General features: G+C 73.4%; 18 protein-coding genes (1 of these 18 running past the window's edge). 6 read left to right on the forward strand and 12 right to left on the reverse strand.

What is annotated here, in order from left to right; genetic code table 11:
* From ACH4PU_RS29805 to ACH4PU_RS29820, 4 genes are all read right to left on the reverse strand, one after another.
* A partial coding sequence (locus ACH4PU_RS29805; RefSeq protein ID WP_398278737.1) for an SDR family NAD(P)-dependent oxidoreductase occupies positions 1-5,542 on the reverse strand: 5,542 nt, incomplete at its 3' end.
* 105 nt (positions 5,543-5,647) lie between these two features.
* Positions 5,648-16,891 (reverse strand): type I polyketide synthase, encoded by an 11,244-nt coding sequence (locus tag ACH4PU_RS29810; protein WP_398278740.1) that lies wholly within the window; start codon positions 16,889-16,891, stop codon positions 5,648-5,650.
* A 31-nt stretch (positions 16,892-16,922) separates the two neighbouring features.
* The gene (locus ACH4PU_RS29815; RefSeq protein WP_398278743.1) at positions 16,923-24,968 is read right to left on the reverse strand and encodes a type I polyketide synthase; all 8,046 of its coding nucleotides are present in this window, start codon (positions 24,966-24,968) and stop codon (positions 16,923-16,925) included.
* Between the two features lie 94 nt (positions 24,969-25,062).
* Positions 25,063-33,417, reverse strand: a complete 8,355-nt coding sequence (locus ACH4PU_RS29820; protein WP_398278746.1) for an SDR family NAD(P)-dependent oxidoreductase — start codon at positions 33,415-33,417, stop codon at positions 25,063-25,065.
* Between the two features lie 214 nt (positions 33,418-33,631).
* Here ACH4PU_RS29820 and ACH4PU_RS29825 point away from each other — a divergent pair, with 214 nt between their 5' ends.
* The gene (locus tag ACH4PU_RS29825; RefSeq protein WP_398278749.1) at positions 33,632-34,507 is read left to right on the forward strand and encodes a TIGR03621 family F420-dependent LLM class oxidoreductase; all 876 of its coding nucleotides are present in this window, start codon (positions 33,632-33,634) and stop codon (positions 34,505-34,507) included.
* A 114-nt stretch (positions 34,508-34,621) separates the two neighbouring features.
* Here ACH4PU_RS29825 and ACH4PU_RS29830 read toward each other — a convergent pair whose 3' ends face one another.
* The 5 genes from ACH4PU_RS29830 to ACH4PU_RS29850 form a co-directional block, all read right to left on the reverse strand.
* Positions 34,622-35,851, reverse strand: a complete 1,230-nt coding sequence (locus ACH4PU_RS29830) for a cytochrome P450 (RefSeq protein ID WP_398278752.1) — start codon at positions 35,849-35,851, stop codon at positions 34,622-34,624.
* Positions 35,852-35,931: 80 nt separating this feature from the next.
* Positions 35,932-39,087: an amino acid adenylation domain-containing protein gene (locus ACH4PU_RS29835; protein WP_398278755.1), complete on the reverse strand. Its 3,156-nt coding sequence runs from the start codon at positions 39,085-39,087 to the stop codon at positions 35,932-35,934.
* 43 nt (positions 39,088-39,130) lie between these two features.
* Positions 39,131-39,937 carry a hypothetical protein gene (locus ACH4PU_RS29840; protein ID WP_398278758.1) on the reverse strand — a complete coding sequence of 269 codons (807 nt, stop codon included), beginning with the start codon at positions 39,935-39,937 and terminating at the stop codon, positions 39,131-39,133.
* 57 nt (positions 39,938-39,994) lie between these two features.
* Complete coding sequence (locus ACH4PU_RS29845; protein ID WP_398278761.1) at positions 39,995-40,588, reverse strand: hypothetical protein; 594 nt, start codon at positions 40,586-40,588, stop codon at positions 39,995-39,997.
* A gap of 55 nt (positions 40,589-40,643) precedes the next feature.
* Positions 40,644-42,209 (reverse strand): FAD-dependent monooxygenase, encoded by a 1,566-nt coding sequence (locus ACH4PU_RS29850; RefSeq protein ID WP_398278764.1) that lies wholly within the window; start codon positions 42,207-42,209, stop codon positions 40,644-40,646.
* Positions 42,210-42,508: 299 nt separating this feature from the next.
* Between ACH4PU_RS29850 and ACH4PU_RS29855 the strand changes: the two genes are divergently transcribed.
* Both ACH4PU_RS29855 and ACH4PU_RS29860 read left to right on the forward strand, forming a co-directional pair.
* On the forward strand, positions 42,509-44,092 hold the full coding sequence (locus ACH4PU_RS29855) for an FAD-dependent oxidoreductase (protein WP_398278767.1): 1,584 nt from the start codon (positions 42,509-42,511) through the stop codon (positions 44,090-44,092).
* A 950-nt stretch (positions 44,093-45,042) separates the two neighbouring features.
* Positions 45,043-45,513 (forward strand): MSMEG_6728 family protein, encoded by a 471-nt coding sequence (locus ACH4PU_RS29860; RefSeq protein WP_398278770.1) that lies wholly within the window; start codon positions 45,043-45,045, stop codon positions 45,511-45,513.
* Between the two features lie 414 nt (positions 45,514-45,927).
* Here ACH4PU_RS29860 and ACH4PU_RS29865 read toward each other — a convergent pair whose 3' ends face one another.
* From ACH4PU_RS29865 to ACH4PU_RS29875, 3 genes are all read right to left on the reverse strand, one after another.
* A complete protein-coding gene (locus ACH4PU_RS29865; RefSeq protein WP_398278773.1) occupies positions 45,928-48,558 on the reverse strand; it encodes an RICIN domain-containing protein in 2,631 nt (876 codons plus the stop codon).
* Between the two features lie 42 nt (positions 48,559-48,600).
* Positions 48,601-50,997 carry a non-reducing end alpha-L-arabinofuranosidase family hydrolase gene (locus ACH4PU_RS29870; RefSeq protein WP_398278776.1) on the reverse strand — a complete coding sequence of 799 codons (2,397 nt, stop codon included), beginning with the start codon at positions 50,995-50,997 and terminating at the stop codon, positions 48,601-48,603.
* Between the two features lie 340 nt (positions 50,998-51,337).
* Positions 51,338-52,915, reverse strand: a complete 1,578-nt coding sequence (locus ACH4PU_RS29875) for a sigma-70 family RNA polymerase sigma factor (RefSeq protein WP_398278779.1) — start codon at positions 52,913-52,915, stop codon at positions 51,338-51,340.
* Positions 52,916-53,850: 935 nt separating this feature from the next.
* Here ACH4PU_RS29875 and ACH4PU_RS29880 point away from each other — a divergent pair.
* The 3 genes from ACH4PU_RS29880 to ACH4PU_RS29890 form a co-directional block, all read left to right on the forward strand.
* Positions 53,851-55,521 carry a CocE/NonD family hydrolase gene (locus tag ACH4PU_RS29880; protein WP_398278782.1) on the forward strand — a complete coding sequence of 557 codons (1,671 nt, stop codon included), beginning with the start codon at positions 53,851-53,853 and terminating at the stop codon, positions 55,519-55,521.
* A gap of 599 nt (positions 55,522-56,120) precedes the next feature.
* Positions 56,121-57,173, forward strand: a complete 1,053-nt coding sequence (locus ACH4PU_RS29885; protein ID WP_398278785.1) for a hypothetical protein — start codon at positions 56,121-56,123, stop codon at positions 57,171-57,173.
* A 276-nt stretch (positions 57,174-57,449) separates the two neighbouring features.
* Positions 57,450-57,671, forward strand: partial view of an RICIN domain-containing protein gene (locus tag ACH4PU_RS29890; RefSeq protein ID WP_398278788.1) — the 5' end (the start) only. It continues 1,137 nt past the right edge of the window; 222 of the gene's 1,359 nt are visible here — the first part of the coding sequence; the start codon lies at positions 57,450-57,452; its stop codon lies off the right edge, out of view.

Raw genomic sequence — 57,671 nt, forward strand, 5'->3', positions numbered from 1 at the left:
CAGCCCCATAAAGGAATCCACCCTCACGGACATAACTCTTCCCCCACCGGCCCGGATCGGGATCGTAGAGGGATTCCACATCCCAGCCACGATCCGCCGGAAACACCGAAATCCCGTCACCACCCGACGCCACCAGATCCCACAAATCCTCCGGCGAATCCACTCCGCCCGGGAAACGACACCCCATGCCCACGATCGCCAACGGCTCGTCCACGGGAGCCGTGGGACCGACCGCGACCGGGGCCGACGGTTCCGGTGCGCCGAAGAGCTCCGTGCCGAGCCGGTCGGCGAGCGAGGCGGGCGTCGGGTGGTCGAAGACCAGCGTCGCCGGGAGCAGGAGGCCGGTGGCCTCGTTCAGCCGGTTCCGCAGCTCGACCCCGGTGAGGGAGTCGAACCCCAGGTCGCCGAAGGCGGCGTCCACATCGACGGCCTCGGCGGAGCGGTGGCCGAGCACCGTGGCCACCTGCTCGCGGACGTAGTCGACCAGCGCCGCACCCCGCTCGGCGGCGGGGACGGCGAGCAGCCTGGCGCGGACCGCGCCGCCGTCCGGCCCACGGCGTGCGCGCCGGACCCGGGGGCGAACGAGGTCGGAAAGCAGCGCGGGCACCCGGTCGGCGTCCCTGCTCAGGGCGGCGGTATCCAGCCGCGCGGGCAGCAGCACGGCGTCATCGAAGGTGAGCCCGGCGTCGAGCAGGGCAAGGCCCTCCTCGGGAGAGAGGGCGCCGATCCCCGCCCGGGCCATCCGGTCGGTGTCCGCCCGGGAGAGCTGCCCGGTCATGCCTCCGCTCTGCTCCCAGCGCCCCCAGGCGAGGGAGAGGGCGGGCAGACCGGCGGCGTGGCGGTACTGGGCCAAGGCGTCCAAGTAGGCGTTGGCTGCGGCGTAGTTGGCCTGACCGGGACCGCCGAGGGTGCCGGCGGCGGACGAGAAGAGGACGAACGCCGACAGGTCACGGTCGAGGGTCAGCTCGTGCAGATTCCACGCCGCGTCCACCTTCGGACGCAGCACCGCCTCCAACCGCTCCGGCGTCAAGGACTCGACGAGACCATCGTCCAGCACACCCGCCGTATGCACCACGGCCGTCAGATCCGGTACGCGCTCCAGCACGGCCGCCAGGGCCCCACGATCGGACGCATCACACGCCTCGACGACGACCCCCTCCGCCCCCAGCGCCGACAACTCCTCCACCAACTCCACGGCACCAGACGTCTGAAGACCACGACGGCTGACGAGAACGAGACGGCGCACGCCGTGCTCCGTCACCAGATGCCGGGCCACCAACGCACCCAGCACACCCGTCCCACCCGTAATCAGTACGGTGTCCTCTCCGCCGAGGGGCACATCGGCGGGCTCCGGCAGGGGTGCGCGCCGGAGGCGGGGGACGAGCAACGTGCCGTCGCGCAGTGCCGCTTGGGGCTCTCCGGAGGCCAGGAGTGCGTCGAGGTGTCCGTTGAGGGCGGGTGCGAGGGTTGCGGCCGACGCGGGCGCGTCGAGATCCGCCAGCACGATCCGGCCTGGGTGCTCGGACTGGGCCGACCTGACGAGCCCCCACACGGCCGCGCCCGCCGGATCGGCGCGCTCCCCGTCCGCCGCCGCCACCGCCGCACACGTCAGTACGACCAGCCTGGTGTCCGCGAAACGCTCGTCGGAGAGCCAGGTCCGCAGTGCGGCCAGGGTCCGGCCGGTGGTGGCGTGGGCGTTCGCGGGCGCACCGCCCTGGGCGGGCGGGCACGGCAGCACCACGACGTCCGGCGGCGACCCGGCGGCCGACACGTCGGCGTAGAGCGCGACGGTGGGGCCCTCGCCGGCTCCGGCGGCGTTCGCGTCGGTGGTGAGCGGCCGCCACTCCACGCGGAAGAGGGACCGGCGGGCGATGCCCCGGGCGCCCGCGGCCTGCTCGCCGGACACCGGGCGGAACAGCAGCGACTCCACCGACAGCACGGGTGTGCCGGTGCCGTCCGCCGCCTCCAGCGACACCGTGTCGGGGGCGGGGGCCACCAGCCGCACCCGCAGGGTGTCGGCGCCGGCCGCGTGGAGCCGGACGCCGCTCCACAGGAACGGCAGCCGCGGCCGGTCCGCGGCCGCGAAGAGCGAGCCCAACGAGGCCGCGTGCAGGGCGGCGTCGAGCAGGCCGGGGTGGATTCCGTACCGCTCGGCCTCGGCACGGTGTTCGTCCGGCAGGGCGATCTCCGCGTAGACGGCGCCGTCCTTCGACCAGGCCGCGCGCACGCCGCGGAACGCGGGCCCGTAGTGGAAGCCGGCGTCCGCGAGGCGCGGGTACAGGTCGTCGGCGGCGAGCGGTTCCGCGCCCGGCGGCGGCCACGCGGCGGCCCAGGCGCAGCCGGGCTCCACCGGCCCGGTGGCGAGGGTTCCGGCCGCGTGCCGCGTCCATGTGGCGGCCTCGTCGTCACCTTGCCCGCCCGGATGGGAGTGGATCTCCACGGGTCGGCGTCCCCGGTCGTCGGGCGCGCCGACGGTCAGTTGCAGGCGGACCGTCCCGGCGGGCGGCAGGACGAGGGGGACTTCCAGGGCGAGTTCGTCGATCCGGTCGCAACCGGTGAGCTCGGCGGCCCGGTGGGCGAGCTCCGCGAAGGCGGTGCCCGGCACCAGCACGTCGGTACCGACCTTGTGCCCGGCCAGCCAGGGATGTGCCGCCAAGGAGAGCCGGCCGGTGAGCACGAGCCCGTCCTGGCCGGCCAGGGAGACGGCGGCACCCAGCAGCGGGTGGCCGGCCGGGCGGAGGCCGAGCGCCGTGGGGTCGCCGCCGCCGGATCCGCCGGCCAGCCAGAACCGCTGCCGTCGGAAGGGGTAGGTGGGCAGGTCCACCGTTCGGGCGCCGGCGGGCAACTGCGCCGTCCAGTCGACCGGGACGCCGCGTACGTACGCGCCGGCGACGGCCGTACGGACCGAGGCGTCCTCCCGCCGGCCGGGGCGCAGCAGCGGGATGAGCGCGGCGGGGCCGGACACCGACTCCTGGCCCATGGCGGACAGCGGCCCGGCCGGGCCGAGTTCCAGGTGGGTGGTGACACCCTGGGCGTCCAGCCACCGCAGGGCATCGTGGAAACGGACGGTCTCGCGGACATGCCGGACCCAGTGGTCGGCCGTGCGGAGCTCGTCGGCCCTCGCGATCCGGCCGGTGAGCGCGGAGACGAGCGCGATCCGCGGCGGGTGGTACGTCACGGACCGGGCGACCCGGCGGAACGCGTCCAGCATTCCGTCCATGTGCGGGGAGTGGAAGGCGTGGCTCACCCGGAGCTGCTTGACCCGACGGCCGCGCCCTTCCCAGAGCGACGCCAGCGCCGCCACCGACCCCTCATCCCCCGAGATCACCAAGGATGACGGGCCGTTGACCGCCGCGATGTCCACGCCATCGGTCAGGGATTCGCGCACCTCCGCCTCCGACGCCTCCACCGCCACCATCGCCCCACCAGCAGGCAACGCCTGCATCAACCGGCCCCGCGCCACCACCAGCCGGCACGCATCCTCCAACGACAACACACCCGCCACATGCGCCGCCACCAACTCACCTACAGAGTGCCCCATCACAAAATCCGGACGCACACCCCACGACTCCACCAACCGGAACAGCGCGACTTCCAGGGCGAACAACGCCGGCTGCGCGAACTCCGTACGATCGAGCCGCTCCTGGTCGTCGCCGAAGACGACATCCTTCAGCGGCAACTCCACCCGCTCACACACCGCGTCGAACGCCTCCGCGAACACCGGGAACGCGGCATACAGTTCCCGGCCCATACCGGCGCGCTGTGACCCCTGTCCCGAGAAGAGGAAGGCACAGCCACCCTCGACGACCGCGCCGGTCACGGCGCTCCCGTCGCTTCCCGTCCCTTCCGTCCTCTCCGCCTCTTCCGCGCCGGCCGCCGCGAGGGCGTCCAGGGTGCTGCGGGCCTCCGCCCGGTCCGCCGCGAAGAGGACGGCCCGCCGCTCCAGACCGGCACGGAGAGTCGACAGCGACAGGGCGACGTCGGCCGGTCCCAGCTCGGGGCGCTCGTCCAGGAACGTTCCGAGGCGCCGCGCCTGGGCCCGCAGGGCGCGCTCGTCGCGGGCCGAGATCACCCACGGCAGCACCGCCGACGGCGCCCCGCCGGGCTGCGGATCCTCGGCCCGGAGCACGGGCGGTGCCTGTTCGACGATGACGTGGGCGTTGGTGCCGCTGATGCCGAAGGACGAGACACCGGCCCGCCGGGGCCACCCGTCCGGCGCCGGCCACTCCCGGGCCTCGGTCAGCAGTTCCACCGCCCCGGATGCCCAGTCCACGTGCGGCGTCGGTTCGGCCACGTGCAGGGTGCGCGGCAGTACCCCCTGCCGCATCGCCAGCACGGCCTTGATCACTCCGGCGACGCCCGCCGCCGTCTGGGTGTGGCCGATGTTGGACTTCACCGTGCCGAGCCACAGCGGCCGGTCGGCCGGCCGCCCCTGGCCGTAGGTCGCCAGCAACGCCTGCGCCTCGATCGGGTCGCCCAGCGCCGTGCCCGTACCGTGCGCCTCCAGCAGGTCCACCGAATCCCCGGACACCTGGGCGGCGGCCAGCGCCTGCCGGATGACCCGCTGCTGGGCAAGACCGTTGGGCGCCGTCAGCCCGTTGCTGGCGCCGTCCTGATTGACGGCCGAACCACGGACCACGGCCAGCACCCGATGCCCCAGCCGTTGCGCGTCCGACAACCGCTCCAGGACGAGGACGCCGACGCCCTCCCCCCACGCCGTACCGTCCGCGCCGGCGGCGAACGCCTTGCAGCGACCATCCGCGGCCAGCCCCCGCTGCCGGCTGAACTCCACGAACATCGTCGGCACCGACATCACCGACACCCCGGCCACCAAGGCCATCGAGCACTCGCCCTGGCGCAGGGCCTGCCCGGCGAGATGCAGGGCCACCAGGGACGACGAGCACGCGGTGTCCACCGTCACCGCAGGCCCCTCCAGGCCCAGCGCGTACGCGACCCGGCCGGAGACCACACTCGCCGCGCCCCCGGTCAGCAGATAGCCCTCGACCCCTTCGGCACCCTCGGCGCCCTCGGCCACCTGCGCCGACCCCGATCCGTACCCCAATTGGGCCGCCCCCACGTACACCCCGGTGCGAGTGCCGGAGAGCGCCGTGGGGTCGATGCCGGCGCGTTCGAACGCCTCCCAGGAGGTCTCCAGCAGCAGCCGCTGCTGCGGGTCCATCGCGAGGGCCTCACGCGGATTGATGCCGAAGAACGCGGCGTCGAACTCGGCCACGTCGGGGACGAACCCGCCCTCGCGCACATAGCTCGTCCCCGGCCGGTCGGGGTCCGGGTCGTAGAGGGCGTCCAGGTCCCAGCCCCGGTCGTCCGGCAGCGGGCCCATCGCGTCGCCCCCGGCGGCCACGAGCCGCCACAGGTCCTCCGGCGAGCGGACGCCGCCGGGGAAACGGCAGCTCATACCGACGATGGCCAGGGGCTCGCGGGACACCTGGACGAGGTCCCGGTTCTGCTGCCGGAGCCGCTCGACTTCCTTGACGGACGCCCGGAGCGCCTCGACGAGTTCGTTGGTGGGTGTGGTCATCACGGTCTCCGCGGGTCGGGCCTCATCGGTACGGGCGGACGGGTGGCAGAGGTGCGGACGAGGTAGGTGGACACGGGGGGTGGGGAGGAGGGGCGGCGTGAGCCGGGCTCAGGACTCGCTCTGCTGGAGGGCGAAACGGACGAGGTCCTTGGTGTCCATGGCGTCGATCCGCTCTTCCCGGTCGGCGTCCGCCGGGGCTTCCCCGTCCGCGTCGGACCCTTCGGCGGCTGCCTGAAGGCCGGCGAGTTCCAGGAGAGCGTCCATCAGGCCCGCGTCGCGGAGCCTCGTCAGCGGAATGCCGGCCAGCGCCCGGCGGACGCGCTGCTCGTCCCCGTCGGTGCCCTCCGAGTGGGTGGTGTCCGGGGTGCCGTCCGCCGCGCCGCCGTCCGGAACCAACTCGGCGAGGAGGTGCCGGGCGAGCGCGCCGGGCGTCGGGTGGTCGAAGACCAGGCCGGCCGGAAGGCGCAGCCCGGTGGCGGCGTTGAGCCGGTTGCGCAGCTCCACGGCGGTGAGGGAGTCGAAACCGAGCTCCTGGAACGCCTTGTTGGCCTGCACGCCGTCGGGGGAACCGTGCCCGAGCACGGCCGCCACGTTGCCCCGCACCAGGTCCATCAGGATGCTGAACCGCTCTCCTGAGGTCAGCCCGGTCAGCCGCTGGACCAGGGCCGCCCGGCGATCGGCGACGCTCGCGGCCCCGGCGTCCGCGAGCGCCCGCCGGGCCGGCCCCGACACCAGGCCGCGCAGCAGCGGGGGCAACAGGTCACCGCTGAGGCGCAGGGCGGCCGGGTCCAGACGGACCGGGAGCGACAGCGCCGGCTCGGCGGCGAGCGCCGCGTCGAACAGGGCGAGGCCCTCCTCCGTGGAGAGTCCCGTCACGCCCGAGCCGCTCATGCGCCGGACGTCGGCGTCGTCGAGGTGCGCGGTCATGTCGCTGCGCTCCTCCCAGAACCCCCAGGCGAGGGAGTGGGCGGGCAGACCGGCCGCGCGACGGTGCTGAGCCAGAGCGTCCAAGTAGGCGTTGGCTGCGGCGTAGTTGGCCTGACCGGGACCGCCGAGGGTGCCGGCGGCGGACGAGAAGAGGACGAACGCCGACAGGTCACGGTCGAGGGTCAGCTCGTGCAGATTCCACGCCGCGTCCACCTTCGGACGCAGCACCGCCTCCAACCGCTCCGGCGTCAAGGACTCGACGAGACCATCGTCCAGCACACCCGCCGCATGCACCACGGCCGTCAGACCGGGGACGTGCTCCAGCACGGCCGCCAGGGCCTCACGGTCGGACGCGTCACACGCCTCGACAGTGACGTCCTCCGCCCCCAGTACCGACAACTCCTCCACGAGTTCCGCGGCGCCGGGCGCCTGGAGACCGCGACGGCTGACGAGGACAAGACGACGTACGCCATGCTCGGTCACCAAATGGCGGGCCACCAACGCACCCAGCACACCCGTGCCGCCCGTGATCAGCACCGTACCCCCCGGGTCCAGCGGCGCGGGCAAGGTCAGCACGACCTTGCCCACATGCCGCGCCTGACTCATATAGCGGAACGCCTCCCGAGCCCGACGCACATCCCACACCGTCACCGGAAGCGGCTCAAGCACACCCCCCTCGAACAGCGCCACCAGCTCGGCCAGCATCTCGCCGATCCGCTGCGGACCCGCCTCGATCAAGTCATACGCCCGATAGCCGGCAACCCCCTCGCGCACGTCCGTCTTGCCCAACTCCAAGAACCGGCCGCCGCGCGCCAACACCCGCAACGAAGCGTCCACGAACTCCCCAGCCAGCGAGTTCAACACCACATCCACACCACGACCACCCGTAGCCGCCAGGAACCGCTCCCCGAACTCCAACGACCGAGAGGAGGCGATGCGCTCGTCGGGAATCCCCATCCCCCGCAGGACATCCCACTTCCCCGGACTCGCCGTAGCCCACACCTCCGCACCCAAATGCCGGGCCAACTGCACCGCCGCCATCCCCACACCACCAGCAGCCGCATGCACCAACACCGACTCACCCGCACCCAGGCACGCCAGATCCACCAACCCGTAATACGCGGTCAGGAACACCACAGGCACCGAAGCCGCCCGCGCGAACGACCACCCCTCCGGCACCCCCACCAACATCCGCGCATCCGCCACCACCACCGAACCCATTGATGCGGGGAACATCCCGAACACCCGGTCGCCGGGGGCGAACCGCTCCACCCCCGGACCTACTTCGACCACCACTCCCGCGCCCTCGCTGCCGAGTTCGGTACGGCCCGGGTACATGCCCAGGGTCATCAGAACATCGCGGAAGTTGACCCCCGTAGCGCGTACCGCCAGCCGTACCTCTCCGTCGGCGAGCGGGCGTGTGGCCGTCGGGTGGGGAACGAGGGCCAGGGCGTCGACCGTGCCCGGCGACGTGACGTCCAGGTGCCAGGCGGGCGAGGGGACCGGAACGCTCAGGGCCGGCTCGGTCGTGGTGCGGACGAGGCGTGGGGTGCTGATCTCGCCGTCCCTGACGGCGGAGTGCGGCACCTCGGTGTCGAGTGCGGCCGCTATCGCCGCCCATGAGGCCGAACCGCCGTCGACCGTCAGCAGACCGAACCGTCCGGGGTGCTCCGACTGCGCGGAACGGACCAGCCCCTCGACGGCGGAGGACACCATGTCCTCCCCGATCACGAAGACCAGGGTGGACCGTTCGGCACCGGCTGCCAGCCAGTTCTGTACCGTTGCGAGGGCCCACGTGGTGGTGGCCCTGACCCGGTCGGGTACGTCGCCGTCCGTGCCCGGCGGCGCCACGAGGACCGCGTCGGGCGCCGGGGCCCCGGCAGCGACGGCGGCGGCGAGCGAGTCGATGTCCGGGTACGAGTCGGACGCCGTTCCCGCGGCCATCGGGGGCAATCCGTCACCGACGACGGCGAGAGACCTCACGCTCCGGGTGTCCGGACGGTTGCCGGGAGTCCATTCGACGGACAGCAGGGAGTGACGTCGGCCGCCACCGCGCCGCGTGCGCGGACTGTCGGCGGGCACGGCCCGGAGCACCAGCGACTCGACTTCGGCGACGGCTCGGCCGCTGCCGTCGGTGAGCCGGACCGTCACCGTGTCGGGCCCCGTCGGGGCCAGGTGGACGCGTACGGCCGTCGCACCGGTCGCGTGCACGGACACCCCGCGCCAGGAGAACGGCAGACGCGTCTCGTCCCGCTCCGCCAGGGCGGTCAGGCCCATGGCGTGCAGAGCGGCGTCAAGGAGCGCCGGGTGGAGAGCGAAGCCGTCCACGTCGGCGTCCTCGGGCAGGCGGACCTCGGCGAACACCTCGTCCCCGCGCCGCCAGGCGGTGTGGAGCCCGCGGAACGACGGGCCGTATGCGTAGCCGAGTTCGGCCAGACGGTCGTACAGCCCGTCCACCGTCAGCGACTCGGTCGCGGCGGGCGGCCACGGTCCCGGCCCGCCTGCGGGCTCGGGTACACGGCCGGTGGTGAGGGTTCCGGTGGCGTGACGGATCCAGGACGCCTCGGCCGGCGCGTCGTCCTCGCGGGAGAACACCTGCACCGGCCGCGCCCCCGCCTCGTCCGGTCCACCGACCACCACTTGCACCCGCGTCCCACCGGAGTCGGGGACCATCAAGGGCGCTTCCAGCGTCAGCTCCTCGATCCGGTCGCACCCCGCCTCGTCGCCGGCCCGGAGCGCGAGTTCCACGAGCGCCGCGCCGGGCACGAGGACCTCGCCGAGGACGACGTGGTCGGCCATCCATGGCTGGGCGTGCCGTGAGATCCGGCCGGTCAGCACCACCGTGTCACTGTCGGCCAGCGGCACGGCAGCGGACAGCAGCGGGTGTCCGGCCGAGTCGAGACCGGCGGGCACGGCGGCGTCGGCGGACGAGGCGGGCTCCAGCCAGAAGCGGCGCCGTTGGAACGGGTACGTCGGCAGATCGGCGACCATCGCCCGCTTCCCGCCCAGCACGGCCGGCCAGTCGACCGGCGTTCCGCGTACGTAGGCGTGCGCCAGGGCGCCCACGAGAGCCAGGGGTTCGGGGCGGTCCTTGCGGAGGGTGGGGACGGCGGTGGCGGCGTCGTCCTGAGCCAGGGCGGAAAGAGTGCCGTCCGGACCGAGCTCCAAATACGTGCGCACACCCTGCGCGCGCAGGGCCTGCACGCCGTCGTGGAAACGGACCGCCTCACGCACATGCCGCACCCAATACCCGGCGTCGAAATCCTCGTGGACACTGCCCGTCAGGTTCGACACCACCGGGATGCCCGGGGTGCCGTACGTCACCGACTCGGCCACCGCACCGAACTCCGCCAACATCGGCTCCATCAACGGCGAATGGAAGGCGTGACTCACCCGAAGCCGCTTCACCCGACGCCCGCGCTCCTCCCAGAGCGACGCCAGCGCCGCCACCGACGCCTCATCCCCCGAAACCACCACGGATGACGGACCATTGACCGCCGCGACGTCCACACCACCGGCCAGGGACTCGCGGACCTCCGCCTCCGACGCCTCCACCGCCACCATCGCCCCACCACCAGGCAACGCCTGCATCAACCGACCCCGCGCCACCACCAACCGACACGCATCCTCCAACGACAACACACCCCCCACATGCGCCGCCACCAACTCACCTATGGAGTGGCCCATCACAAAATCCGGACGCACACCCCACGACTCCACCAACCGGAACAGCGCGACTTCCAGAGCGAACAACGCCGGCTGCGCGAACTCCGTACGGTCGAGCCGCCCCTGATCATCACCGAACACGACATCCTTCAGCGGCAACTCCATCCGCTCACACACCGCGTCGAACGCCTCCGCAAATACCGGAAACGCCCCGTACAACTCCCGGCCCATACCGATGCGCTGCGCCCCCTGCCCCGAGAACAAGAACGCGCAACCGCCCTCGACCACCGACCCGACCACGACGGAGGCCGACGCCTCACCGCGCGCCAGGCTCGTCAGGCCGCTCACCAGGTGGTCCCTGTTCTCGTACCCGCCGATCACCACGGCTCGTCGTTCCAGACCTGCCCGCGCGGTCGCCAAGGTGGTCGCGACCGCCGCCGGGTCGGCTTCCGGGTGTTCGGTGAGGAAGGCCCCGATGCGCGCCGCCTGGGCGTGCAGGGCCGTTTCGGTGCCCGCGGACAGCGGGAGCGTCACGACGGGCGGCGGTGTCGTCCCGGCGTCCGCGGCGGTGGCGTCGCCGGTCGGCTCGCTCCCGAGCGCCCCGCTTCCGGCTGTCTCGTTCCCGGGCGGCTCCTCGCTCACCGGCGGCTCCTCCAGCACGACATGGGCATTGGTGCCACTGACGCCGAAGGACGACACTCCCGCGCGGCGCGGACGTTCCTCCGTCGCCGGCCACTCCCGGGCCTCGGTCAGCAGTTCCACCGCGCCCGATGACCAGTCCACGTGCGGGCTCGGCTCGTCCACGTGCAAGGTGCGTGGCAGCGTCCCGTGCCGCATCGCCAGCACCATCTTGATCACACCGGCGACGCCCGAGGCCGCCGCCGTATGGCCGATGTTCGACTTCACCGAGCCCAGCCACACCGGCCGGTCGCCCTCGCGCCCCTGACCGTATGTGGCCAACAGGGCTTGGGCCTCGATCGGATCACCCAGGGTCGTACCCGTTCCGTGCGCCTCCACCGCGTCCACGTCCGACGCGGAGAGCCCCGCCGCCGCCAGCGCCTGCCGGATCACGCGCTGCTGGGAGGGGCCGTTGGGGGCGCTGAGGCCATTGCTGGCACCGTCCTGGTTGACGGCCGAGCCCCGTACCACGGCCAGTACCGGGTGGCCGTTGCGCCGGGCGTCGGAGAGCCGTTCGAGGAGCAGGACGCCGACGCCTTCGCCCCAGGCGGTGCCGTCGGCGGCGGCGGCGAACGCCTTGCACCGGCCGTCGGGGGCGAGGCCACGCTGCCGGCTGAACTCGACGAAGGCCAGGGGGCTGACGGAGACCGCCACGCCGCCGGCGATCGCGAGCCGGCTCTCCCCCTGACGCAGCGACTGGCAGGCGAGGTGCAGGGCGACGAGGGACGACGAGCAGGCGGTGTCGACCGTCACCGCCGGGCCCTCCAGGCCGAAGGTGTACGCGACCCGGCCGGACACGACGGCCGTGGCGCCGCCGGTCAGGTAGTAGCCTTCGGCGCCTTCGGCCGCCTGCCGCGTGCCGGATCCGTAGCCCTGGGCGGACGCTCCCACGAAGACGCCGGTCGCGGTGGACCGGAGGGAGGTCGGGTCGATGCCGGCCCGTTCGAACGCTTCCCAGGACGCCTCCAGCATCAGCCGTTGCTGGGGGTCCATGGCCAGTGCTTCGCGTGGGCTGATGCCGAACAGGGCCGGGTCGAAGTGCCCCACGTCCGGGATGAAGGCGCCTTCGCGCACGTAGGAGGTGCCGGGCCGGTCGGGGTCCGGGTCGTAGAGCGTGTCGAGGTCCCAGCCACGGTCCGTGGGGAACGTCGTGACCGTGTCGATGCCTTCGGCCACGACGTGCCAGAGCCCTTCCGGGGATTCTGCGCCGCCGGGATAGCGGCAGCTCATCGCGACGATCGCGATGGGGTCGTCGTCCGGCGCGGTGGCGGTGGGGACGAGGGCCAGGGCGACGGTTGCCTGCTCGGCGCCCGGCCCGGTTCCCGCGGTTCCCCGTGTGCCCGCCAGCTCCTGGTGGAGGAAGCCGGCCAGGGCTTCGGCGTTCGGGTGGTCGTAGACCAGGGTCGAGGGCAGCCGCAGGCCGGTGATTTTGTTCAGCCGGTTGCGCAGTTGTACCGCGGTGAGGGAGTCGAAGCCCAGTTCGCGGAAGGCGCGTGCGGCCGGGATGTCGTCCTGTCCGGAGCCGGTGGGGTGGCCCAGCGCGGCCGCGGCCTCCTCCCGGACGATGTGCAGCAGGAGGGCGCGCCGCTCGGCCGGGCGGGTGAGGGCCGCGAGCCGCCGGTGCAGTGCCGGCCGGCCCGGTTCGTCGTCGTCCGCCGGTGCGGTGGTGTCGGCGAGGTGTTCCCTGACGTCCGGTATCTCGCCGATGAACGGCCGGGGGCGGGCGGCGGTGTAGCGGGGGACGAACGCCGCCCAGTCGATGTCGGCCACGGTCAGGGTCGTCTCGTCGTGGCCCAGCGCCTGGACGAGGGCCCTGAGGGCCGGCTCGGGGTCCATCGGGCGGATGCCCCGGAGGAGCAGGTACGCGCCCGCGTCGTCGGTGGCGGCCATTCCGGAGCCGCCCCAGGCGCCCCAGGCGATCGAGGTGGCGGTGCCGCCCCTGGCCCGGCGCCGTTGGGCCAGGGCGTCGAGGTGGGCGTTGGCCGCCGCGTACGCGCCCTGGCCGGCGCTGCCCCACACGCCCGCGTTGGAGGAGAAGAGAACGAAGGCGTCGAGGGCTGCGGGGTCGAGGAGTTCGTCGAGGTGGGTCGCACCGGCCGCCTTGGCCGCCAGCACGGCGGCGAATTCGGCCGGTGTGGTGGCGGCGAGCGGTGTGAGCTGGCCCGTGCCCGCGGTGTGGACGACGGCTGTGGGCGGGTGCTCGGCCAGGAGCCGGGCCACCGCGTCACGGTCGGCCAGGTCGCAGGCGACGACGGTCACCCGGGCGCCGAGCGCGGTCAGCTCGGCGGTCAGCTCGGCCGCGCCGGGGGCGTCGGGGCCGCGCCTCCCGGCGAGGACGAGGTGTTCGGCGCCGTCCTTGGCGAGGCGGCGGGCGACATGTCCGCCGAGCGCGCCCGTGCCGCCGGTCACGAAGACGGTGCCGCGCGGGGTCCAGGGTGTGGAGGCGCCGGCCGACCCGAGGGGGGCGCGGACCAGCCTGGGCACATACGTCCCCGAGGGGCGCACGGCCGCTTGGTCCTCGTCGTCGCCGGCCGCGAGAACGGCGGTGAACCGCCGCCGGGTGGTGGGGTCGGGTTCCGCCACGGGCAGGTCCACGAGGCCGCCCCAGCGTTCGGGGTGCTCCAGTCCGATCACCCGGCCGAGGCCCCAGCTCTGGGCCTGCACGGGATCGGCCGGCGCGTCGGCGGGCCCGGTGGTGACGGCGCCCCGGGTGACGAGCCAGAGGGGCGCGGACCGTCCGCTCGGGGCCTGGGGGTCCAGGGCTTGGGCGTCCAGGGCCTGGGTCAGCGCCAGGGTCGCCGCCACGCCGCTCGGCAGCGCGGGGTGTTCGGGGTGCGGGGTGTCGTCGAGAGCGAGCAGCGAGAGGACGCCCGCGAGGGGCGGCGACGGTTCCGTGCCGGTGGCCGCCGCCACGGCGGTCGCCAGCCCGTCGCGGTCGGCTTCGGCGCAGGTCACCGGGAGCGGGACGACGGTCGCGCCGGCCTCCGTCAGGGCAGTGGAGACGGCGTTCACCAGCGGGTCCGCCATACGGTCCACCGGGACGGCGAGCAGCCAGGGCCCGGAGAGCCGGCCGGCGGGCGGGGTGGTTCGCGGCTGCCACCGGACGCGGTAGCGCCAGGAATCGACCAGCGCCCGCTCGCGGGCGTCGCGCCGCCAGGCGGAGAGCGCGGGCAGCAGCTCGCCGACCAGTTCTCCGTCCGCGTCGAGGGTCATGGCCAGACCGGTGACGTCGGCCCGTTCTACCGCGTCCCAGAACCGGGATTCGGCCGCGTCGGCCGGGGTCGCTGGGATGGTGGTGGGCCGGTGGGGATCCAGCCAGTAACGGCGGCCCTGGAAGGGGTAGGTGGGCAGGTCGACACGGCGGACCTCAGACCCCTCGAACGCCGGCGACCAATCCACCGCCACACCATGCACGAACGCCTCACCCAACGACATCAGGAACCGCTCCCGGCCCCCCTCACCCCGCCGCAACGAACCCACCACCACCGCATCCACACCCGCCGCATCAATGCACTCCTGCACCCCCACCGCCAGCACCGGATGCGCGCTCACCTCCACGAACGCGTCATGCCCCGCACCCAGCAGACCGGCGACAGCCGAAGCGAAGCCCACCGGCTCCCGCAGATTGCGGTACCAGTACGCCGCATCCATCGACGACGTGTCATCCAGCCACTCCCCCGTCACCGTCGAGAAGAACGGCACCCGCGACGGCAGCGGAGAGACGCCGTCGAGTTCGGACAGCAGCCGCTCCCGCAGGCTCTCGACGTGTGCCGAGTGCGAGGCGTAGTCGACCTCCACCCGGCGAGCCCGTATGCCCTGTTCGGCGCACCGGGCGAGGAACCGCTCCAGCACCTCGTCGTCCCCCGACACCACCGTCGAGACCGGCCCGTTGAACGCCGCCACCCCCACACCATCAGGCAGCAACGGCACCACGTCGTCCGCCCCCAACGCCACCGACACCATGCCCCCACCACCGGCGATGTCCAACAACGCACGGCTACGCAACGCCACAACCCGCGCCCCATCCTCCAGCGAGAGGGCACCCGCCACACAAGCAGCGGCAATCTCACCCTGCGAATGCCCCACCACAGCCCCGGGACGCACCCCGTACGACTCCCACAACGCCGCCAACGACACCATGGTCGCCCACAGCACCGGCTGCACCACATCCACCCGCTCCGGCACCACCCCCGACCGCAACACCCCCGTCAACGACCAGTCGACAAACGGCCCCAACGCCGCCTCACACTCCGCAATCCGAGCGGCGAACACCGGCTCCTCATCAAGAAGCCCCACCGCCATCCCCGCCCACTGCGAACCCTGACCCGGAAACACGAACACCACCCGGCCACCGGTCCGCACCGCCACCTCACCATCGGCGCGCGACGCCAACTCCCGCAGTCCCGCGACCAAATCCCCCCGCTCCGCACCCACCGCCACCGCACGATGCTCCAGCACCGCACGCGACGACACCAACGACCACCCCACATCCCCCACACCCACCGCATCCCTCAGGCCCTCCGCACCCTCCACCCACGACACCAACCGCCCCGCAGACTCCCGCAACGCCTCAGCACTCCGCGCCGACACCACCCACGGCACCACACGACCAGCAGCCCCGGAAGCCACAGCAGCCCCGTCCTCCGAGCGCTCGGGCAGCGCCTCAACCGGAGCCTCCTCGAGCACGACGTGGGCGTTGGTTCCGCTCATGCCGAAGGACGAGACTGCCGACCGGCGCGGCCGGCCCTCCGGCTCGGGCCACTCCCGCGCCTCGGTCAGCAACTCCACCGCACCCGACGACCAGTCCACATGCGGCGTCGGCTCGTCCACGTGCAGCGTGCGCGGCAGCATCCCGTGCCGCATCGCCAGCACCATCTTGATCACACCGGCGACGCCCGAGGCCGCCGCCGTATGACCGATGTTCGACTTCAGCGATCCCAGCCACAGCGGCTGTCCGGCGGGACGGTCCTTCCCGTAGGTGGCCAGCAGCGCCTGCGCTTCGATCGGGTCGCCCAGCGTCGTCCCCGTCCCGTGCGCCTCCACCACGTCCACGCCGGCCGCCGGGACCCGGGCGTGGGCCAGGGCGTCGCGGATGACGCGCTGCTGCGACGGACCGTTCGGCGCCGTCAGCCCGTTCGACGCGCCGTCCTGGTTCACCGCCGAACCCCGCACCACCGCCATGACGGGATGGCCCAGCCGCCGCGCGTCGGAGAGCCGCTCCAGCAGCAGGACCCCCACCCCCTCGCCCCAGGCGGTGCCGTCGGCCCCGGCGGCGAACGCCTTGCACCGGCCGTCGGCGGCCAGCCCCCGCTGCCGGCTGAACTCCACGAACGGCCCGGGTCCGGAGAGGATCGTCGCGCCGCCCGCGAGGGCCATGGAGCATTCGCCCTGCCGGAGGGCGTGGCAGGCGAGGTGCAGAGCGACCAGCGACGATGAGCAGGCGGTGTCGACCGTCACCGCCGGGCCCTCCAGGCCCAGTGTGTAGGCGACCCGGCCGGAGGCGACGCTCGCCGCGGTGCCGGTGAGCAGGTGGCCTTCCAGCTCCTCGGGGGCGGGCAGGGAACGGGGGCTGTAGTCCTGGCCGTTCGTGCCGAGGTAGACGCCGACGGGGAGTCCGCGGACCCGGGTCGGGGCGATGCCGGCGCGCTCGAAGACCTCCCAGGCGGTCTCCAGGAGCAGTCGCTGCTGCGGGTCCATCGCCGTCGCCTCGCGGGGGCTGACGCCGAAGAACTCCGCGTCGAACTCGGCGGCAGTGTCCAGGAAGCCGCCCTCGCGGACGTACGAGGTGCCGGGCTGTTCCGGGTCCGGGGAGTACAGCGCCTCCAGGTCCCAGCCCCGGTCGGCGGGGAAGCCGGAGATGGCGTCCCGTCCCCCGGCCACCAGCTCCCACAGGTCCTCCGGGGACCGGACTCCGCCGGGGTAGCGGCACGCCATGGCGACGATCGCGACGGGCTCCGGCTCGGCGGACTCGGCCTCCCGCAGCCGCTGCCGGGTCTTGCGCAGCTCGGCGGTCATCCACTTGAGGTGGTCCAGGAGCTTGTCTTCGTTCGTGGGGGCGGCGGACTTCATCTCGGTACGCAACCTCTCGGTGGGTCGGAGCTTTCCGGCCTGGTCAGGCCTTGCCGAACTCCTGGTGAATGAGCTCGAACAGGTCGTCGGCGGTGGCCTCGGCGAGTTCGCCGCCGGCGGTTTCCCGCTCTTCCCCGGGTTCCTGTCCGGGCCGGGGCCGCTGGTCCCGCTCCTGCCGCAGGCGCTCGTTCCAGGCGGACTCCAGCAGGCTCAGCCGCCCGGCGATCTTCGTGCGGGCCGCATCGTCCGCCGGAAGGGCGGACAGCGCGGATTCCAGGTCGCTCAGCGTCCTGAGTACGCGGTCGCCGGTGACCCGGGCGGAGCCGGTGCCGGACGGGCTCGCTCCCGAGCCGTCGAGGGCCTCCGCCCGCAGGTGGCGGGCGAGGCTGAGGGGCGTCGGGTGATCGAAGGCGACGGTCGAGGGGAGCGGCAGGCCGGTGGCCCCGGCCAGCCGGTCGCGGAACTCGACGGCGGTGAGCGAGTCGAAGCCCAGGTCGCGGAAGGGCCGGTCGGGCTCGACGGACCGGGCGGAGCCATGGCCCAGGGCGGCCGCCGCGTGCTCCCGGACCAGCTCCAGCACGGCCTGCTCCCGGTCGGGTTCGGGGACGGCGCCGAGACGTTCGGCCAGTCCGCGCCCGTCCGCCGGGGCAGGGGCAGGGGCGCGCTCCGCCCGCCGCCGGACCTCCGGGAGGTCTTCGATCAGCGGGCTCGGGCGCAGGGCGGTGAAGCCGGGGGCGAAGCGCTCCCAGTCCACGTCGGCGACGACCGTGCAGGCGGCGTCGGTCGCGACCGCGGCCCACAGGGCGTCGAGCGCCAGGCGCGGGTCGAGGGAGGTCAGTCCGCGGTGGCGCAGGTGGTCCTCGGCGCCGGCGGCCATGCCGCCGTCCGCCCACGGTCCCCAGGCGACGGAGGTGGCGCGGCGGCCCGCCGACCGGCGGCGTTCGGCGAGGGCGTCGAGGCAGGCGTTGGCCGCGGCGTACGCTCCCTGGCCTCCGCTGCCCCAGACCGCGGCGATGGAGGAGAACAGGACGAACGCGTCGAGGGAGTCGTCCGCGAACAGCTCGTCCAGGTACAGGGCGCCGGTGGTCTTGGCGGACACGACGGCCTCGTATCCGGTGAGGTCGGTGTGGGCGGCGGGCATCTCGGCGGCGCCGGCCGCGTGGAAGACGGCGGTGACACGGGGGCCCGCCGTCCGGAGATCCTCGACGAGGCCGGCGAGCGCCGCGCGGTCGGTCACGTCACAGGAGGCCAGGATGGTCTCGGCGCCCAGGGCGGTCAGTTCCTCCGCCAGTTCGGCGGCGCCGGGTGCCGACCGGCCCCGGCGGCCGACGAGGACCAGCCGCTCGGCGCCGCGCCGCGCCAGGTCTCGGGCGACATGGGAGCCGAGCGCACCGGTGCCGCCGGTGATCAGTACCGTGCCGCGTGGCTCCCACCCGGGCGTCCGCGGTTCCGGGCCGCCGCGGGCCAGTCGGCGGGCGAGGAGCCCGGAGGGCCGGACGGCCACCTGGTCCTCGCCGCGGCCCGCGGTCAACGCGGTGGCGAGTTCCCGTCGGGCGGCGGCGTCCCAGCGCTCGGGGAGGTCGACGAGTCCGCCCCAGGCGCGGGGGTGTTCCAGCGCCAAGGTGCGTCCGAGCCCCCAGAGTTGGGCCTGGGCGAGGCTGCCGGGCGGGTCGCCGGGGCCGGTCGGGACGGCACCTCGGGTGGCGCACCAGAGCGGTGCTCCGGGGGGTGTCTCGGACAGGGCCGCCAGCAGGGCGAGGGTGAGCCGGAGGCCCCGGGTGACGGCCGGTGTCCCGTCGGGAGCTTCGTCGAGGGCGAGCAGGGACAGCACTCCGGACGGGCCCTCGCCTTCGGCGGTGATCCCGGCGGTGATTTCAGCGGTGAGCTCCTCCGGGGCGGCCACCACGAGGGTGCGGACCCGTATCCCCCGTTCGTCCAGGGCTCGTTCGACCTCCAGGACCGGCCGGGCGCCCGTGAGCGCGGCGGGTACCAGGAGCAGCCAGGTGCCGCCGGCGGCGGCGTCCGGCGCGTCCGGTGCGGGGGCCTCCGTGTCGACGGGCCGCCAGACGACCCGGTAGCGGCGGGCGTCCGCCTCGGCCCGCGCCCGCCGGGTGCGGCGCCAGGCGGACAGGGCGGGCAGCACCTCGCTCAGCGGTCGGTCCCCGTCCAGGTCGAGCAGGGTGCCCAGCCGCTGCCGGTCCGCGTGTTCCACGGCGTCCCAGAACGGCTCGTCGCCGTCGGCGGTGGCCTGCGTGGCGGCCGACGCGGTGGGGGCGGGGTCGAGCCAGTGGCGGCGGCCCCGGAATCCGTACGCCGGGAGGTCCACCCGGCGGGCCCCGGAGCCCTCGAACACGGCGGGCCAGTCGATCCGGACGCCCCGGACGTGCAGGGTGGCCAGCGCCGTGCACAGGCTGTCCTCCTCCGGGCGGCCCCGGCGCAGCGCGGGGACGGGCGGGGTGGCGGCGGAGGCCGGGTCGAGGCAGTCCCGGGCCATCGCGCTGAGCACGCCGTCGGGGCCGAGTTCCAGGAAGGTGCGGACCTCCTGGGATGCGAGGTACCGCATGCCGTCGTGGAAGCGGACCGTGTCGCGCACGTGCCGCACCCAGTACTCCGGTGTCGCGACGGCCCGCGGGTCCGCGGGCCGGCCGGTGGCTCCGGAGACGACGGTGACGCGCGGCGCGGTGTAGGCCAGGGTCTCCGCCACGCGCCGGAAGTCGTCGAGCACGGGCTCCATCAGCGCCGAGTGGAAGGCGTGCCCGCCGCGGAGCCGCTTCGTGCGCCGGCCCCGCTCCTGCCAGTGGCCGGCGAGGAGCGTGACGGCCTCATCGGAACCGGACGCCACGACGGCCGAGGGGCCGTTGACGGCGGCGATGTCCACGCCGGCGTACTCGGCCAGGGACGCGCGGACCTCGTCCTCCGACGCCTCCACCGCCAGCATCGCCCCACCCGCGGGCAGCGCCTGCATCAGCCGGCCCCGCGCCGCCACCAGCCGGCACGCGTCCTCCAGCGACAGCACACCCGCCACATGCGCCGCCGCCAGCTCCCCCACCGAATGCCCCATCACGAAGTCCGGGCGCACGCCCCAGGACTCCAGCAGCCGGAACAACGCCACCTCGATGGCGAACAGCGCCGGCTGCGCGAACTCGGTCCGGTCGAGCCGCTCTTGGTCGTCACCGAAGACGACGTCCTTCAGCGGTAGGTCCACCAGGTCGCACACCGCGTCGAACGCCTTCGCGAACACCGGGTGGGCCGCGTGGAGTTCCCGTCCCCTCCCGGCCCGCTGGGCGCCCTGCCCGGAGAAGAGAAAGGCGGTCTTGCCCTCGCTCGCCGCGGCCTCGACCGTGTTCGGGGCGGTCGCGCCCCGGAGCAGCGCGTCCAGGCCCGCCAGCAGCTCGGCGCGGTCGCGGCCGGTCACCGCGGCCCGGTGGGCGAGCGCGGCGCGGGTGGTCGCGAGGGAGAAGGCGACGTCCTTGGGGGCGAGTTCCGCCCGGTCGTCGAGGTGGGCGCGCAGTCGGCGCGCCTGCTCCCGCAGCGCGTCGCGGTCCGGGGCGGAGAGGACCCAGGGGACGACCCCGGTGGACGGAGCGGCTTCCGGCTCGGAACCGGACTCGCACTCGGACTCGGACGCGATCCCATACTCAGGCTCGGACGCGAGCGCGGGCTCAGGCTCGGGCGCCTCCTCCAAGACGACGTGGGCGTTCGTGCCGCTCATGCCGAACGACGAGACGCCGGCCCGGCGCGGACGGTCCTCCGCCGCCGGCCACTCCCGGGCCGCGGTCAGCAGTTCCACCGCGCCCGAGGACCAGTCGACGTGCGGCGACGCCTCGTCCACGTGCAGGGTCCGCGGCAGGGTTCCGTGCCGCATCGCCATGACCGCCTTGATGACGCCGCCGACCCCCGCGGCCGCCTGCGCGTGCCCGATGTTCGACTTCAAAGAGCCCAGCCACAGCGGGCGTTCGGACGGCCGGCCCTGTCCGTAGACGGCCAGCAGCGCCTGCGCCTCGATCGGGTCGCCCAGCGTCGTCCCCGTGCCGTGCGCCTCCACCGCGTCCACGTCCGTCGCGGGGATCCCGGCCGCGGCCAGCGCCTGGCGGATGACCCGCTGCTGTGCCGGGCCGTTGGGTGCGGTGAGTCCGCTCGACGCGCCGTCCTGGTTCACCGCGGACCCCCGGACCACGGCCAGCACCGGGTGCCCGAGCCGTCGCGCGTCCGACAGCCGTTCCAGCACGAGCACGCCGACGCCCTCCGCCCAGGCCGTGCCGTCCGCCGAGGCCGCGAACGAGCGGCACCGGCCGTCGGGCGACAGTCCGCGCTGCCGGCTGAACTCCACGAAACCGGCGGGGGTGGACATCACGGCCACCCCTCCGGCGAGGGCGCGGGCGCACTCGCCCGACTGGAGCGCCCGCACGGCCAGGTGCAGGGCGACGAGCGAGGACGAGCACGCCGTGTCGACGGTCACCGCCGGGCCTTCCAGGCCCAGGGTGTAGGCGACGCGTCCGGCCAGCACGCTTGCCGCGTTGCCGGTGAGGAGGTGTCCTTCGAGGGCGTCCGTCACCTCCCGGGGCGCCCGGGCGGAGAGCGCGGGGTAGTCCTGTCCGCTGGTCCCCATGAACACGCCGGCGGCCTCGCCGCGCAGGGACGCCGGATCGGTACCGGACCGTTCCAGGGCCTCCCAGGAGACCTCCAGGAGCTGCCGCTGCTGGGGGTCCATGGCCTGGGCCTCGCGGGGCGAGATCCCGAAGAAGTCCGCGTCGAAGCGGGTGGCGCCGTCGAGGAAGCCGCCGTGGCGGACGTACGACGTGCCCGGGCGGGCGGGGTCCGGATCGTACAGCCGTCCAAGATCCCAGCCCCGGTCCGCCGGGAAGCCGGAGATCGCGTCCCGTCCCTCGGCGACCAGCTCCCACAGTTCTTCGGGGGACCGTACACCGCCGGGGAACCGGCAGGCCATGCCGGTGATCACCACGGGCTCGTCCGGGCGGCCCGCGGCCGGTGCGCCGGGGCCGGCCGTGGTGTGGGTGCCGAAGGCGTCGGCCAGCAGCCGGCGGGCGAGGGCGAGCGGTGTCGGGTGGTCGAACGTCACGGTGGGCGGCAGCGCGAGACCGGTGGCGGCGGCGAGCCGGTTGCGGAGTTCGACGGCGGTGAGCGAGGCGAATCCGAGCTCGTTGAAGGGGCGTTCGGCGCCGATCGCCGCCGGTGAGGCGTGGCCGAGCACCGCGGCCGCGTGGCCGCGCACGAGGTCGAGGAGTGCGCGTTCGCGGTCCGGCTCGGCCTGTCCGGCGAGTTGTTCGCGCAGCGGGGACGCCTCCGCCGCCGGGGCCGGTCCGACGGCGACCTCCGGCAGGGTGACGGTGGCGTCGAGCCAGTAGCGTTCGCGCTGGAAGGCGTAGGTGGGCAGGTCCGCGCGGCGGGCGTCCGTCCCGTCGAACACCGTCCGCCAGTCCGGGCCCGCGCCTCTGACGTGCAGGCGGCCGAGGGCGGTGGCGAACGCCTCCGGGTCGGGCCGGTCCTTGCGGAGCGCCGGGACGAAGGCGGCGTCGGTCCCCGGCGGCAGGCACTCCTGCCCGAGGGCGCTGAGCAGGCCGTCGGGGCCGAGTTCCAGGAACGTGCGGACGCCCCGCCCGGCGAGCCACCGCACTCCGTCCGCGAACCGTACGGTGCCGCGGACGTGCCGGACCCAGTAGTCGGGGGAGCACAGGTCGTCGGCGGTGGCGTCGGTCCCGGTGAGGTCGGATACGACGCCGATGCGTGGGGGGTGGTAGGTCAGTTCCCCGGCCACCGTCCGGAATTCCGCCAGCATGGGGTCCATGCGCGGCGAGTGGAAGGCCCGGGTGACCCGCAGCGGCGTGGTCTTGCGGCCGCGCTCGGCCCAGTATCGGGTGATCTCCCCCACGGCGTCCTCGTCTCCGGAGACCACTGTGGAGTTTGGGGTGTTGACGGCCGCGACGTCCACCCGGCCGGCCGTGCCGGTCTCGGCGAGCGACGTCCGCACCTCCGCCTCGTCGGCCCGTACCGCCACCATGGCGCCGCCCTCCGGCAGGTCCGCCATGAGCCGGCCCCGGGCCGCCACCAGCCGGCACGCGTCCGCGAGGGAGAAGACTCCCGCCACGTGCGCGGCCGCGAGCTCGCCCACCGAGTGCCCGAGCAGCCGGGCGGGGCGTACGCCTCGGTGTTCGAACAGCCGGAAGAGGGCGACTTCCAGGGTGAACAGCGCGGCCTGGGTGTACGCCGTGTGGCCGAGCAGTGCCGCGTCAGAGCCGAACACGACTTTCTTGAGCGGGCGTTCGAGGTAGGCGTCGAAGTGGCCGGCGGTCTCGTCGAAGGCCGCCGCGAACACCGGCTCGTCCCGGTGGAGTCGCCGTCCCATGCCCAGGCGCTGGGCCCCCTGGCCGGGGAAGAGGAAGGCGAGCTCGCCGGGGGCGGGTGTGCCGGTGACCAGGTTCGGGGCGGGCCGGTCGTCCGCCAGGGCGGCGAGCCCGTCCCTCAGCTCCGCCGGGGTGGAGCCGGTCACGGCTGCCCGGTGGGTCAGGGCCGCCCGGGTCGTGGCCAGCGAGTACGCCACGTCGAGGGGGCGCGGCGCGTCGTCCCCGGCCGACGCGGCCAGCAGCTTGCGGGCCTGGTCCCGCAGGGCGGCCGGCGTGTCGCCGGAGACCACCCAGGTCACGAGGGAGGGTCCCGCGCCGGTGGTTCGTGGCTGTTCGGCGGGCGGGGCTTCCTCCACGATCACATGCGCGTTGGTACCGCTGATCCCGAAGGACGACACCCCCGCCCGGCGCGGACGCCCTTCCGGCTCGGGCCACTCCCGCGCCTCGCTCAGCAACTCCACCGCACCCGACGACCAATCCACATGCGGCGACGGCTCCTCCACATGCAACGTCCGCGGCAACACCCCATGCCGCATCGCCATCACCATCTTGATCACACCACCCACACCGGCAGCCGCCTGAGCATGCCCGATGTTCGACTTCAACGACCCCAGCCACAAAGGCCGTTCGGCTGGACGCTCCTGACCGTAAGTCGCCAGCAGCGCCTCCGCCTCGATCGGATCACCCAGCGTCGTCCCCGTCCCGTGCGCCTCCACCACGTCCACGTCGGACGGCGAGAGACCCGCCACGGCCAGCGTCCGGCGGATGACGCGCTGCTGCGACGGGCCGTTCGGCGCCGTCAGCCCGTTCGACGCGCCGTCCTGGTTCACCGCCGAACCCCGCACCACCGCCACGACCGGCAATCCCAGCCGCCGCGCGTACGACAGCCGTGCCAGCAGCAGCACTCCCACGCCTTCCGCCCACCCCGTCCCCGCCGCGCCGGCCGCGAACGCCCGGCACCGGCCGTCGGGGGACAGCGCCCGCTGGCGGCTGAACTCCACGAAGCCGGTGGGCGTGGACATCACGGTGACGCCGCCGGCCAGCGCGAGCGAGCATTCCCCGCGCCGTAGGGCCTCGCTCGCCAGATGCACGGCCACCAGAGACGACGAACACGCCGTGTCCACCGTGATCGCCGGCCCCTCCAGCCCGAAGGTATAGGCCAGCCGGCCGGAGGCGACGCTGGGCGCGCTGCCGTTGCCGAGGTGGCCCTCGAAGCCCTCGGGGACGGTGGTCAGGCGAGAGGCGTAGTCGTTGTACATGACGCCGGTGAAGACGCCGGTGTCACTGCCCTTCAAGTCGTTCGGGTCGAGGCCGGCGCGTTCGAACGCCTCCCACGAGGTCTCCAGCAGGAGCCGCTGCTGGGGGTCGACGGCCAGCGCCTCGCGGGGCGGGATCCCGAAGAGCCCCGGGTCGAACTCGGCCGCGTCGTGCAGGAAGCCGCCGTGGCGGACGTACGAGGTCCCCGGATGGTCGGGGTCCGGGTCGTACAGCCGCTCCAGGTCCCAGCCCCGGTCCGCCGGGAAGCCGGAGACCGCGTCCACGCCGTCGCGGACCAGCTCCCACAGTTCCTCCGGCGAACGGACGCCGCCGGGGTACCGGCAGGCCATTCCGACGACGGCGACGGGCTCCCGCTCACCGGCCTCGTAGCGGCGCAGGCGGCGCTTGGCCTGTTGCAGGTCCGCGGTCACCCGCTTGAGGTAGTCCCGCAGCTTCTCTTCGTTAGACACCTGGTGCGGCATCCGATATCACCCCTGAGGTGGCCGGAGACGGGCGGTACCCGCCGGGAGGTGGGCGGCGCCCGGCGGATCCGGGAGGCGGCTCCTACGGGAGGCCCAGTTCCTTGTCGATCAGCTCGAACATGTCTTCGTCGCTGGCGGTGTCGAGTTCCGTGCCGCCGGATCCGTCCGCACCGTCGGGCGCGTCGGCGTCCTCGTCGGCCGTCCCCTCCCACGTCCGCAGCAGCGCCCGCAGCCTGGCCGTCACGGTGTTCCGTGCCTCCTCGCCCGCCGGAAGTGCCGCGAACTCCGCTTCGATCCGGTCGAGTCCGGCGAGGACGAGGGCGGCCCCGGCCGGTCCGGCGCCGCCGAGTTCGGCGAGGAGGTGGCGGGCGAGCGCGGCCGGGCTGGGGTGGTCGAAGACCAGGGTGACCGGGAGCCGCAGCCCGCTGGCGGCGGCGACCCGGTTGCGCAGGTCCACCGCCGTCAGCGAGTCGAAGCCCAGCTTCTTGAAGGCCAGTTCCTCGTCGACGCCGTCCGTGGACTCGTGTCCCAGGACGGCGGCCGTCTGCTGCCGGACGAACTCCAGGACGGCCCGGTGCCGTTCGTCGGGCGGCAGGGCGGCGACCCGCTCGGCCAGCGGCACGGCGGCCTTCCCCGGTCCCGGCGCGGCGGCCGCCGCCGCGCCCCGGACGATCCCGGCGACCAGCGGCGACGGCTGGGCGCGCAGCGCGGCGGTGACGAGGCGGGCGGGAACCGTCAGCGGGCGGCCGTCGGCCAGCGCCAGGTCGAAGAGTTCCAGCCCCTCGTCCCGGGTCAGCGGCGTGATGCCCTGCCGTGCGATCCGCCGCCGGTCGGCCTCGTCCAGATGCCCGGTCATGCCCCCCGGGCCCTCCCACAGGCCCCAGGCCAGGGACTGACCGGCCAGCCCCCGGGCGCGCCGGTGCCCGGCCAGGGCGTCGAGGAAGACGTTGGCTGCGGCGTAGTTGGCCTGTCCGGCCCCGCCCAGGGTGCCGACGACCGAGGAGAACAGGACGAACGCCGCGAGATCGAGGCCCGCCGTCAGTTCGTGCAGGTGCCAGGCGGCGTCGGCCTTGGGGCGGAGCACGGCGTGCAGCCGGTCCGGGGTCAGCGAGGTGAGCACCGCGTCGTCGAGGACGCCGGCCGCGTGCACCACGGCGGTGAGGGGGTGCCGCGCCGGGATGCCGGCGAGCACCCGGGCGAGGGCGTCCCGATCGACCGCGTCGCAGGCCACCGCCTGTGCGTCGGCGCCGAGTTCGCGGAGCTCGGCGAGGAGCCGGGCGGCGCCCGGCGCGTCCGGCCCGCGCCGGCCGGTGAGCAGCAGGTGCCGGGCGCCGTACCGGGTGACGAGGTGGCGGGCGAACAGGGCGCCGAGGGTGCCGGTGCCTCCGGTGACGAGAACGGTTCCGTCCGGGTCCAGCGGCGGCGGCCCGTCCGGCGAGGCTACGGCCGGAGCCGACGGCGCGGCGCCCGCCGCCGTCCTGGCCAGCCGGGGGACGTACGCCTTTCCGGCCCGCAGGGCGGCCTGCGGCTCACCGGTGGCGAGCAGGGCGGACAGGACGGCCTCGGACGCGTCCGTACCGTCCACGTCGACGAGCACGAACCGCCCGGGGTGCTCCGACTGCGCCGACCGGACCAGCCCCCACACGACGGCGCCGGCCGGATCGGGCACCTCGTCCTCCGCCCGCGCGCCCATCGCCCCGCACGTCACGATCGCCAGTCGCCCGTCATCGGGCGGCTCACGGTCGAGGTGCCGCCGGACGAGTGCCAACGCCTCTTCAGCCAGCGTGTGGACGGCCTCCGCACCGCCCGCATCTGGGCCGGACAGCCGGACGACCTCGTCCCGCGGGTGGGCCGTATCCCGGTGGCCGTCCGGCGCCGAGGTCACGGTAAGCGGCCGCCACTCCACGCCGAACAGCGCGTCGGCGGCGCGGCGTCCGCCACCCGCCCGGAGTTCCCCGGGCGAGACCGGCCGCAGGACCAGGGAGTCGACGGCGGCGACGACGGCGCCGGCCGGATCCGTGGCGGTCAGCGCGATCCCGTCCGGGCCGGTGGGCGTCACGTGTACGCGGAGCTCGGTCGCGTCCGTGGCCCTGAGGGACACACCGGACCAGGCGAAGGGCAGCCGGACGCCCTGCCCGGCGTCGCCCGGGTTCGGCAGGGCCGCGTGCAGCGCGGCGTCCAGGAGCGCCGGGTGCACGCCGAAGGGGCCGGTTCCGGCGCCCTCGGGCAGCCGGACTTCGGCGAACACCTCGTCACCGGCCCGCCAGGCGCGGCGCACGCCCTGGAAGGCGGGCCCGTAGTGGTAGCCCGCGCCGATCAGGGCGTCGTACAGCTCCGCCACATCGACCGGCCGCCCGCCCGGGGGCGGCCAGGCCGCCGGAGGAACGGCGACGGGCTCCGGGCCGGCCGCCTCCAGGACGCCGGTGACGTGCGGCGTCCAGGGCCCGTCGGGGGCGGCGTCCCACGGACGGCCGTGGATCTCCAGCGTCCGCCGGCCGTCGTCGGCGGCGGCGGCCACGCGCACCTGCAGGGCCACGCCACCGGAGGACGGGAGGACGAGCGGGGCCCGCAGGGTCAGCTCGGCCAGCGGCCCGCAGCCGGCCTCCTCCGCCGCGCGCGCCGCGAGCTCGACGAACGCCGTCCCCGGCAGCAGCACGGTGCCGGACACGGCGTGGTCCGCCAGCCACGGATCGGCGGACAGCGCGACCCGGCCGGTGAGGAGCAGCCCCCCGTCGCCCGCCAGCTCCACGGCGGCGCCCAGGAACGCGTGGTCCGCCGGGGTGAGTCCCAGGCTCTCCGCGTCCCCGCGCCCGGCCTCCGCGTCCAGCCAGTGCCGCCGCCGCTGGAAGGGATAGGTGGGCAGGTCGACGCGGCGGGCGCCGGTGCCTTCGAAGGCGGGCCGCCAGTCGACGGCCGCCCCGTGAGCGAACGCCTCGCCGACGGACGTCAGGAAGCGGGACGGGCCGCCGTCGTCACGCCGGAGCGAACCGAGGGCGACGGCACGGCGGTCGGACGCGTCGATCGTCTCCTGCACCCCGTAGACGAGCACGGGGTGCGGGCTCACCTCCACGAACATGTCGTGACCCGCGCCGAGGAGGGCGGTCACGGCGGGCGAGAACCCGACGGGCTCGCGCAGGTTGCGGTACCAGTACGTGGCGTCCATCGATGACGTGTCGTCCAGCCACTCCCCCGTCACCGTCGAGAAGAACGGCACCCGCGACAGACCGGGGATGATCCCGGACAGATCCTCGAGGACGCGATCGCGGATCCGCTCCACATACGCGGAATGGGAGGCGTAGTCGACGGGAATGCGGCGCACCCGCACGTCCTGTGCCTCACAGCGCGCCACGAAAGCGTCCAACGCGTCGCGCTCGCCGGACACCACCACCGAGGACGGGCCGTTGACGGCCGCGACACCTACACCCTCCGCGAGCAGCGGCACGAGGTCGTCGGCCGCCAGGGACACCGACACCATGCCCCCGCCGCCGGCGATGTCCAGCAACGCACGGCTACGCAACGCCACGACGCGAGCGCCATCCTCCAACGACAACACACCCGCCACACAAGCAGCGGCGATCTCACCCTGCGAATGCCCCAGCACAGCACCAGGCCGCACCCCATACGACTCCCACAACGCCGCCAACGACACCATCACCGCCCACAACACCGGCTGCACCACATCCACCCGCTCCGGCACCACCCCCGACCGCAACACCCCCGTCAACGACCAATCGACAAACGGCTCCAACGCCGCCTCACACTCCGCGATCCGGGCGGCGAACACCGGTGCGGCGTCCAGCAACTCCACCGCCATGCCCGCCCACTGCGAACCCTGCCCCGGGAACACGAACACCACCCGGCCACCGGTCCGCACCGCCGCCTCGCCATCGCCGCGCGACGCCAACTCCCGCAGCCCTGCGGCCAAATCCCCCCGCTCGGCGCCCACCACCACCGCACGGTGCTCCAGCACCGCACGCGACGACACCAACGACCACCCCACATCCCCCACACCCACCGGCGCACCTTCCATCCACGACACCAACCGCCCCGCCACCTCCCGCAACGCCCCAGCACTGCGCGCCGACACCACCCACGGCACAGGGAAGGGGAGTTCACCGGCGGTTCGTGGCGGCTCAGCGGGCGGAGCTTCCTCCACGATCACATGCGCGTTGGTACCGCTGATCCCGAAGGACGACACCCCCGCCCGGCGCGGACGCCATTCCGGCTCGGGCCACTCCCGCGCCTCGGTCAGCAACTCCACCGCACCCGACGACCAGTCCACATGCGGCGACGGCTCGTCCACGTGCAGCGTGCGCGGCAGCATCCCGTGCCGCATCGCCATCACCATCTTGATCACACCACCCACACCGGCAGCCGCCTGAGCATGCCCGATGTTCGACTTCAACGACCCCAGCCACAAAGGCCGTTCAGCCGGATGCTCCTGCCCGTAAGTCGCCAGCAACGCCTCCGCCTCGATCGGATCACCCAGCGTCGTCCCCGTCCCGTGCGCCTCCACCACGTCCACTCCGGCCGCCGGGACCCGGGCCTGGGCCAGGGCGTCGCGGATGACGCGCTGCTGCGACGGACCGTTCGGCGCCGTCAGCCCGTTCGACGCACCGTCCTGGTTGACCGCCGAACCCCGCACCACCGCCACCACGGGGTGGCCCAGCCGCCGCGCGTCGGAGAGCCGCTCCAGCAGCAGGAGCCCCGCGCCCTCCGCCCACCCCGTCCCCGCCGCGCCGGCCGCGAACGCCCGGCACCGGCCGTCGGGGGACAGCCCCCGCTGGCGGCTGAACTCCACGAACATGCCCGGGGAGGACATGGCCGTGACACCGCCGGCCAACGCGAGATCGCACTCCCCGCGCCGTAGGGCCTCGCTCGCCAGATGCACGGCCACCAGGGACGACGAACACGCCGTGTCCACCGTGATCGCCGGCCCCTCCAGCCCGAAGGCATAGGCCAGCCGGCCGGAGGCGACGCTGATGGTGGTGCCGGTCAGCAGATGGCCACCGGATTCGGCCGCGGATTCATGGAGGCGCGGCCCGTACTCCTGGGCCGTCGCGCCGACGAAGACGCCCGTGCGACTGCCTCGCACCGTCGCCGGGTCGATGCCGGCCCGTTCGAATGTCTCCCAGGACACCTCCATCAACAGCCGCTGCTGCGGGTCCATGGCGGCCGCCTCGCGGGGGCTGATGCCGAAGAACTCGGCGTCGAACTCCCCGAGTCCGGCGAGGAATCCGCCCTCGCGGACGTACGAGGTACCGGGCCGGGCACCCTCGCGGTCGTAGAGCTCGTCCAGCCGCCAGCCCCGGTCGGCCGGGAACCCGGAGATGGCGTCCACTTCCTCGGCGACGAGCCGCCACAGCTCCTCCGGCGACGCCACGCCCCCCGGATACCGGCAGCCCATGGCGACGACGGCCAGGGGTTCGCCGTCGTCAGCGCGCGCAGGGGGGGTGGTGCCCTGCCGATCGTCCCGCGATCCGAGAGCCAGGTCACGCAGGTGCCCGGCCAGCAGGAGGGGGTTGGGCCGGTCGAAGAGGAGTCCGGACGGCAGGTCGAAGCCCGTCGCAGCGCTCAGGGCGTCCCGCAGCTCGACCGAGGTGAGCGAGGTGAACCCGAGGTCACGGAAGGGCAGCCGGGGATCGAGCTCTTGCGGCGAGGTGTGCCCGAGGATCGCCGTCGCGTGCGCGAGGACCAAGTCCAGTACGGTCCGTTCCCGCTCGGCTTCGGTCAGACCGGCCAGACGGCGGGAGAGCGGGACGGCGTCGTGGCCCGCGTCGGCGGGCAGCGTGGGCGCCTCGTCGTCCAGCCAGTGGCGCTGCCGCTGAAAGGCGTAGGTGGGCAGGCCCACCCGCCGGGCCCCACTGCCCGCGTACACGGCCTGCCAGTCGATGTGCGCACCTCGGGTGTGCAGGAGGCCGACGGCCGCCATGAGCGCTTCCGGCTCGGGGCGGTCCTTGCGGAGAGCCGGGACGGCTGCGGCGTCTTCGTGACGGGCCAGGGCGGAGAGGGTGCCGTCCGGGCCGAGCTCCAGGTACGTGCGCACGCCCTGAGCGCGCAGGGCCTCCACGCCATGGTGGAAACGGACCGCCTCACGCACATGCCGCACCCAATACGCGGCGTCGAAGCCCTCCCGAATACTGCCCGTCAGATTCGACACCACCGGAATGACTGGGATGCCGTAGGTCACCGACTCGGCCACCCCACCGAACTCCGCCAACATCGGCTCCATCAACGGCGAATGGAAAGCATGGCTCACCCTCAGCCTCTTGACCCTGCGTCCACGTGCTTCCCACGCGGACGCGAGCCGCGCCACCGACGCCTCATCCCCCGAGATCACCGCGGATGACGGGCCGTTGACCGCCGCGACGTCCACGCCGCCGGTCAGGGACTCGCGGACCTCCGCCTCCGACGCCTCCACCGCCACCATCGCCCCACCACCAGGCAACGCCTGCATCAACCGACCCCGCGCCACCACCAACCGACACGCATCCTCCAACGACAACACACCCGCCACATGCGCCGCCACCAACTCACCAACGGAGTGCCCCATCACAAAATCCGGACGCACACCCCACGACTCCACCAGCCGGAACAGCGCGACTTCCAGAGCGAACAGGGCGGGTTGCGCGAACTCCGTACGGTCGAGCCGCTCCTGGTCGTCACCGAAGACGACATCCTTCAGCGGCAACTCCACCCGCTCACACACCGCGTCGAACGCCTCCGCGAACACCGGAAACGCCCCATACAGCTCCCGGCCCATACCGATCCGCTGCGACCCCTGCCCCGAGAACAAGAACGCGCAACCACCCTCCGCCACCGTCCCCCGCACGCATCCGGCCGTCGGTTCGCCGGCGGCGATCGCCTCCAGTTCCCGGAATGGGATCCCCGTGGCCCGCGTGCCGATGAGTACCGCGCGGTGTTCCAGGGCAGCCCGGGTGGTGGCGAGGGAGTAGGCGATGTCGAGAGGGCGCGGGCGGGGCTCGGCGGCCAAGTGGTCCCGCAGGCGGGCGGCTTGGGAACGGAGGGCCGGTGCGCTGCGGGCGGAGAGGAGCCAGGGCAGGACCGGGACCGTCGTCGTCGTAGGAGCCCGGTTCTCCCCCCGTTCCGCTGTTCCCGCCTCACCCGCGGCGTCCGTGTCCGGCGCCGGGGGCTCGGCCAGGACGACGTGGCAGTTGGTGCCGCCCATGCCGAAGGAGCTGACCCCGGCGATCAGGGTGCGGTCCGGTTCGGGCCACGGTCCGGTGGCGGTCCGGACGCTGAGGTTCAGGGTGTCCAGCGGGATGTCGGGGTGCGGTTGGGCGAAGTTGAGACTGGGCGGCAGTTCTCGGTGGGCGATGGACAGCGCGACCTTGATGAGGCCGACGATGCCGGCGCCCGCCTCCAGGTGGCCGACGTTGGTCTTGGCCGAGCCGACCGCGAGCGGGTGGCCGGCCGGGCGGGCGCCGCCCAAGGTGGCGCCCAGCGCGCGGGCCTCCACGGGGTCGCCGACCCGCGTTCCGGTGCCGTGCAGTTCCACGTACTGCACCTCGGAGCCGTCGATCCCGGCCCCGGCGCAGGCCCGGCGGATGACGTCCCGCTGGCCGTCGACGGTGGGGACGGTCAGTCCTGCGCCGGGACCGTCGTTGTTCGTCGCGCTGCCGCGGATGACGCAGTGGACACGGTCACCGTCGGCGAGGGCGGCGGCCAGGGGTTTGAGCGCCACCATGCCGCCGCCCTCGCCACGGACGTAGCCGTTGCCCCGGGCGTCGAAGGTGAAGCAGCGTCCGTCGGGTGAGAGGGCGCCGAACCGTTCGGCCGCGAGGGTGCTTTCGGGAGTGAGGATGAGGTTGACGCCGCCCGCGAGGGCGAAGTCGGTCTCCCCGCGCCGGAGGGCTTCGCAGGCGAGGTGTACGGCGACGAGGGACGAGGACTGGCCGGTGTCGACCACCATGCTCGGCCCGTGGAGGCCCAGGAAGTGGGAGATCCGGTTGGCGATGACGCTGCGGCCGAGGCCGGTGAGGGTGTGCCGGCCGGGCGTTCCGGTGGTGCGGTGGAAGAGGGTCGCGTAGTCGTCCGAGGCGGCGCCGACGTACACCCCGGTGCGGTCCTGGGCACCTTCCCCTCCCGAAGTCCCAGCCGAAGTCGCGGCCGTGGCCGCCACCGTGCCGGCGTCCTCCAGGGCCTCCCAGGCGAGTTCCAGCATCAGCCGTTGCTGCGGATCCGTCGCGGCGGCCTCGTTGGGCGAGAGACGGAAGAAGCCGGCGTCGAAGCGGTCGGGGTGGTCGACGTATCCGCCGCGGCCGGCCCACGGCCGGTCCGCCGGTGCGTCGGTGACGGCGTCGCGGCCCTCGCGTAGCAGCCGCCAGAACGCCTGGGGGCCGGCGGCCCCGGGGAGGCGGCAGGCGATGCCGACGACGGCTATGGCGTCCCGCACGGTCCCGAGTTCGCTGTTCACGCCTCACGGCCCCTTTCACCGGCCCCTGTACACCGCCGGATCGGAAATTAGTGATCCCCCGGAATCTCTCCAACCCCAGGCCCTGCCCCTAGCCACCCCTAGATCTTTTCGCCGAGGTTCCTGGACGGGCCCGGATGCGTCCACGCTGTCCGGGAAAGCAGCTCGTGTCGAATGCCGGCGGCGGGTAAACCGGCGGCCCGTTCTGGAGGAATGCATGCGGGGTTTTCGTTTCGGTGTCGCGATGCACTCGGTCGGTGGCCGCGATGAATGGGACAGGAAATGCCGCCGGGCCGAGGAGCTCGGTTACGACGTGATTCTCGTGCCCGACCATCTCGGTTTTCCGGCGCCGTTCTCCGCGCTGGTGACGGCGGCGCGGGCGACGGAGCGGGCGAGGGTCGGTTCGTTCGTGCTGAACACGTCGTTCTGGAACCCGGTGCTGCTCGGCCGGGAGGTCGTGACGGCCGATCTGCTGACCGACGGGCGGCTGGAGGTGGGGCTCGGCGCGGGCCACCGCAAGGAGGAGTTCGAGGCGACCGGCTTTCCCTGGCGCCCGCTGACCGAGCGGATCGGGCACCTGGAGCGGACGATCGAGGCACTCGCGGCGGCGTACGAGGAGCCGGTCGGGGGCGGGGCGCCGCGTCCGCGTCCGCCGCTGTTCCTGGGCGGCAACAGCGACCGGTTCCTGCGGCTTGCCGCCCGGTACGCGGACACCGTGGGCTTCTCCGCGCTGGCCAAGTCCCGCCGTCCTGAGGGTTTCCGCATCCTGAGCGCCGCGGAGATGGACGAGCGGGTGGCGTTCTTCCGTGCGGAGGCCGGCGAGCGGGCCGCCGAGGTGGAACTGAACATCCTGGTCCGGGACGTGGTCGTCACCGGTGACCGGGAGGCGGAGACCCGCCGCTGGCACCGGCAGACGCCCGACCTGAGCCTGGAGGAGTTCCGGGCGGCGCCGGCGGTGCTGGTCGGCACCGTGGACGAGATCGCGGCCCAGGTGCACGCCTGGCGCGAGCGGTTCGGGTTCGGTTATCTCACCGTCCACGAGCCGTGGTCGGAGACCTTCGCCCCCGTGATCCGGGCCCTCGCCGGCGCCTGAGCCGGCGCCCGGGCCGGCGTCCGGCCCGGACCCGCCTGTGGCCCGCACTGCCGTCAGTGCGGGCCACAGGCGGGTGTCCCGGTACCTCTCCCAAGACCCGAGACCGGAGACCGGCTACCAGGTGACCGGCAGCTCGTAGACGCCCTGCATGTCGGCCGGCTCGCGGACCCGGAGCTCGTCGAGAGGCGTGGCGAGACGCAGTCCCGGGACCCGTCGGAGGAGGGCCGCGAAGGTGACTTCCAGCTCCATCCGGGCCAGGCCCTGGGCGAGGCAGTTGTGGGCCCCGAAGCCGAAGGCGAAGTGCTGTTCGGGGGTGCGGGTGACGTCGAACCGGGCGGGGTCGGGATAGACGTCCGGGTCGTGGTTGAGCAGGGCGTACGGGAGGATGACGCCGGTTCCGGCCGGGAGCACCCGGCCGTGCAGCTCGACGTCTTCGGTGAGGACGCGCAGCCCTGCCATGTCGGCGATGGACAGGTAGCGGAGCAGTTCGTCGACGGCGGCGGGGATCCGGTCCGGTTCGGTGCGCACGAGCTCGAGCTGGTCCGGGTGTTCGAGGAGGGTGGCCATGCCGAGGGCGACCATCTGGGCGGTGGTGCCCTGGCCGGTGACCAGCAGTTGGACGGCCATGCGGACCAGGTCGCCGTGGCCGAGCTCGCCCTTGGCGACCTCGTCGCCGGCGATCCGGTCCAGCAGCCAGGTGCCGTGGTCCGGGCCGCGTGAGGCGACCAGCCGGTCGAGGTAGTCGACGAGTTCGGCGAGCGGGCCCTCGGCCTCGGCCGAGTCGGCGGCGGAGAGCAGCCGGATGCTGCGTTCCTGGAAGCCCGCCTGGTCTTCGGTGGGGACGCCGAGCAGGTGGAAGATGACGCGGGCGGAGAGCTCGGAGGCGAAGTCGCGGATGAGGTCGGCGGGTGGGGTGGCGGCCAGCAGCCCGTCGACGCACTCGTCCACGATGCGTTCCACGTCGGGCCGCATGGCCTTGGTGCGTTTGGCGGTGAAGTCGGGGATCAGCATGCGGCGGTAGGAGCTGTGTTCCTCGCCGTCCATGGTGACCAGGGTGCGGAACCCCCGGGCGGTGAGCAGCCGGGGCGTGATGATGGGGAATCCGTCGCTGGACCGTTCGGAGGAGAGCCGGTGGTCGGTGAGCAGCCGCCGGGCGTCGGCGTGCCGGGTGACGAGCCACGCGGTCTGTCCGTCGTAGAGGGTGACCTCGGCCAGCGGGCCGTGTTCGCGCAGTGCGCTGTACCCGGCGGGCGGGCGGTAGGGGCAGCCGCGCTGCTGGGGGAAGGTGAAGGCCGTGGGGTCGCCGTCCGTCGGCGGTACGGCCGTCGTGCCGGTTTCGGTCATCGTGGTGTCCTGACGTCGGGGGGGCGATTCCTCGCCTGGGGCGCGGTGTGGGCCCGTGGGCTTCCGGCCGGGTGACATGCTCAGGCGCCGCCGGCGCGGAGGAACTCGGCCAGTTGTGCCGGGGTGGGCCGGGTGAAGATCTCGGCGAGTTGGAGCCGGGTGCCGAGTTCCTCTTCGATGGACTGGGCGAGTTTGGCGGCGAGCAGTGAGTGGCCGCCGCTGGTGAAGAAGTGGGAGTGCGCGTGCAGGTCGGTGCGGCCGAGCACGTTCTGCCAGAGGGTGACGAGCCGGGCGGTGAGTTCGTCGTCGGGTGTGTCGGCGGTCTCCGCTTCGGCGTCCTGTGCGTGCTCCCGGGCGAGACGGGCCAGCGCGAGGTGGTCGACCTTGTGGTTGCCGGTGGTGGGCAGGGCGTCGATGAGCAGGAACTCGCCGGGGATCGCGGCGGCGGGCAGGCCGGCGCGGGCGTGTTCCCACACCTGGGCGACGAGGCCGGGGGTTTCCTCGGCGACGAGGAACGCCACGAGGCGGGCGTCGGCGGTGTCCGGGCCGTCCCCGTCGACGACCACGGCGGCCGCGGCCCGTACGGCGGGGTGGGCGAGGAGGGTGCTCTCCACCTCGCCGAGTTCGATGCGGTTGCCCCGCAGCTTGACCTGGCGGTCGACCCGGCCGAGTACCTCCAGTGTGCCGTCGGGGCGCCACCGGGCGAGGTCCCCGGTGCGGTAGTGGCGGCCGTGGCGGGGGTGGTCCCGGAACCGGTCCGCGGTGAGGTCGGGGCGGTCGTGGTAGCCGATGGCGACGCCTCCGCCGGCGACGCACAGTTCACCGCGCACTCCCACCGGGAGTTCGCGGCCGTCGGGGTCGGCGATGAACACCCGGGTGTCGCGGATGGGCCGGCCGACGTCCACCGGGCCGGTGCCGTCCGCCCGGATGGGGCCGGAGGTGGACCAGATGGTGGTCTCCGTCGGTCCGTAGACGTTCCGTGCCAGGCAGCCGGTGGCCGTCAGGCGGCGGGCGAGCGCCGGGGGGAGCGGTTCGCCGCCGCACAGCACGCGGAGTCCGGCGAGCGACTCGGCACACGCGTCGGTCACCAGCCGCCAGGTGGTGGGGGTGGCCTGGACGATGTCCACCCGGTGGTCGCGCAGCAGCCGGGCCAGGAGACGGCCGTCGGAGCGGGCGGCGTCCGGGGCGATGACCAGGCGGCCGCCGGTGACCAGCGGGAGCAGCAGTTCGAGGGCGGAGATGTCGAAGCTGTAGGTGGTCATCCACAGCGTGCCCTCGCCCGGGCGGGCGGCCAGTTCGCCGGCGAAGTGGGCGACGACGTTGGCGAGGCCGCCGTGGGAGACCAGGGTCCCCTTGGGCCGGCCGGTCGAGCCCGAGGTGTAGATCAGGTAGGCGGGGGCGCCGGGTTCGGGGGCAGGCGGCGGTTCGTCGTCCGGGACCGGGGCGGCGACCGCTTCGGCCAGGTCGAGGACGGGGACTCCCTCCGGGGCCGGGACCCGGTCCGGCCGTCCGGCCAGCACCGCCCGGGCGCCGGAGTCGGCCAGTTGGTAGGCGATGCGGTGGGCGGGGTGGTCGGGATCGAGCGGCAGGTGGACGGCGCCGGCGAGCCAGACGCCGAGGGTGGCCGCGGCCAGCGGGGCGCCGCGCGGCGCGAGCAGGGCGACGACGTCGCCGGGGCCGATGCCGTGTCCGCGCAGCACGCCGCCGACCGCGGTGGCCGTCTCCCACAGCCGGCGGTAGGTCAGGGTGGTGTCGGCGTCCTCGACGGCGACCGCGTCGGGTGTGGCCAGGGCGGTGCGCCGGACGGCGGCGGGGACGGGCTCCGGCGGTGTGCCGGCGGACGGGCCGCCGCGGCCGATGACGGCGTGGTCGTGCGCGCTCCACAGCGCGGCCTCGCCCGTGGGCCGGTCGGGGTCGGCGGCCAGTGAGCGCAGCAGCGCCTGGTAGCGGTCGAGCAGGGCCGCGGCCTCGGTCCGGGTGAAGACGTCGGAGCTGTAGACGAGGCGCAGCCGGAGTTCGTCGTCGGTGGACATGACGAAGAATTCGAGGTCGAACTTGCTGTACGGCACCTCGACGACGAGGGGGGACGCGTCGAGTCCGGCGATCCGGAAGTCGGTCAGGCCCAGGCCCGGCACATAGTTGAAGACGTGCCGGAAGAGGCTGTTGCGCCATCCGCCGCCGTCGCGGGTGACCTCGTTGTAGAGGCTGTCGACGGGGACGTCGGCGTGCGCGATGCCGTCGAGGAAGGCCGTGGCGGCCCGTTCGGCCAGGCTCCGGAAGCCGTCGGCGAGGTCCACGGCGATCCTCAGGGGCACCACGTTGACGTGGTAGCCGACGGCCTGGGGCGCGTCCTGGCCGCGGACGTTCACCATGGTGCCGACGGACAGGTCCGGGCCGCCGCCGTGCCGGGCGAGGAGCAGGGCGTAGGCCGCGAGGAGGACGACGGCCTCGGAGGTGTGGAGGTCGGTGCGCAGCCGGGTGACGGCCGCGCGGACGTCGTCGGGCAGGGTGACGGTGAGCTGGTCGCCGGCCAGGGTGGCGCCTCCGGCCTCCTGTCTGCCGTAGGCCAGTTCCAGTGCGGCGGGGTCGAAGCCCTGGAGCTGCCGGTGCCAGTGGGCGAGGCTCTCGGACCCGGGTTCGGGCTCGTGGAGCGCGGGGGCCGGTTCCAGGAGTTCCGGTTCCGGGGGCAGGCCGGTGGCCAGCGCGGTGTAGGCGGAGACGAGTTCGCCGAGGAGGATGCCGGCGGAGATGGTGTCGAACACCAGGTGATGTACGACGAGGCAGACCACGTCCTCGGCGTCCTCGGCATCCTCGGCGTCCCCGGCCGTGCCGCGCAGGTGGCCGACGCGCAGCAGCGGCCGGCCGTCGTAGGCGAACGGCGCCGCGACGAAGGCGGTCAGGGTCCGCCGGGTGCCGTCGGGTCCGTCTCCGGCGGGGACGGGCAGCACGTCCGCGGTGGCCTCGTCGGGGCCGAGGACCTGCCTGGTCAGTCCGTCGCCGGTGGGGCGGAAGACGGTGCGCAGGGTTTCGTGGCGCCGCAGGAGCAGGGTGACCGCTTCCTGGAGGACGGCCGGGTCCAGGCTGCCCCGCACCCGGAAGGTGAAGGACAGGTTGTTGACGCCCGCGCCGGGGACCAGCCGGTCCAGCAGCCACAGCGCCTCTTCCTTGCGCGTTGCCGGTTCCGGTCGCGGCGCGTCGTCCGTGCCGCCGGGGACGGGGTCTGTGCGTGCCCGCATCACTGTGTCCTCTCGTGCCGCGGGGCCTGCCCGCGGTGGTGGCTCAGCGGATCAGATCCGCCACGGTCTTGCCGACCTCCGCCGTGCGCAGCAGGTCGGCGTGGGCGAGGTCGAAGCGGATCTCCCGCGCGACGCGTCCGGCCCGCCGCTCCTCGGGGAGCAGGTTGAGTCCGTTGGTGGGGGTCGCCGAGCTGATCGCGGTGGCGGCCGGCCAGCCGTCCCGGGCGTCGATGCCGGCGGCGGCCACCAGGTAGGACATGAACGCGGTGACGGTGGCGGTGAACTCCTCGCGGCGTACGGCGTCCAGGCCGGCGCGGTCGAAGGCGGTCGCGGCGGCCTCCCGGAACACCTCCAGCAGCCGCTCCCGGAGCAGCCGGAGGTCGTCGGTCTTCTCGCTGACCCGCCGGCCGGCTTGCTGGGCGGCGGTGACCTCGTCGGGCCGCAGGACCACGGCGAGTCCGTCGATCACCTTGTGGAACTGCCAGTAGACGGTGATCGCGTCGGGGAACTCCGGGTCGAAGAGGACGATCCGGGGGGCCTCCCCCCGTTCGGCGGCGAGCCGCTCGGCGAGGGCGGCCGCGTACACGCTGCCCGCGCAGAAGCCCATGACGGCGCGGACGGGCCGCCCGTCGGCCGCGGCCGCCGTGTACCAGTGGTCCAGGTAGTCGCGGGCCGCTCCGCCGGCCCCGTCGCCCGGGGGCACGCTCTCCCAGAGGGCGTACTCCGTGTCGAGTAGCGGGGCCAGGTCGGAGAAGCCCGCCTCCGGCCGCCCGGTGAACGGGTAGTCGACGGCCAGGACGACGCCGTCCGTGCCGTTCTTGAGTGTGCGCCACGCGTCGGTCGTCGTCATGAGGTACTCCGCTGCCGGGGGTCGGTGGAACGAGGAGCAGGGGGGCGGGGGCGGGGGTCAGTAGAGGGACGCCGGGCCTTCGCCCAGCCGGAAGCTGGCCTGCTGGAGCCGGCCGAAGGCGTTGCCGAACAGGCCCGGGATGATGGACTCGTCACCGGCCTCGTGCAGCAGTCCCGGCAGGGCGAAGATGCCTGCGTGTTCGGTGGTGAGGCCCTCCCGGAAGGCCAGCCGGACGTGCATCGTGACCGACTCCGCCTCGGGCAGCGGCACGGTGCCGTCGGGCTTGCTGAGGATCCCGCCGTCGGGGCCGTTGAGCTGGCACGCGATGTGCACGCCGCCCTCGGCGGGGAACTGCGGGTCCCAGCACTTCTTGACGTCCTGCTCCTGCCAGTCGGCGCGGCTGACCTTGTAGAACAGCTTGAAGTCCTCGCGCCGCACGTCCTCCCGGTCGGAGAACCAGATGACGAGGTTGAGGGCGGTGTCCGGGTAGGTGTAGCGGCCCCGGTTGGTGTAGAAGACCGAGAACTCGATGGTCTCGCCCGGGGTGATGACCGCGGGGACGCCGATGAAGTCCGCGACGATGTCGTCGTTGACCCGGAAGCCCTTGTACACGCGGTACTCGGGGGCCTGCTCGGCGGCGGTGGACGTCATGGTTCTTCCCTTCTGAGGAACGGGTGTCGGAAGGTGCGGAGGTTCGGGCGCCGGTTCAGCGCGGCGCACCGAACCAGCGGGTCAGCGCGTCGGCCAGGCGCCGTGGGTCGTCGGCCCAGCACACGTGGCCGTCCGGCCGGACGAGGAGCCGCCGGGCGTCCGGACCGGCGACCGGTCCGGCGACGACGGTGGCGCGGTGGTGGTCCACCCGGTCCGCCCAGCGCCCGGCGACGGCCGCGGTCTCGGCGCTCGCGGCGGCGTCGGCGCCGTCCCCGCCGAGGTCGAGGAGGACGCCCCGGCCGGAGCGCAGCAGGGTGTGGCAGCGGACGGTGCCGGCCGCCGTACGCAGGTCGGGGTCGGGCAGGCGGCGCCCGACGAGCGGGTGCTCGCCGTCGGGTACGGGGTGGCGCAGGCCAAGGCCGGAGACGACGCCGGCCAGGTGGCGGTTGGTGTCGGGCAGGGCCAGCAGCTCGGTCAGGACCTCCCGGAGCTGTCCCAGCTCCGGTCCGCCGTCCAGCAGCGTGAACTGGGCCCGGGCGTCACGCAGCAGGAGGGCGGCGGCGGGGTGGCGTTCGTCGTGGTAGCTGTCCAGCAGCTCGTCGGGGGCCCGGCCGTGGACGGTGGCGGCCAGTTTCCAGCCCAGGTTGAAGCCGTCCTGGAGGCCGAGGTTGAGGCCCTGGCCGCCCAGGGGGACGATGATGTGCGCGGCGTCCCCGGCCAGCAGCACCCGGCCGGTGCGGTACCGCTCCACTTGGCGGCAGGCGTCGCTGAACCGGGAGGCCCAGCGGATCTCCTTCAGCTCCACGTCCAGGCCGCAGGCGGCCCGGACGGCGGCGCGGATCTCCGTGTCGGTGACGGGTTCCGAGCGGGGCACCCGCTGGACATCGGGTCCGGAGAAGCTCAGCCGGTGGACGCCGTCCTCCAGGGCGCGCAGGGAGAACATCAGCCGCCCGCCGGCCACCGGCACCACTCCGGCCAGGCTGTTGCCCGGCAGGAGCCGCAGGTTCCGGCGCCGGTCGGGGGCGAGTTCGGCGTGCCACTCCTCCGGTGGGCGGGCCAGGACCACATCGGCGGCGACGAAGATCTGGGTGCCGTCCGTGCCGGGGAACGCGAGGCCCAGCGCCTTGCGCGTGGCGCTCCGTCCGCCGTCGCAGCCCACCAGCCAGCGGGCCCGGACCGGGCGTTCCCGTCCGGCGGCCGACACCGTCGCGGTCACACCGTCCGCGTCCTGGGTGACACCGGTGACCTCCCGGCCGCGGGAGACGGTGCCGCCGAGCTCGGTCAGGCGCCGTTCCAGGTACTCCTCCACGCGGCTCTGGACCACCCCGATCTGGTAGGGGTGGCGGGTGCCCCAGGGGTGGCAGTCCAGCGGGACGGGGAGCGCCCCGAAGAAGCTGTGCGCCGGGGTGCCGAGGGAGATCCGGTGCTTCAGCAGCGGCTCCAGCAGCCCCCGGCAGTCGAGGATCTCCGCGGTGCGCGGGTGCAGGTTGAGTGCCCGGGATTCGGCGGCGCGGTCGGTGCGGGATTCCAGGACCAGTGGCCGGACGCCGGCCAGCGCGAGTTCCGTCGCCACCATCAGTCCGGTGGCGCCCGCGCCTACCACGATCACATCGGTGTCCATGCGCTTCCCTGCTGCTCGTGAGCCGGCGACTCGGCGGATCGGTGCGCGTCCGACGGCGCATCCCGGTTTCCCCGCGCCACGGGGGAATTGCGCGGGGAAATCGGGATGCGCCGAGCGGTGCTCACGCTAGGGATGCCGGAGGACCGCGATCAACCCCCTACCGGTGCCCTTATCACCCCTAACCGGCGTTCCCTCCGGACGAGTTGTACGACATTCGCTTGCCGTTTCCCGGCGGCCGCGAAATATAGTGCTCGGCAGTATTGGGCGGGCATTAGCAGCGACGCTTCGAGGAGCCGATGATGAGCACAGCACAGTCCACGGACGTCGTGGTGGTCGGCAGCGGCCCCACCGGGCTCACGCTGGCCTACGAGCTCGCCCTCGCCGGAGTGCGCGTGGTCGTGATCGACAAGCTGGCCGATCCCAACGAGCACTCCAAGGCCCTGGGGCTGCAGCCGCGTACGGTCGAGGTCCTCGACATGCGGGGCCTCCTCGACGCCGTGCTGGAACGGTCGTTGACCCAGGTGTCCGACGCGCACTTCGCGGGGCTGCCCACCGTGATGCACTACCGCGGCTGGGGCAGCCGCCATCCGTACGGGGTGATCATCCCGCAGGACCGGGTGGAGGCCGTGCTCGAGCAGGCCCTGACGGAGCGGTACGGCATCCGGGTGCTGCGCTCCCACGAGCTGACCGGCATCGAGCAGGACGCCGACGGCGTGACGGCCGTCGTCGCGACACCCGAGGGCGACCTACGGTTCCGCGCCCGCTACTTGGCCGGGTGCGACGGGGGGCGCAGCACCGTCCGCAGGCGACTGGGCGTCGCCTTCCCCGGCACCCGGTCCGCCTTCGCCGGAGTCGTCGCCGACGTGACGCTGAAGAAGGGCGCCGACGCGATAGCAGCCCGCCCGAAGTCCATCCGTGACCTGCTCGGTTCCGAGAAGGCCCACCGCACCGGCATGACGTGGCCGCTGGTCCCGCTGCAGAACGGTCTCTACCGGGTGGTCTGGGGGATCTACGGGCGGTCCGAGGACGCCCCCGGCACCCCGGTGACCGAGGCGGAGGTCCACACGTCGGTGCGGCTGCGCTACGGCGACGCGGTGGAGGTCGACGAGATCCGCTGGCTGTCCCGCTTCACCGACTCCGCCTACCAGGCCGAACACTACCGGCGCGGCCGGGTGTTGCTGGCCGGCGACGCCGCGCACGTCCATCTGCCCGCCGCCGGGCAGGGGCTCAACCTCGGGGTGCAGGACGCCATGAACCTGGGGTGGAAGCTGGCCGCCGCCGTCAACGGCTGGGCTCCGGAAGGGCTGTTGGACAGCTACCACGCCGAACGCCACCCCATCGGCGCGAGCGTCGTGGAGAACACCCGTGCCCAGGCGGTGCTGACCAACCCGTCCGAGGAGTACGACGGCCTGCGGGCGATCTTCAGCCGGCTGCTGCGCATGGAGGACGTCAACCACTACCTCGCCGGCATGGTCTCGGGCCTGGACATCCGCTACCCGATGCCCGGCGGCGGCCAGGACGGGCCGGCCGGCACCCGGATGCCCGACCTCGACCTCGTGGTGCGGGGGGCGGAGAGCCGGGTGAGCACCCTGCTCCGGCCGGGCCGGGGACTGCTGCTGACCACCGGGGCCGCGGCGGCGCACCAGGCGCCGGCGGCACCGTGGGCGGACCTCGTCGAACGGGTCACCGCCGAAGCGCTGCCGGACTTCCCGGCCGCCGCGGCACTCGTCCGGCCGGACGGCTACGTCGCCTGGGCCGCCGCCGGCGCCCCGGACGACGGCGAGCGGCTGGCCGAGGCCCTGCGGACCTGGTTCGGCACACCCCGCCCGGCGGCCGCACCACCCGCCGCGACGGGCGACCCCGAGGCGGCCGTCGCCCGGTGACGGCTCGCACGCGCCTCCCCTGCCGACGGGCCGGCGGGCGGCACCGGGCCGGCCCGGCCGGGAGGCACCGAGGACACCGCGCGGCCGGCCGGCCGCGCGCCGGGTACTCCAGTCAGAAAACGGAGGTGCCTGAGCTGGTGCAGGCCTGGTCGCACACCGGTCCGCCCGCGACTTCCACGTACTCGTCTGGTCGTCAGGACGTCATCCTCCGTGTGAAGACGGCGGGGCACACGTCTTGGCGGGCCTGACCGTCGTACCCGCCCCGCCCGGCAGCATCCGCAGCTCGCGGCGGCCACCCGTGATGACCCATACGCTCACGTCCTGGGTCGATGCCTCGCGAAGCTCACCGCATACGGAGCCCGACGGCGTACGGACCCGTACAAGGTCCGTCTTCTGCTCCCCCGCGGTCATCCAGGCCGTGGCCACGGCCGCGGCAACCAGGGTGACACCCAGCACAGAGCACATCGCCGCGGCTTTCAGCGCTCTGCCCACACGGGCCACCTCCCGCCCCGTCCACCGGCGCAGCGCCTGTCCGCCGAGCACGATCTCCTCCCCCGGCCGTCCGTGCGACGCCCGGACGGCCGGCAGAGAGCCGGTGACGAGCACGAGGAACGCGCAGCCGAGAAGGCCTGACCCGATACGTCAGCACGCCTGTGGCAGGCTCGGTCACACCGCAGTGCAGCCGAGCCGGAACAGGGCCTGGGCCCGCTCCGATCCCGTTCCGTGCGCGGCCGCGCTTCCGGATCACCGGTCCCGTGGTGGCGAGGGCCCGTCCCGTTCCGGGTGAATCCGGGGACCGGCCCGACCTCCATGTCGCCCAGGCGGGCCGTCTCCTCCAGCGCGGACCACCCCGGCCGGCGCGTCCTTTCCTCATCCACCACGGTCACCTCGGCCGTGAATTCAGGGGAAGAAGGCGGGCACGGGCCTGCCCGTGCGGTAGGCATTTCCGCGTGCAGACATTCCTCCCGTACTCCGGCTTCACCCGCTCCGCCGAGGTCCTGGACCAGCCCCGGCTGGGCAAGCAGCGCGTCGAGGCGCTTCAGGTGCTGCGCGGCCTGACCGTGCCCGGCTACGGGTGGCGGCACCACCCCGCGGTGCGCATGTGGACCGGTTACGAGGAAGCCCTGGTCCGCTACGGCCTCGACGTGTGCGCGGTGTGGGTGGCGAAGGGGCACGCCGACACCTGCGCCACCACCCTGGTCACCGACTTCTCCCGGCACCGTCCCGGCGCCCCCGTGCGCCCCCAGGACGAACTCGCCGACGACGACGAGCTGCCGCCCTGGCTGGGGGACCCGGCCTTCCACCGCAGCCACCAGTCGGCACTGGTCCGCAAGGCGCGGGAGATCTACTCCCCGCTCTTCCCGGGCGTCCCCGACGACCTGCCCTACGTCTGGCCGGCCTCCGACCGCGCCCCGGCCTGACCCATGGGCACGGGATCAGAGCATGCGCGGTCCGGTCCGCGCCGAGGGCGAGACCGCCCTCGGCGTTCCCCGCCGGGGCGTGCCGGGGCCGGCTCCGCGCATGAGACGGACCGGGGGAAAGGGTGCGGCTTGTACGCACCGGCCCGCGCGAAGGCGAGGGCACGGTCATCAGCCGGCTGTGCACAGCAGCACCGCGTTCTGCCCGCCGAACCCGAAGGAGAAGCTCGAAGCCGTGCCCGTGGACCCGAGGCGCAGGCCGGCGTCGGCGCCGGGGGCCGGCCGGCTCTCGGCGCGCTGGGGCCCTGCCCCGAAGCCGCCCCTCCGACCGAGACGTCGCATCGGTCGGAGGGGCGCTTACCGTCGCTGACGGTGCGTCAGCTCACGGGCCGGACACGCACCCGCTCCGGCGCCGGGTCAGGACGGGTCGCCGTACTGGAGGCCGCGTCCGTTGGTGCCGATGTAGACGCGGCCGAAGGTGTCGGGGTCGCCGGTGACGACGCCGACGCCGCCGATGCCGCCCCACTGGTGGGCGTCGTCGTTGACGCGGAGCCAGGTGGCGCCCTTGTCGGTGGAGCGGAAGACCCCGCTGACGCCCTTGACGGTGCCGATCATGTACAGGGCCTGGTAGGAGGCGCCCGGTGCGGCCTTGCCGAAGCCGAGGGCGGAGGCGGACCCGACCGTGGTGAGGGGGGTGAACGTGCGCCCGCCGTCGGTGGAGTGCAGCAGCCCCTGGTCACCGCCGGCGATCCACAGGTCCCCGGCGACGCCGGGGACGGCCGTGAGCCGGCCGCCGGCGGGCAGGCCGGTGGCGCGGGCGGTGAAGGACGCTCCGCCGTCGGTGCTGACGTACAGCGTGCCGCCGGTGAGCGAGTAGAACGTCGTGGCCGAGGAGCGGTCGGCGACGACCACGGCGTCGGTGCCCAGACCGCGGACCTTCGACCAGGTGGCGCCCTTGTCGGCGGAGCGGTACGGGATCTGGCCGGATTCGGTCCAGACGATGGCGGAGCCGTCCGCCGCGAGCGCGACACGGCCGTCCCGGGCGCCGGCCACCGGCTCGGACGCGAAGCCGTGCCAGCTGGTGCCGCCGTCGGTGGAGTAGGCGCCGTCCTGCGCGCCGCCATGGCCGACGCGGACCATCATCGAGGGGTTGGCCTGAGCGAAGTCGATGTCGGTGCTGTTGGTCATCATCGGCTTGTCCAGGCGCCCGGCGGGCACCTTGGTCAGGTCGTCGTGGCGGAAGCCGCCCTGGTCGCCCATGGCGGTGATGACGGTGGCACCGCCGGGCGGGGCGATCGCGTCCATCAGCGCGGTCTCCTCCAGGCCGCGGGCGCCCACGGTCCAGTGGCTGGTGCCGCCGCCGTCGGTGGCGTCGGCGTCCTTGCTGCGCCAGATGCCGTTGCCGGTGCCGTACAGCACGTGCCCGGAGTCGAAGGGGTCGATGGCCAGGGCGGTCATCCAGTGCCCGGTGTGGGTGCCGATGTACGGAGCGGCGGAGGCGTTCCGTACCGACTTCCCGGCCAGCGCCTTCCATGTCGCGCCGCCGTCGGTGCAGCGGTAGACCTCGTCCCCGGGCCACCAGCGGTCGAGGGTGGTGACCATCACCGTGGACGGCTTGCGCGGGTCGACGGCCAGGCCGGAGAAGCCGTAGGTGCCCTGGGACGGGGAGATGTCCTTCCACGCCCCGCCCGCCGGGGTGTACTTCCACACCGAGCCCGCCGTCACGCCGTTGGGTCCGAGGTTGTCGGTGTACGTCAGGTACAGCGAACCGTCACCGGAGACCACGCCGTGCTGCGGCATCAGGCCGGTGGGCTGCCGGGGGACGGCCTGCCAGGTGGTGCCGCCGTCGGTGGAGCGGTAGAGGGAGGCGGACCTGTCGGCGACGCCGACGTACACCGTGTTGCTGCCGGCCGGGCCGTACGTCACGAAGGAGATGCCCGCACCGCTGCCCGCCCCGTCCTTGACCGGAAAAGAGGAGACCTGCCGCCATGTCGCCCCGTGGTCGGTGCTGCGCCACAGGCCGTTCTTGCGGGTGCCCAGCAGCAGGGTGCGGTGGTCCGAGGGGTCGATCGCCAGCCGTTCGCCCGCCCCGCGGCCGTCCTCGTTGCCGCCCAGCTTGAACGGCAGTTCGGTGCGCTGGAAGGTGCGGCCGCGGTCGGTCGAGCGCAGGATCGCGCCGTTGCCGGCCCAGTTGTTGGTGTAGGTGCCCGCCGCGAGGTAGAGCCGGTCGGGGTCGACGGGGTCGGTGGCCAGCGCGTCGATGCCCAGCAGGTTCCAGTCCTTCTCGCCGAGCCAGTCGGTGAGCGGGATCCACTGCTCGGCCGCGGTGTCCCAGCGGTAGGCGCCGCCCATGTCGGTGCGCGCGTACAGCAGCCCCTTCTCCCGCGGGTTGAACACCAGCCCGGTGACGTAACCGCCGCCGACCACCTGGGCGTTCTTCCACCTGTACGGTCCGGCCGCGGCCGCCCGGCCTTCGGTCGCCTTCACCAGCTTCCACTGCTGGTTGGTGCCGCCCCTGCCGGGATACTGGACGATCGCCGCGCCCTGGGCCGCGGAGCCTCCGGAGACGTCCAGGACCTGGCCGCTCTTGCGGGAGGTGATGGTGACGGCGCCGGAGCCGCTCACATCGTCGATCCGCCACTCCTGGGCGGCGGAGGAGCTGTCGGTCTGCTGCTCCACGGCGGCCGACGGGGCGGTCGAGCCGTTCGCCGTGCCCAGGACCTTGCCGCTGTTGCGGTTCACGAGCTTGTAGTAGCCGCCCCCGGTGGGCCGCGGTTTCCACTGCTGGTTGGCGGTGTTCCGGTCGGTCCACTGCTGGACGCGGGTGCCGTCGGCGGTGGAGTAGGCGTTGACGTCCAGCACCTTGCCGCTGCGCACGGAGACGAGCCGGTAGTAGGTATTGCCGTCGATCGTCGCGGCCTGGGAGCCCTCCTGGGTGAACAGGAGGTACGGCACGATGGCGGCGGGCACACCGAGCAGCAGACCGGTCGCGGTTTTCCTGCGACGGCGGTGACGCCCGCGGCGCCCTCCGCCCGTGGGGTTCTTCATGGGGAGGTGTTCTCCTTGCGTGTTCACCGTGGATCGGGCAGGTCAGCGCTGCAGGGTGAGGACACCCGGGCGGTACGGCAGCCGGTCGTAGGGGCCGCTCGCGGCGGGGGACTTGCCCTGGTAGAGGAACCGCAGGTGGCAGGGGTCGACGGTCATGGTCTGGTCGGGGTTGTCGCGGACCAGGTCACCGTGGCTGATGTCGTCGGTCCATGTGGCACCGCTGTTGGCCTTGCCCGCGAAGGGGTTGCTCTCACTGCCGGCCTGCGGGGTCCACGGACCGCTCAGGCCGGTGGCCGTGAACGAGCGGAAGTACCGCGTCTTCTTCGCGCCCTTGGCTTCGACGATCATGAGGTACCGGTTCTGTCCCTGAACCTTGTAGACCTGCGGCGCCTCGAAAAGGTTGTCCGGCGTGTCGCTCATGGCCGTCGTGTACGAGGAGCCGAAGTCACCCGGGAAGTTCCCGATCGGCATGCTCGCCCGGTAGATCTTGCCGTTGTCTCCGGCGAAGAACAGATACATGTTCCGGTCGTCGGCGATCAGGGTCTGGTCGATCGGGCCGGTCGGGGAGTCGGTGCGCGGGATGCCGCCGGTGAACAGCGGCCGGGGCGCGGACCAGCCGTCGGGCTTGGTGGGGTCGCTCGACGTACGGTAGGCGAAGGGCCACGTACCCCACTGGTAGGCCAGGACCCAGATGTTCTTGGGCGCGAAGTAGAACAGTGTGGGCGCCACCGCGCCCTGCTTCATACCGGTCTGCCGGGCCGAGGCCATGTCCGACCAGTTCGTGAAGGGGCCGAACGCCATCGAGCCGTACGAGGTTCCCGACGCGCTCGACGCGTAGACCAGGTGCTTGCCGTGGTGCATCACGTGGGTGAAGTCCTTCACCGCGGTCCACCCGTTCGACGGCTGTGCGAGGGCGCCCGTCGAACTCCACTTGTACGTGGCGGGAAGAGCGCACGTGCCGCCGCCCGCCCCGGAGGGGGCGGTCCACTTCTGGTTGCCGGCGGACGCGCAGGCGTACAGCTGGATCCTGGTGCCGTTCGCGGTGGCCGCGCCGACGGCGTCGAGGCACAGCCCGGACCGGACGCCGGTGATCGTGCCGTTGGCGTTGATGTCCCACTGCTGGTCGGCGCCGCCGTTGCAGTCCCGGATGACCACCGGGGTGCCGTTGGTGGTGCCCATGCCCCTGGCGTCCAGGCACTTGTCGTCGTAGGTCTTCAACTGCTTGGCGGCAGTGCGGGTCCAGCGCTGGCCGGCCCGGCCGCCGCAGTCCCACAGTCGCACGGGCGTGCCGTTGGCTGTGGCGGAGTCGGGGATGTCGACGCAGCGGCCGGAGGCCACGCCCTTGATCTCCCCGGTGCCGGCGGCCGGCCCGGGCGGGGTGGTCCCGGAACCGGAGCGGAGAGCGTTCATGACGGCGGTGTAGGCGGGCTTGGGCTTGCCGTTGTCGTCGAACAGCAGGGGGCTTTCGTCCCTGCGCCAGGAGTCGCCGTCCCGGATGCCCCACACCGTGATGCCGGTGCACCGGGCCACGGACAGGCAGGTGGCGACCGTGTTCGCGTAGGGGGTGGGTGATGCCTGGGCGATGTCCAGTTCGGTGATCTGGACGTCGACGCCCAGGGCGGCGAAGCCGGCCAGGGTGGTCTTGAAGCTCGCCGGCGGGCCGCCCGCTCCGAAGTGGCTCTGGAACCCGACGCAGTCGATGGGGACCCCGCGGGACCTGAAGTCCTTGACCATGTGGTAGACACCCTGGGTCTTGGCGTCCGACCAGTTCTCGATGTTGTAGTCGTTGTAGCAGAGCTTGGCCGAGGGGTCGGCCGCACGGGCGGTACGGAACGCTTCCTCGATGAAGCCGTCGCCCAGCACGTCCTGGAACGCCGAACCGCGGTGCCGGGACGAGCCGTCGGCGAAGGCCTCGTTGACCACGTCCCAGGCGTAGACCTTGCCCTTGAAGTGGGTCATCTCGGTGGTGATGTGGTTCCTCATCGCACTGCGCAGGGCGTTGGCGTCGGTGAGGGACTTGACCCAGTCGGGCAGTTGCCTGTGCCACACCAGGGTGTGGCCGCGCATCCGCTGCCCGTGCGCGGTGGCGCGACCGGCGATCCGGTCGGCCGGGCCGAAGGTGAAGGTGCCGCGGGAGGGTTCGGTGGCGTCCCACTTCATCTCGTTCTCCGGGGTGATCATGTTGAACTCCCGGTCGAGGATCGTGGAGTACGCCGGGTCTCCGAGTCTCCCGGCGGCCACGGCCGTGCCGAAGTACCTGCCCGAGGGGGCCGCCTGGGTGCCCAGGGTCGCGGCCCCGGCGGAGCCGGGCAGGAGCGTGACGGCACCGGCCACCACCGCCGCGGCCGCCAGTCCTGTCGTCAGGGTCCTGCGGAGCCGGTGCTTCGACTCTCGTCGGGGGGCGCGGGGCGCCCGATGTTCGTGGGTGTGTCGCGTCATGTGAGCGGCTTTCTTCAGGGGATCCGTCAAGCGGGAAGTCGGGAGCCCTGTCACGCCGGCACCTCATCGTGGACGGCGGGAAGGGCACCCCCTGAAGTGGAGGCTTTCGAACGCGCGGCCTCGTAACGGAAAAGTCGCGCCGTCCCGCGCGATTGCTCAGTGATGCATCTCGCAGCCGGAAAGCGTTACCACGGGCCCCGCCGTCCGGTCGTCCCCCTGGGCGGGGCGGCGCGGCACTCGGCTCACCGCCGGATGGGACAGGTGGGGGGCGGGAGGGCGCCGCGGGATCACCGGCCGTCGCCGAGCGACCTCACGGCCCGGAATGCTCGACGAGCGGTTGTCAGGCCCGGGCCCCGCGCACGATGAAGGAGGCCTGGCCGGTGAAGGCCCGGCTGCCGTCGGAGCCGTCGAGCCAGATGCCCCCGTCGCGGTGGCGGAGGACGGATCCGGGATAGTTGTGGGCGTGCAGGGTCACCGACCCGGATGCCGCCCCGGGGCGTGGACAGAAGGTGGCGTCTTCACGGAACAGTTCGCTGCCGTCGTCGGCGCTCAGGCGGAGCCGCAGGTATTGATGGCGCAGGTACCGGCCGTCCGCGGCGCGGAAGGTGACGCACCGGTTGTCGGCCAGCCCCCTGGTGACCGTGAAGGTGACCCGTTGCCGTGCCCGCGCGCCGCCGGACGCGGGGGTTCGGCCGCCGATCGTCGCGAAGTCGCCGGCATACGTGACGAACAGGCCGGGTTGGTCCACGGACTCCAGCGACTGCGCGCCGAGTGGAACGGCGCCTGCGGCGGCTGACGGACTCACCGTGGGGGACGGCGTCGAGGACGGCGTCGGGGACGGAGTGGCCGACGGGGCGGTACGCGACGGGATCGGCGTGGGAGTGCCGACCGCGGGAGCGGCGACGACGGCCGGCACCCGAGGCGCCGGGTCGGGCCAGGCCGCGTAGGTGGCGGCTCCGGCGACGAGCACCGCGCCGGTGGCCAGGCTCGCCATCGGATGAGCGGTCACCACCTGCAGTTTGCCCAGCAGCGAGCCGTGCGGACCGCCTCCCGCCGTCGCCTTCGCCGTGCCGACGGTGGCGTGTGCCGTGGCCGACCCGGCGGCGCTCGCGGCCGTACCGGACAGCAGGCCCTTGGCGGCCAGCGCCGCGACGAGTGTGGCCGGGACGGCCAGCGGCGTGAGGTGGAGGAGCAGCAGCTCGGCCGGAACCCGTTCCGTCGTCGTCGCCGTGCAGACGGGGCAGTCGCGGGTGTGCCGCGCGATCCGCTTGCGCCACACGGATGCGGGGAGACCGTCCCAGCCGGCGACGGTCTCGTTCAGCCGCGGACAGCGCGGGTCCGCCTCCAGCGCGGCGACGATCGTCCGGCTCAGTTCCAGTTGCTCGCGCATGCGTTGCAGGCGTACTCCCGCGTGGGCGGCGCTGAGCCCCGTCGCGTCGGCGATGTCGTGGCGGCTCAGCAAGCCGGCGCACTCCTGCCACCACAGCGCCAACAGCACCCGATGGTCCGGGTCGAGCCACCGGCCGGCTTCGGCCACCCGGCGGCGCTCGTCCGATAGGCGCAGACGCAAGATCGTCGCGTCCTCGAGTGCGGTGCCGGCGTGCGGTGTCCGGAGCGCCTCGTCGATGACCGTGGTCCGGCCGGCGAGAGTGCGTTGCCGCTGCCAGTGGGTGTTGATCTGGCGGAGCGTGATCGACACCAGCCAGGACCGGAAGCTTTCCGGAGTCCGCAGGCCGGGAAGGTCCCGCACCGCGCGCAGCAGCGTTTCCTGGACGACGTCGTCGACGTCGGCATGCCCGCTCAGCGCTCGCCCGACGATGTTGTAGACCAACGGCAGGTATGCGGCGATCAGTTTCTCGCGCGCCCGGTCGTCACCGGCCTGCGCCGCGACGACCAGCTCCGCGTGGTCCACATCCATGAGCCCCATTCCCACCCTCTCCGGGGAGCGATCCGCCGAGTACGGCGGCATACCTTAGCTTCGGCAAAGGTTCACGGCCAAAGCCGCGGCCTCGGGGTGGACGAGCCGACCTGTGCCGACTCGTAGGGCCCGCCATCTCGGGGCGAGCGTCATCTCGGCGTCGGGACACCGCCCGCGACGCCCGTACCGCGCATCACGCGCACCTGGGGCGGGCCGACTTCGTGACGCCGAGACCACGCGGGAACCGTCCGGCCCACCCCCGTCGTGTCCGGGCCCAGCGGGTGGGCGTCACCGGGCGGTGGCGACGGATCAGGAGTGTGCCGCTCCTGTCGAGCCGAAGCGTACGGCGAGTGCCGTCACGCCCGTCGCGTCCCACGTGGCGCCGACGCCCGCGAGGGCCCAGCCTCCACCGCAGGTGGTGTCCGCGTAGAGGGACGCCGAGTTCGCATGCGGCTGGGGCGGCGAGCCTATTCGGCAGTGGAATTGAGGCGCCGACGCGGTGAGAGGCAAGAGCCGCTCATCACCTGGCGCGCACTGTCCTCACCCGTCCATCCCCGAGCCGTGACAGCGGGCCGCTGTGCATTCAAACGGCCCCAAGGAACGGGGACAATGACGCACAAGCGTTCGCGATGAGTAATGCGCCACAACAGTTGTGGCAGTCGGTACCACATGGCGTCCCATGTGCCGAACGGGCTGCCCGACGCTCCGCCCGGACCGGCCGTCGCCCGAAGGGGAGGCCCGCGAGGTCCCTGCCGCGAGGTCTGCCACCGGCATTGGCCGGAAGCACAACCCCACGCAATTCACCTGCTGGCAGCGTGGCTTGTCGACCCCCTACGGTGAATCCGCAGACCAGCTCCATTGACAGATGCGGCGACGGAGCCGCCTTGGCCCCGGTCGGCCGGCGCAGGGCGGCAACCATGGAATGGGGAGCGGTTGTGAACGCAGCGAATGCGCCGTCGGACGAAGGCCGGGAGAACCCGGCCCAGCCGGTGAGTCTCTACCCGGAGCTGGACGAGGCGTTACTGACGCGGTTCGTCGACGCGCTGGAGTCGGGCGACACCATCGGGCCGGCGCCCCTTCGCGCCGAGGAGGTCACGGCAGCCCGCCGGCTGGTCCGCTTCAGCCGGGTGACGGTGCCCGGGGCCGGAGGGGCCGGGCTGGACGGCGCGCTGTGGAAGCACCCGCCCGGCGAGTCCCGGCCGCTGATCGTCATGCCCTCGCCGTGGACCGACGTCGGCTGGTGGGTCTACGCCGTCCAGGCCACCCTCTTCGCGCTGGAGGGTTACAACATTCTGGCCTACACCGCACGCGGCTTCGGCCGGTCCGAGGGAGAGGTCGAGGTCGCGGGGCCCGAGGACGTCTCCGACGGCTCCCTGGCACTCGGCTACCTCATCGAGCAGTCGGGCGGCACGTTCACCAAGGCCGGCTTCCTCGGCGACTCGTACGGTTCCGGCATCAGCCAGCTCGTCGCCGCCCATGACGAGCGGGTGTCGGCGGTCGTCGCCATGAGCACCTGGGGGGACCTGGGCGAGGCGTTCTACGAGAACTCCACCCGTCACACCGCTGCCGTGCAGGGGCTGTTCGACGCCGCGAAGAACGCCCGCCTCAGCGAGCGCACCCAGGAGATCTTCGCCGACGTGCTGGCCGGCCGGAATGTTTCCAAGACCCTGGAGTGGGCCCACGAGCGGTCCCCGTACACTTACGTGGACCTTCTCAACAGCCGTGCGATTCCCGTGTACTTCGCGCATGCCTGGCACGAGACGCTCTTCCCGACCAACCAGACGCTGAAGGTATTCAACGCGCTCACCGGACCGAAGCACATCACCCTGTCGATCGGCGACCACTCCGGCCCCGAGACAGCCGGCACGATCGGGCTGCCCAACCGGATCTGGGAGGGCGCGCACCGCTGGCTGGCCCACCACCTCAAAGGGGAGCCCGACGCCAGCGACACCGAAGGGCAGGTGTCCGGTCACCTGATGTGGAAAGGCCCCTTGGACGATGCGGAGACCTGGGATGCCTTCACCGGACGTCCCGAGCCGCTGTACCTGACCGGCGCGGTCCAGGACACGGGCGACGGCGCGCTGACGGACAAGCCCGGAACCGGGTGGAGCCTGACTTTCCGGACTGGCACCGACACCCCCGCCATCGTCGCCGACAAGATCATTCAGACCGGCGTCGAGGAGATGAAGGGACGCCCCAAGGAGTACCCCACCGGTGACATCGACCGCGCCGACGCCGGCGTGTGGGTGAGCACGCCGACGCCCGGCGCGGCAACGCTCCGCGGCATCCCACGGCTCCGGCTGACGTACACCGCGAGCTCCCCGCAGATGACGTTCGTGGCGCACCTCTTCGACGTCGACGACACCGGGAAGGCGCACATCATCACGCACGCGCCGTTCACGGATGCCGACGCCGCCATCGGCCGGCCGGCGACCGTCGACATCCTGCTCCAGGCCACCGGCTACACCGTCCCGGCCGGGCACCGGCTGATGCTCGTCCTGGACGCCAGGGACCCCTTCTACAGCGACGCCAACAAGCTCGGCGCCACCATCACCGTCTCATCACCGGCCGACGACCCCTCCTGCCTCGAAATCCCACTGGTCTGACCGCCCGGGGGCCCCGCCGCTCCGTGGACGGTCGAGGCAAGGGCGGTTACCGGGCGTCGCCCGCCTGCCGGAGGGAGCCGCGGACCGTTCCGTCAGGGAGGGCCACCATCCGGCCGGACGGCAGCGAGAAGTCGCGGCACTTGTGACCGACGGCCGGCGGCCGCCACCGCGTCGGGGCGCCGGCCGGAGACAAGGGGGTGGGGTGGGCATGGGGCGAGGAGAAGGTCTTCGTAGACGTGTTGGCGGCGGCCGGCGATGCGGTCGTGCGGGAGGCGGGCAGCGCGATCGGGCCGGCCGGCGTCGATGAGAGCACGGGCGAGGGGGTCCCGGATGATTCGGGCTCCACGCGTACGCCGCCGAGACGTTCGGCGCGTTCGCCCAAGGCGATGAGCAGGCCGACGGCTTGGCCGGGCCGGCCCGCCGTGAGGTGGGCCAGGGCCCAGCGACGGGAGCCAGGACCTCGGAGCAGTCGGGACGCGGCCTGACGCACCGCCATAGAGCGGTGCTGGGCCCGCATACGGCAACAGAGGACAACTCATCCCATACAGATGGGGACATTCCCCCGGTTTGAAGAGCCGGGGCGAGCAGGGGGGAAGAGCATGACGATTCCTTCGACTCCGGGCATGACCTGGGGCACGGTGGCCTCGCTCGGCGGGCAGCTGACCGGCAATCCGGCGGTGGCGCCCTCGTCGGACGGCCGCCTGGAGGTGTTTGTCAGGAACCGTGCCGACAACGCGCTGTCGACCAGCCATCAGCAGACGTGGGGCGGTTGGTCCGACTGGGAGAACCTGGGCAGCGGCATCCTGTCCGGCGATCCCTCCGCGCTGCGGACGGCCGCGCGGCGCATCGGGCTGTTCTTCCGGAACAGCGAAGGCGACCTCGAGCACCCCTGGCAGACGGTCATCAACGGGACCTACGGCGCCGGGGCGACGCTGGCCACTCATATCGCGGGCGACCCGGTCCCCGGGCTGGACGCCGACGGACGTCCGGAGGCGTTCTTCCGGGGCACCGACGGCGCTCTGTGGCACGTGTGGGAGACCACCAAGTCCGGCTACGGAAACTGGACCGGCCCGGCCGGCCTGGGCGGATCCATGTCCGGCGACCCGGCCGTGGCGACGGACGCCCGTGGCAGGCTCCAGGTGTTCTTCCGCGGCACCGACGGTCACCTGTGGGTCGTCCGGCAGCGGGACGCCAACAGCAACAGCTGGGACAGCCCGGTGAGCATCGCGCAGGACATCGGCGGCGACCCGGTCGTCGGCACCAACGCCGACGGGCGCCTGGAGGTGTTCTTCCGCGGCACCGACAACGCCCTGTGGCACCTGCCGCAGACCGACGACTACAACGGCTGGGACAAACTGACCAGCCTCGGAGGCACCCTCACCGGAAACCCGGCCGTCGCCAGGGCCGCCGACGCCCGGCTCGCCGCCTTCCACTGGGGCGGCGGCCACCTCTGGGTCAACGAGCAGACCATCGTCAACGGCGCCGACTGGAGCGCCCACGAGCGGATCGCGCAGAACGTCGGCGGCGAACCCGTCGTGGAGGCCAACGCCGACGGACGCCTGGACGTGTTCTTCCACGGTACGGACCACGCGGTCTGGCACATCGCCCAGATGTTCGGCCGGCAGGCAGCGGGATACGCGACCGCGCCCTGACATCCGCCGGCCCAGCTGACGGATCAGCGGCCGGCCGTGTCCGGTGGACACCAGTCGCCACCGTGGGCGATGCCGGTGTCACACGGCGGGCCCGCCGGGCGTGCCCCTCGTCGGGGCGGCGGGCGGGGTGCCGGGGAAGCCCGGCACCCCCTTCGCCCAGCGCTCGCCGCCGCCACGGCTCTCCTCGCCCTCGCAACCCCAGTACTCTCATGGCTTTTTGCAATCAATCGAAAACCGTCCGTAGTGGGCGGTCGGTGAACGGTGAAGGGGATGACGATGAGCACTGCCCACGCGGCAACCACAGACGGCGAGCACTCCGACCCTCCGATCAGCACGTTCGCAGGGGCAGGCGCTGGGACCTTCGGCGGTGACGGCGGCCCCGCCACCGCCGCCCAGTTGCAGTACCCGGTAGGGGTGGCGGTGGACGGCACCGGCGCCGTCTACATCGCCGACCAACACAACCACCGGGTGCGGAAGGTCACGACCGACGGGAAGATC

Origin of the sequence: Streptomyces sp. NPDC021100 (assembly GCF_044333095.1) — a bacterium.
Taxonomy (GTDB): Bacteria; Actinomycetota; Actinomycetes; order Streptomycetales; family Streptomycetaceae; genus Streptomyces.

What these genes read in the sequence shown, in the direction of transcription:
- ACH4PU_RS29825 (WP_398278749.1), top strand. Translation starts at nt 33,632, where the DNA reads ATGCGGGGTTTTCGTTTCGGTGTCGCGATGCACTCGGTCGGTGGCCGC.
- ACH4PU_RS29830 (WP_398278752.1), bottom strand. Translation starts at nt 35,851, where the DNA reads ATGACCGAAACCGGCACGACGGCCGTACCGCCGACGGACGGCGACCCC.
- ACH4PU_RS29835 (WP_398278755.1), bottom strand. Translation starts at nt 39,087, where the DNA reads ATGCGGGCACGCACAGACCCCGTCCCCGGCGGCACGGACGACGCGCCG.
- ACH4PU_RS29840 (WP_398278758.1), bottom strand. Translation starts at nt 39,937, where the DNA reads ATGACGACGACCGACGCGTGGCGCACACTCAAGAACGGCACGGACGGC.
- ACH4PU_RS29845 (WP_398278761.1), bottom strand. Translation starts at nt 40,588, where the DNA reads ATGACGTCCACCGCCGCCGAGCAGGCCCCCGAGTACCGCGTGTACAAG.
- ACH4PU_RS29850 (WP_398278764.1), bottom strand. Translation starts at nt 42,209, where the DNA reads ATGGACACCGATGTGATCGTGGTAGGCGCGGGCGCCACCGGACTGATG.
- ACH4PU_RS29855 (WP_398278767.1), top strand. Translation starts at nt 42,509, where the DNA reads ATGAGCACAGCACAGTCCACGGACGTCGTGGTGGTCGGCAGCGGCCCC.
- ACH4PU_RS29865 (WP_398278773.1), bottom strand. Translation starts at nt 48,558, where the DNA reads ATGAAGAACCCCACGGGCGGAGGGCGCCGCGGGCGTCACCGCCGTCGC.
- ACH4PU_RS29870 (WP_398278776.1), bottom strand. Translation starts at nt 50,997, where the DNA reads ATGACGCGACACACCCACGAACATCGGGCGCCCCGCGCCCCCCGACGA.
- ACH4PU_RS29875 (WP_398278779.1), bottom strand. Translation starts at nt 52,915, where the DNA reads ATGGATGTGGACCACGCGGAGCTGGTCGTCGCGGCGCAGGCCGGTGAC.
- ACH4PU_RS29885 (WP_398278785.1), top strand. Translation starts at nt 56,121, where the DNA reads ATGACGATTCCTTCGACTCCGGGCATGACCTGGGGCACGGTGGCCTCG.